The organism is Erwinia sp. PsM31 (assembly GCF_030433775.1).
Taxonomy (GTDB): Bacteria; Pseudomonadota; Gammaproteobacteria; order Enterobacterales; family Enterobacteriaceae; genus Erwinia; species Erwinia aeris.
Genome location: NZ_JARUWZ010000003.1, coordinates 230,687 through 286,144 on the forward strand (window position 1 = coordinate 230,687; position 55,458 = coordinate 286,144).

A 55,458-nucleotide genomic window follows, 5' to 3' on the forward strand; every position below is an offset into this window, starting at 1 on the left:
TAGCGGCGCCGTTTCCGTCTGGATGCTGAAAAGCGCGCTTCCGGTGGATCCGGCATCGGCTTCCGCCAGCAAAAATGCCTCTCTGCTCATAGCAATGCTTTCACAAGTGTGATCGCTATCGGAGTTTCGTCGCCTGCAACTTGTATGGTAGTACGCCAGAACGTATTTTCTCCTCATTCTCTTCACCAGGACGACAAGAATGAAAATTGTAAAAGCGGAAGTCTTTGTTACCTGCCCCGGCAGGAACTTCGTTACGGTTAAGATCACCACGGATCAGGGGCTGACCGGCATCGGCGACGCCACGCTGAACGGCCGCGAGCTGCCGGTGGCCTCCTATCTGAAAGATCACGTTTGCCCGCAGCTGATCGGTCGCAACGCGCATCAGATCGAGGACATCTGGCAATATTTCTATAAAGGCGCCTACTGGCGTCGCGGCCCGGTGACCATGTCCGCCATTTCGGCTGTCGATCAGGCACTGTGGGACATCAAAGGCAAAGCGGCCAATATGCCGGTCTACCAGCTGCTGGGCGGCGCCTCGCGCGAGGGCGTGATGGTTTACTGTCACACCACCGGCCACAGCATTGATGAAGTCATGGACGACTACGCAAAGCATAAAGAGATGGGCTTTAAGGCTATCCGCGCGCAGTGCGGCGTGCCGGGCATGAAAACCACCTACGGGATGGCCAAAGGCAAGGGCCTGGCCTACGAGCCGGCCACCAAAGGCGACTGGCCGGAAGAGCAGCTCTGGTCTACGGAAAAATACCTCGATTTTACCCCTAAACTGTTTGCCGCCATTCGCGACAGGTTCGGTTTTAATGAGCATCTGCTGCATGATATGCACCACCGCCTGACGCCGATTGAGGCCGCCCGCTTTGGTAAAAGCGTGGAAGATTACCGTCTGTTCTGGATGGAGGATCCGACGCCTGCCGAAAATCAGGAATGTTTCCGCCTGATCCGCCAGCACACCGTTACGCCGATTGCGGTAGGCGAAGTCTTCAACAGCATCTGGGACTGCAAGCAGCTGATAGAAGAGCAGCTGATCGACTATATCCGTACCACCATCACCCATGCGGGCGGCATTACCGGTATGCGCCGCATCGCCGATTTCGCTTCGCTTTATCAGGTACGTACCGGTTCGCACGGCCCGTCCGATCTGTCGCCAATCTGCATGGCGGCCGCGCTGCATTTTGACCTTTGGGTACCGAACTTCGGCGTGCAGGAATATATGGGCTATTCCGAACAGATGATGGAAGTGTTCCAGCACAGCTGGACTTTTGAAGACGGCTATATGCATCCGGGCGATAAACCGGGCCTGGGCATTGAGTTTGACGAGAAGCTGGCGGCGAAATACCCCTATGAGCCTGCCTACCTGCCGGTAGCCCGCCTTGAAGACGGCACTTTATGGAACTGGTGAGGAAAATAAAATGAAAAGCGTCGTTATTGCTAAACCCGGCGAGCTGGTAATTGAGGAGCGCGCCTTACCGGAGCCAGCCGCTGGCGAAGTACGGGTAAAAATAGCCTATGCCAGCATCTGCGGTTCAGACGTGCATATCTGGCACGGCCACAATCCTTTCGCCCGCTATCCGCGCGTGATCGGCCACGAGTTTTTTGGCGTGATCGAGGCAGCAGGCCCGGGCGTAGAGGCATCGCGCGTTGGCGAGCGCGTAGCGGTCGATCCGGTGGTCAGCTGCGGCCACTGCTATCCCTGCTCCGTTGGTCGCCCCAACGTTTGTAGCGAGCTACAGGTGATCGGCGTCCACCGCGACGGCGGTTTTAGCGACTATGCCGTCGTACCGGCGCGCAACGCTTACGTGGTGCCGCCATCGATCCCCGATAAGCTCGCCAGCCTGATCGAGCCTTTTACCATCGCCGCCAATATCTGTGCTTTCCTGAAGCCCGTGCCGGACGATGTTGCGCTGATCTTCGGGGCCGGCCCGATGGGCTTAACCGCTATCCAGGCGCTGAAAGGCGTATTCAACGTGCGTAACGTCATTGTGGCGGACAGGCTGCCGGAAAGGCTGACGATGGCGCAAGAAAACGGCGCGGATACCGTGCTGGATAACAGCGAGATCCCGCTGGCTGCCCAGCTGGAAGGGGTCAAGCCAACGCTGATTATCGATGCCGCCTGCCATCCCGCTATTCTGGCCGAAGCCGTCGCGCTCGCTTCGCCAGCGGCGCGTATCGGGCTACTGGGTTTTTCCGGCGAGCCGTGCACCGTAACGCAGCAAAGCCTGACCAGCAAAGAGCTCTCCCTGTTTACCTCAAGGCTGAATAGCCACCGTTTCCCTCAGGTGATCGAGTGGATGGAAAAACGCCTGATCCAGCCAGAAAAGCTGGTCACGCATTATCTGCCGCTGAGCGAGGTGGAGGCAGCGATGACGCTGTTTGAAAAAGATCCGCGCAGCTGCTGCAAAGTTGTCCTTAAAGTCAGTTAACGAACGCCGGGCTTAACGGTCAGGGCGGTAGTCGGTAAGGGAGGGCCAGCCTCCCGTTACCAGGCTCCCTGAGTCGTCAAGAGAATCACTTAAAACCATAAGAAATAAGGATTTTATATGTTCAAGCATCTCCGCTGGACTATCGTACTCCTGTTGTTTCTGGTCTACATGATCAACTATCTCGATCGTGTGGCGCTCTCTCTGACCGTGCCGATGATTGAAAAAGATCTGTTGCTGAACGCCGAACAGTTCGGTTTGATTTTCGGCAGCTTTTTCTTTGGCTATGCGATTTTCAACTTTGTTGGCGGCCTGGCCACCGATAAATATGGCCCGACGCTGGTGCTGGGGATTGCCGTCGGCCTGTGGTCGCTGTTCTGCGGCTTTACCGCGCTGGCTACCGGCTTCTGGTCGATGCTGATCCTGCGGGTGCTGTTTGGCATGGCCGAAGGGCCGATCTGCGCCTCGGCGAATAAGGCGATCAACGGCTGGTTTCCTAAAAAACAGGCCGCGACCGCGATGGGCTTTCTCAGCGCCGGTTCGCCGCTGGGCGGCGCGGTAGCCGGCCCGATTATCGGCTATCTGGCGCTGGCCTTCGGCTGGCGGCCGGCGTTTATGATTATTTGCTCTATTGGTATCGTCTGGATGGTGGCGTGGTTCTTTATCGCCGCGGATAACCCGTTAAAAAGCCGCCTTGTCAGCGCGCGCGAGCGTGAGCTGATTGCCAGTCTGAAAGCGGAGCAAACCACGCCGGACGAAGAGCTGGCGCAGGCGTCCCACGGCCTGGGCTACTATCTGCGCCAGCCGATTATCCTGGTGACCGCCTTTGCCTTCTTCTGCTACAACTATATTCTGTTTTTCTTCCTGAGCTGGTTCCCGGCCTATCTGGTGCAGGCGCATAACCTTGATATCAAATCGATGAGTATGACTACGGTGATCCCCTGGGTGGTGGGGTTCGTCGGGCTGGCGCTGGGCGGCTTAATCTCCGACAAAATCTTTAAGGTCACCGGTAAGCTCCTGCTCTCCAGAAAAATTGTGCTGGTGGTGTCGCTGCTGGCCGCCGCTATCTGCGTCGCTTTCGCCGGCTCGGTAAAAGGGGTTTATCCGGCCGTTATCCTGATGTCGGTCTCTATCTTTTTCCTCTATATCACCGGGGCTATCTACTGGGCGATTATTCAGGATGTGGTGCATAAAAGCCGCGTCGGCAGCATCAGCGGCTTTATCCACCTGATCGGCAGCCTTTCCGGCATTATCGGCCCTGTCGTTACCGGCTATATCGTGCACCACACCGGCAAGTTCGACAGCGCTTTCGTGCTGGCCGGCGTGATTGCCGCCGTGGGCGCGGTGCTGGTACTGCTGGTGATCAAAAGCCCGAAAAACGCGGCGGCGCGAGTTTCCGTCTGACTGGCGCATTGCGGCGCCTTTTATTTGATAAGGATTTATCATGTTACTTGTCGATGTGTTACCTGAAGGCACCCTCCTCCCGCGTTACGATCGTAGCGCGCTGCGTACGCGTATCGTGCATTTTGGCTTCGGCGCTTTCCATCGCGCTCATCAGGCCGTGTGTACCGACAGGCTGGCCGCCGAGCAGCAAAGCGACTGGGGCTATTGCGAATGCCAGCTTAACAGCGGCGATCTGATTAAAGCGCTGCGCGGGCAGGATTGTCTCTACAGCGTAACGGAAAAAACCGCCGACGAGCTGCGCACCCGCGTGGTTGGCGTGGTCAAAGAAGCGCTCTTTGCGCGCGAAGACGGCGTCGAGCGCGTTATTACCGCGCTCTGCCAGCCGGACGTGGCGATTGTCTCCGCCACCATCACGGAAAAAGGCTACTGCTACCAGCCTGCCAGCGGCGAGCTAAACCTGACGCATCCGTCCATTGTGCATGACCTGGCTCATCCTGAGCAGCCTGTTTCTTTTCCGGGGATCGTGCTGGCGGCCATCAGACGTCGGCGCGCGCTCGGCCTGCCGCCCTTCAGCGTGATGTCCTGCGACAATATGCCGGAAAACGGTCGGGTAACGCGCAACGTCATCACGCAGCTGGCGCAGCAGCAGGAGCCGGCGCTGGCCGACTATATCCGTAAACACCTTACCTTCCCTTCCACTATGGTGGACCGCATCGTGCCCGCCATGACGCCGGAAGCCTTTGACGAACTGAGCCGCAAGCTGGGCTGCGCCGATCCGGTGGGCGTCGAATGCGAGCCTTTTTTCCAGTGGGTCATTGAAGATAATTTTGTGAATGGTCGCCCGGCATGGGAAAAAGCGGGCGCGGAGCTGGTGGCGGACGTCCTGCCGTTTGAGGAGATGAAGCTGCGGATGCTCAACGGCAGCCATTCGCTGCTGGCCTACCTCGGCTATCTGGCTGGCTATGAGCATATCAGCGACTGTATGGACGATCCTTACTACCTCAAGGCCGCCCGCAGCCTGATGCTGGATGAGCAGGCGCCCACGCTGAGCACTAAAAATGTGGATCTGACAGCCTATGCGGATTCGCTGATCGCGCGTTATCGCAACCGGGCGATTAAGCACCGCACTTATCAGATCGCTACCGACGGCACGCAAAAGCTGCCGCAGCGCTGGCTGGACAGTATTCGCTGGCATCTGGCTAACGGCAGCGATTTTACGCTGCTGGCGCTGGGCGTGGCAGGCTGGATACGCTTTGTTGGCGGCGTGGATGAGCAGGGCAAGCCAATCGTCATTAACGATCCGCTGCGTGCGGAGCTGGCGCAGCGGGTAAACGACAGTCAGGAAGGCGATGAGCGCGTCGCCGCTCTGCTCTCGCTGCGGGCTGTTTTTGGCGAGGATCTGCCCGATAATTCGCTGTTCCGCGAAAAAGTCGGCCATTACTACGCGCTGTTATTGAAGTTGGGCGCGAAAGAAACGGTCAGGCAGGTTATCGGCTGACCGCCGCTTAATGGCAAAAGAACTGGCGCTGGCGCAGCAGGCTGATTAGACTGGCTGTTTCCAGCGTCAGGCTTCGCGACGCACTAATGAAATGAAAATTGCCGCATGTCTACTGCCTATATCATTACCGCCAGCGAACCAGTCAATCAGCAAATCTATCGCTTTTTACGCCAGGATATTGTGACCTGCGTAATTTCACCGGGCGCCTTACTGTCTGAAAAAGAGGTTTCTGCCCGTTTCAGCGTCTCGCGCCAGCCGGTGCGGGAAGCCTTTATTAAGCTGGCCGAGGCCGATCTGGTGCAAATTCTGCCGCAGCGCGGCACCTTTGTGCGCAAGATTTCCGCACGACGCGTTGCCGACGGCCGTTTTATTCGTGAAGCGGTGGAAACGGCGGTAATACGGCGAGCGGCGACGGAAGCGACCCCAGAGGCGCTGGCCCGGCTGGAGCATAATTTGCGCCTGCAAAAGCTGTCTGCGGAGCGCAACGACAGCCAGGCGTTTTTGCTGCTGGATGATGAGTTCCACCGCCTTATCGCGCAGAGCATCAACTGTGAGCTGGCATGGGAAACGGTAGAAAATATCAAGGCGACGATGGATCGCGTGCGCTTCCTGACCCTCAGTAAGGTTTCGCCGCCGGAAAGCCTGATCAATCAGCATGAAGAGATCCTGCAGGCGCTGCTGGCGAAAGACGCCGACGCCGCCGAACGGGCGCTGCGGCATCATTTGCAGGAGATGATTTTTTCCATCACGCCGATTGCAGAGCAAAACGGCGCGTGGTTTGAACAGGAGTAATCCTGCCGGGCTGGCGAGCGGTTCCGGCTGCCAGCGCCCTTCCACCCGCGCGTCTAATCACTACCGCTACGCGCGCCGGTTAAGCCGTAACGTTTTCGCTCGCCGATGCACTATTAATCATCCTCTTCCGGCCCGTCAGCAGTTTGCACGCTGATAGCACTCCAGCGCGCTACCACCAGCGGTAGAAATGATGCACCGGGCCAATGCCTTTACCCACTTCCAGCGTATCTGCGTGCTGCAATGCGCCCTGCAGCCACTGTTTCGCTGCGCTTACCGTACCCGGCCAGCTGGTATGACGCGGGCGCAGCGCGGCCAGCGCGGAAGAAAGCGTGCAGCCGGTGCCGTGCGTATTTTTAGTCGGCACGCGCGGCGCGGTAAAGCGCTCTTCTCCTTCCGGGGTCAGCAGCCAGTCCGGGCTTTCGTTGTCGCTCAGGTGGCCGCCTTTCATCAGCACCGCCTGACAGCCCAGCGCCAGCAGCGCCCTGCCCTGTTGCAGCATCTCCTGTTCGTTGCGGGCCGGTGAGCACTCCAGCAGCGCAGCGGCTTCCGGCAGATTCGGCGTGATAATGGAAACCTGCGGCAGCAGTTTTTCCCGCAGCGTCGCCACGGCCCGCCCGGAAAGCAGCGGATCGCCGCTTTTCGCCAGCATCACCGTATCCAACACCCGCCAGGGGATCGCCGCCTTTGCCAGCCCTTCTGCTACCGCCTCCACAATATCGCTGTCCTGCAACATACCGATTTTGACGCTGTCGATGCGCACGTCGCTTAATACCGAGGCTAGCTGGGCCGAAACAAAATCGGCCGCCACGGGATAGACGGCCTGCACGCCGCAGGTGTTCTGCGCCACCAGCGCGGTGATCACGCTGGTACCGTAGGCTTCAAGCGCGGAGAACGTTTTCAGATCGGCCTGGATCCCGGCTCCGCCGCTGGGATCCGTACCGGCGATGGTCAATGCGTTGACTCTCATACCGCCTCCTTGTACAGACGGTAGAGCGCATCGAGAAACAGCGGTTCAAAGGTGCCCGGCCCGTTGGCCGCCGCCGCCGCCTGCTCGCCCGCCTGGCTCATTACCCGACAGGCGGCAGCGATATGCAGCAGCCTGTCGCCCGGCAGTGCGCAAAATGCGGCCACCACGGCGGAGAGCGCGCAGCCCGTGCCGACCACGCGCGTCATCAGCGGAGAGCCGCCCGATACCGCCAGCAGCCGCCGTCCATCGGTGACGTAATCCGTTTCGCCCGTCACGGCAACCACCGCGCCGCTGGACTGCGCCAGCTGAATAGCGGCCTCCAGCGCGGCGGAAGGATGATGCTGGCTGTCGACGCCGCGACCGGAAACCGCCTGTCGGGCCAGCGCCATAATTTCAGAGGCGTTGCCGCGAATGGCGGCAGGACGGAATGCCAGCAGCCGCTGGCAAAAATCGCTGCGAAAAGTCAGCGCGCCGACGGCAACCGGATCCAGCGTCCACGGTCGGCCTGCCGCCGTCGCTCCCTGCACCGCGGCCAGCATCGCTTCGCTACGTGCAGCGGTCAGCGTGCCGACGTTGATCAGCACGGCATCGGCAATGGCGCTGAACTGTGCCGCTTCCACAGGTTCAGTCACCATCGCGGGCGACGCGTCCAGCGCCAGCAGCACGTTAGCCGTCAGGCTTTGTACCACATCATTGGTCAGGCAGTGAACCAGCGGCGACCGCTGGCGGAACAGAGCAAGAGACGCGGCCGGGCTGGCCGTATAGTGAGTAGGTTGGATCATAGCGCTCCCAACCGGCGATCAAGAAGGCGATGCGATAAAGCATCTGACTTCCCTCCGCTGGCATTATCCAGTTCAGGTTCAACGGGTATTTCTCAGCCTTCACAAGGAAGGGCACCCCGAGTCGTAGTGCTTGCCAGCATAGGGAAACGCGCTGTTTTACGCAAGCGCGGAACGGCTTGCTAACGCAGATAGCGCCAGGGTTTACACTGCTGCCAGCGCCAGCGCCAGCAGCAGCAGCGGCGGACGGCATGGATTGGCGGCCTGGCCTGGGATTACACGCTGCCGATAGTCCCTGGCACCCTGCATCTGGGCATGGACATGCACTGGCTTCATCGTCCGGCAGGCCAGGGCAAAGTAACCGTTAGCGATGGCCACAACCGTGACGCCTTCCGTACCGGCAACGGCGGCGATGCGCTGGCTGTGCAAGCGGAGGCCAGGCTGGCCGTTACCGACAATGTGACTTTCTCCACCCGCCTCAACCATCAGCGCAGGCTGCAACGGGAAGGCGCCAACGACTGGCTGCTGGCTGGCGGCGTGACGGTGAATTTCTGATTATTTTCCGGCGGTCTCTTTTGCCGCCGGGAATTTTTGCGTCATACTCTCCGATCCCGTAGCGGCTTTTGATAAAGTCCGCCCATTCGCTAATCTGAACGCCATCCCTGTCCTGACGAGAAGTAAGATGACAAGACCGCTTAATGAACAATACGGCATCAGCGTCGCGGCGCTGCAAATGCTGCACTATCTGCAACAGATAGCGCGCGGCGATCGTGCCTTTACCATTCAGGATACCGTGCTGAATAGCCGCTGTAACGTTACGCCCCCGGACAATTTCCGCCTGCTGGATCAGCTTTTTGAAGCGGGCAAAATCGATTATGACTATCGCGGCACGGGCATTGAGGGCGAAAGACACGTAAAGCCCGTCTGGGGAGAGAACGGATGACGGTACGCGCCTTTACCGAAGCCGACCGCCCTTTTCTGCGCACGCTGTTTCTGGCCGCCCGCAAGGCGAACTGGCACTGGCTTGACGGCAGCGACTGGCAGCTGGAGGATTTCGACCGCGTAACGCTGGGCGAACGCATCCTGGTCGCCGAGCACGACGGCCACCGCACGGGCTTTGCCGCGCTGCTGCCCGCCGATAATTTTTTGCACAGTTTATTTGTCGACCCGGCGTGTCAGGGTCAGGGTATTGGCAGCGAGCTGCTGGAGGCGGTGCAGGCCGGCTTCACGTCGACCGGCGCGCTAAAGTGCCTTAAGGCAAACGACCGGGCGCTGGCTTTTTATCAGGGTCACGGCTGGCAGGTTATCAGCAGCGGTGAAGGCGAACAGGGAGAATATCTGCTGCTGCACTACGTGCTGTAAAAGAAAACGGGCGCCTGGTGCGCCCGTATCGCACATTTGCCGTCAGACTACGCGGAAAGCGATATCGTCCGGGATCACTTCGCCATCCCAGTAGAGCTGTGCGGCGACCTGGCCTGCCAGCTGGCGATACAGCCAGGTAAATTCGCTGTCGGGACGGCGCACCACCGTCGGCATTCCGTCGTCCAGATCCTCGCGCAGCGTGATGTGCAGCGGCAGCTGGCTCAGCAGGCGCGTGTGATACTGTTCCGCCAGCGCCAGCGCGCCGCCGCTGCCGAAAATCGGCTCGTGATGACCGCAGTTGCTGCACACGTGCACGCTCATGTTCTCGACGATGCCCAGCACCGGCACGCTGACCTTTTCAAACATCACAATCCCCTTACGGGCGTCGATCAGCGCGATATCCTGCGGCGTGGTCACCACCAGCGCGCCGGTCACCGGCACGTTTTGCGCCAGCGTCAGCTGAATATCGCCCGTGCCTGGCGGCATATCCAGGATCAGGTAGTCCAGATCCGGCCACAGCGTTTCGTTCAGCAGCTGCATCAGCGCCTTGCTGGCCATCGGCCCGCGCCACACCATCGCGTTGTCATCGGTCACCAGATAGCCGATAGAGTTGGTCGCCAGCCCGTGCGCCATAATCGGCGCCATATGCGTACCGTCCGGCGAGGTAGGCCGTTCGTTTTGCGTGCCGAGCATATCAGGGATCGACGGGCCATAGATATCCGCATCCAGCAGGCCGACTTTCGCGCCTTCGGCCATCAGCGCCAGCGCCAGGTTGACCGCCGTGCTGGATTTGCCGACGCCGCCCTTGCCGGAGCTGACGGCAATAATATTTTTCACACCCTTTACGCCTGGCTGGTTCTTCACCCTTTTCAGCGTGGCGATATCCAGGCTCAGCTTCCAGCTGATGGCGGTGGCATTAGTCAGGCGCAGCAGCTCCGCGCTGGCGCTCTCCTTTAAGGCTTCAAAGCCGCTGTGCCAGGCGAAAGGCATCAGCAGTTCAATATGCAGGGTGTTGTCCAGCATTGCGCAATGGTGCAGCGCCTTCAGCGCGGTGAGGTTGCGCTGTAGCGTCGGATGTTCAAACGTGGTTAAAACGCCCATCACTATCGCGCGCAGCGCTTCAGGTGAATGTTGGGATTGAGGCATCATCCCGGCTCCTTTTTTTCTGTGACGTTATTCAGAGCATATCAGATAAGGCTGTCGGCGGCAGGCAGTAAAAAACGGCACGGTCGGCGCGGCGTTGTTTACGCAGGCCGGGCCTTTCGGGTAACATCGGAACCCCCTATTTTAAACAGGTATAGCAAGTCTCACTATGACTCAAGTCGCGAAAAAAATATTGGTAACGTGCGCACTCCCTTACGCCAACGGTTCTATTCATCTCGGCCACATGCTCGAGCATATCCAGGCGGATATTTGGGTCCGTTACCAGCGAATGCGCGGCAACGAGGTTTACTTCATCTGCGCCGACGATGCGCACGGTACGCCGATCATGCTGAAAGCTCAGCAGATGGGCATTGCGCCTGAGCAGATGATTGCCGAGATGAGTCAGGAACATCAGAATGACTTCGCCGGTTTCAATATCAGCTACGATAACTACCACTCCACGCACAGTGAGGAGAACCGTGAGCTGTCGGAGCTGATCTATACCCGTCTGAAAGAGAACGGTTTTATCAAAAACCGGACTATTTCGCAGCTTTACGACCCGGAAAAAGGCATGTTCCTGCCGGATCGCTTTGTGAAAGGCACCTGCCCGAAATGTAAATCGCCGGATCAGTACGGCGACAACTGCGAAGTGTGCAGCGCCACCTACAGCCCGACCGAGCTGATCGATCCTAAATCCGTGGTGTCCGGCGCGACGCCGGTACTGCGCGACTCCGAGCACTTCTTCTTCGATCTGCCGGAGTTCAGCGCCATGCTACAGGCCTGGACCCGTTCCGGTGCCCTGCAGGAGCAGGTCGCCAACAAGATGCAGGAGTGGTTCGAGTCGGGTCTGCAACAGTGGGATATCTCCCGCGATGCGCCCTACTTCGGCTTTGAAATTCCGGGCGCGCCGGGCAAATATTTCTACGTCTGGCTGGATGCGCCTATCGGCTATATGGGCTCGTTTAAAAATCTCTGCGACAAGCGCGGCGATATTGATTTCGACGCCTTCTGGCAAAAAGACTCCGGGACCGAGCTGTATCACTTTATCGGCAAGGACATCGTCTATTTCCACAGCCTGTTCTGGCCAGCCATGCTGGAAGGCAGCAACTTCCGCAAGCCGAACAACCTGTTTGTCCACGGGTACGTGACGGTTAACGGCGCGAAAATGTCCAAGTCGCGCGGCACCTTCATTAAGGCCAGCACCTGGCTACAGCATCTGGATGCCGACAGCCTGCGCTATTACTATGCCGCCAAGCTCTCTTCGCGCATTGATGATATCGACCTGAATCTGGAAGATTTCGTCCAGCGCGTGAATGCGGATATCGTTAATAAAGTGGTTAACCTGGCGTCCCGTAACGCCGGATTTATCAACAAGCGCTTTGGCGGCAAGCTGTCCGCCGAGCTGGCCGATCCGGCGCTGTATCAATCCTTTGTGGACGCCTCCGCCAGCATTGCGGAAGCCTGGCAGAGCCGTGAGTTTGGCCGTGCGGTGCGTGAAATCATGGCGATGGCGGACGTAGCGAACCGCTACGTTGACGAGCAGGCGCCGTGGGTGGTGGCGAAGCAGGAAGGCCGCGATGCCGACCTGCAGGCGATCTGCTCAATGGGCATCAATATGTTCCGCGTGCTGATGACCTGGCTGAAGCCGGTGCTGCCTTCGCTGAGCGAGCGCGCCGAAGCCTTCCTGAACCAGGAGCTGAGCTGGGACGGTATTGCGCAGCCGCTGCGCGATCACACGCTTTCCGCCTTTAAAGCGCTGTACAACCGCGTCGAGATGGACAAGGTCAACGCGCTGATCGAGGCCTCGAAAGAGGACGCGGCGGCGGCGAACAAACCGGCGCTGACCGGCCCGCTGGCGGACGATCCGATTCAGGAAACCATTACGTTTGACGACTTTGCCAAAGTGGATATGCGTATCGCGCTGATCCAGAACGCCGAGTTTGTCGAAGGCTCCGATAAGCTGCTGCGCCTGACGCTGGATCTGGGCGGCGAAACCCGCAACATTTTCTCCGGCATTCGTACCGCCTATCCGGATCCGTCGGTGCTGGTAGGCCGCCTGACCATGATGGTGGCTAACCTGGCGCCGCGTAAGATGCGCTTCGGCATCTCGGAAGGTATGGTGATGGCCGCCGGCCCTGGCGGCAAAGAGATCTTCCTGCTGTCGCCGGACAGCGGCGCTCAGCCGGGAATGCAGGTAAAATAAGCAACGGAGACGGGCGAAGCGATTCGCCCGTTTTTTTGCGGCCCACTGTGATCTCTGGCACAAATCTCCTGCCGATCGTATGATTAATGCGTTGCAAAACCGGAGCTTATCATGCGTACCGTACTGTTGATCCTCTGGCGCTATCTGCGCGCCTTTCTGATTATCTATCTCTGCCTCTATGCCGGAAACGCGCTGGCGCTGCTGCTGCCGGTCACGATCCCGGGCAGCATTATCGGTATGCTGATCCTGTTTTTTCTGCTGGCTTTTCAACTGGTTCCACCCGACTGGATCAGGCCCGGCAGCCTGCTCCTGATCCGCTATATGGCGCTGCTGTTTGTGCCGATCAGCGTCGGCGTGATGAGCTATACCGACCTGCTCAGCGCGCAGTTCGGCCCGATAGTGGTTTCCTGCGTGGTCAGCACCTTTATTGTTTTGCTGACCGTGGGGCTGGCTTCGCACCAGCTGCATGGCAAAGTGAAAGGAACAGGCGATGAGTGATATCTGGTGGTCTCTGCCGCTGACCATGCTGGTCTTTTTCGGCGCTCGCCGGGTGGCGGCGAAGGTGAAAATTTCTCTGCTCAATCCGTTGCTGATCTCCATGGCGGTCATCATTCCGCTGCTGCTGCTGATGCAGATGCCCTACGCCCGCTATTTTCAGGGCAGCGCGCTCCTGAACCAGCTGTTGCAGCCCGCCGTGGTGGCGCTGGCGCTGCCGCTGTATGAACAGATGCATCAGATCCGCGCGCGCTGGAAGTCAATTATCGGCGTCTGCTTTATCGGCAGCATGACGGCGATGATTTCCGGTACGGCTATCGCGCTGTGGATGGGCGCCACGCCGCAGATAGCGGCGACTATTATGCCTAAATCCGTGACCACGCCGATTGCCATGGCGGTTTCCGCCACGCTGGGCGGCATTCCGGCCATCAGCGCCATTTGCGTGCTGATTGCGGGCGTACTCGGCGCGGTTTTCGGTCATATGCTGCTTAACCTGCTGAAGATCCGCAGCAAGGCCTCGCGCGGTCTGGCGATCGGCAACGCTTCTCACGCGCTGGGTACGGCGCGCTGCTCGGAGCTGGATTACCAGGAAGGCGCCTACAGCTCGCTGGCGCTGGTGATCTGCGGCATTATCACTTCGCTGCTGGCACCGTTTCTTTTTCCGCTACTGATGCATTTCTGGCGATAAAACTTGCGATGCGTCGCGCATTTTGTGGTTCTCTTTCATAAATTGCATAATCTGTGTGATTATAATCACATACATTAGCCTGGCTGCCCGCCAGAATAAGCGGCCACTTATGCAAGAGAAGCCACTATGCAACCACGTTTTCAAGCGGCTTTCGCCGCGCTGCCTTCCCCGCTGCAGGCGGCGTTGCAGCCTTTGCTGACCGACACCTTTCCCGCTTTTTTTACCCCAGAACAAATGGCCGCCATCAGAACCGAAACCGGTCTGGACAACCGCGAACTTACCTTTGCGCTGCTGCCGCTGGCGGCCGCCTGTGCCGTCGCGCCGCTGTCGCGCTTCAACGTCGGCGCGCTGGCGCTGGGCCGCAGCGGCCATCTCTATTTTGGCGCGAACATGGAGTTTTCCGGCGCGACCATGCAGCAAACCGTCCACGCCGAACAGAGCGCGGTAACCCATGCCTGGCTGCGCGGCGAAAAAGGCCTTGAGGCGATTACCGTCAACTACACGCCCTGCGGCCACTGCCGCCAGTTTATGAACGAGCTGAACAGCGGCACCGCGCTGCGCATTCATCTGCCGGGACGCGAACCGGCGACGCTGGGCGATTACCTGCCAGATGCTTTCGGCCCGCGCGATTTAGCGATTGAGACGCTGCTGCTGGACGAGGTCGATCACGGCCTGACCATTACCGGCGACGCGCTGGTCAGGGCCGCGCTTGAGGCGGCTAACCGCAGCCATGCGCCTTACTCGCAGGCGTTAAGCGGCGTGGCGCTGCAAATGGCCGACGGCGCGATTTTTGCCGGCAGCTATGCGGAAAACGCCGCCTTTAACCCAAGCCTGCCGCCGCTGCAGGCCGCGCTGATCCTGCTGAACCTTGCAGGCTACGACGTGCTGCAAATTCAGCGCGCCGTGCTGGCGGAAGCGCCCGATGCCCGCCTTATCCAGCGACAGGCAACCGCCGCGACGCTTCAGGCGCTGGGCTGCGCGACGTTGCAAACCGTGCCGCTGCGCTGATCCGCTTCGCCAGCCCGCAAGCCCCGCTGCCGGCTGGCTTTTTATTGCCAAAAAAGTGCCCGCATTTGTTATAAGCTGTTAACAAATGCTGTACTTTCGGATGAATTATTTTAGGATTGGGCCACTACCGATCCCAGTGAGCATTGATTACATGGAACTCGACTACGAAAGTAAACGCCCTCTCTACATTCCCTACGCTGGCCCTATCCTGCTGGAATTTCCGCTGTTGAATAAGGGCAGCGCCTTCTCTATAGAAGAACGCAATGACTTTAACCTGAACGGTCTGCTGCCCGAGACGGTGGAAACCATTGAAGAGCAGGCCCAGCGCGCCTGGCGTCAGTTTCAGGATTTCAAAAACGCCAACGACAAGCACGTTTATCTGCGCAACATTCAGGACACCAACGAAACGCTGTTCTACCGCCTGCTGGATAATCATCTTGAAGAGATGATGCCGATTATCTATACCCCGACCGTCGGCGCGGCCTGTGAACACTTTTCTGAAATCTATCGTCGCGCGCGCGGGCTGTTTATCTCCTATCCGAACCGCGCCAGCATTGAAGATATGCTGCAAAACGCCACCAAGCAGAACGTGAAGGTCATCGTAGTCACCGACGGCGAGCGTATTCTTGGCCTGGGCGATCAGGGCATCGGCGGCATGGGCATTCCTATCGGCAAGCTGTCGCTGTATACCGCCTGCGGCGGCATCAGCCCGGCCTATACGCTGCCGGTGGTGCTGGACGTCGGCACCAACAACCAGCAGCTGCTGAACGATCCGCTCTATATGGGCTGGCGTCATCCGCGTATCACCGGCGAAGAGTACGATAACTTCGTTAATGAATTTATCCAGGCGGTAAAAAGCCGCTGGCCAAACGTGCTGCTGCAGTTTGAGGATTTCGCGCAGAAAAACGCCATGCCGCTGCTGGAGCGCTATCGCGATGAAGTCTGCTGCTTTAATGACGATATCCAGGGCACCGCCGCCGTCACGCTGGGCACGCTGATCGCCGCCAGCCGCGCAGCAGGCAGCAAAATGAGCGAGCAGAAAGTCGTGTTTTTGGGCGCGGGGTCTGCCGGCTGCGGCATCGCCGAGCAGATTATCGCGCAGATGAAATCAGAAGGTCTGAGCGACGAAGAAGCCCGCGCGCGCGTCTTTATGGTGGATCGCTTCGGCCTGCTCACCGACAAGCAGCCAAACCTGCTCAGCTTCCAGAGCAAGCTGGTGCAGAAGAGCGAGGATCTGGCCGACTGGGATTCCAGTTCCGATTCCCTGTCGCTGCTGGACGTGGTGCGTAACGCGCGCCCGGATATTCTGATCGGCGTTTCCGGCCAGCCCGGCCTGTTCAGCGAAGAGATTATCCGCGAGATGCACAAGCACTGCGCGCGCCCAATCGTCATGCCGCTCTCCAACCCGACCTCCCGCGTGGAAGCAACGCCGCAGGATATTATGGCGTGGACCGACGGTGCCGCGCTGGTCGCGACCGGCAGCCCGTTCGCGCCGGTCACCTGGAAAGAGCAAACGTTCCCGATCGCGCAGTGCAACAACTCCTATATCTTCCCCGGCATCGGCCTGGGCGTGATCGCTTCGGGCGCCACCCGCGTGACCGACAGTATGCTGATGGCCGCCAGCCGCGCGCTGGCCGACTGTTCACCGCTGGTCAACGACGGCGCTGGCCCGGTGCTGCCGGAAGTGAAAGATATTCAGGGCGTGTCGAAAATAATTGCGATGGCCGTAGGCAAAGCGGCGCAGCTGGCCGGCGTGGCGGTGGTCACCTCGGAAGATGTGCTGTCCAAAGCGATTGCCGCCAATTTCTGGTTGCCGCAGTACCGTAACTATCGCCGTACTTCTATTTAATACCGCTGACCGGGCGCGCCGTGCGCCCGGTTTTTATCCCCTTTCCACAGCGTTTGACGATTTTGTGCAAAAAGCCGCCAGCCGGTGCGCTACCGCTTGCTTCACCTCGTCGGGTACAGTAGCCTTGAGCCACCTTTTCGGCTTCAGTCTGAGTACCGTACGGCATGATAAAACGCTTGATCTACGGCCTGATTATCATCGTTACCCTGATGGTAATAACCGCGCTCGGCCTGGATCGCTGGATAAGCGTCAAAACCGCGCCTTACGTCTACGATAATCTCAAATCCCTGCCCCATCGTCAGGTCGGCGTCGTATTAGGCACGGCAAAATATTATCGTACCGGCGTCATCAATCAGTATTACCTTTATCGGATGCAGGGCGCGCTCAACGCCTATAACAGCGGCAAGGTTAACTATCTGCTGCTGAGCGGCGATAATGCGCAGCAAAGCTACAACGAGCCGATGACCATGCGGCGGGATTTGATTGCCGCCGGCGTGGCGCCTGCCGATATTGTGCTGGATTACGCCGGCTTCCGTACGCTGGATTCTATCGTGCGCACGCGCAAGGTCTTCGACACCAACGACTTCATCATCATCACCCAGCGTTTCCACTGCGAGCGCGCGCTGTTTATTGCGCTGCATATGGGTATTCAGGCGCAGTGTTACGCGGTGCCCTCGCCGAAGAACATGCTGAATATCCGCACCAGGGAAGTGGCGGCTCGCCTGGGCGCGCTGGCCGATCTGTATCTGATGAAGCGCGAACCGCGCTTTTTGGGGCCGCTGGTGCCGATCCCGGCGCGGCACGAAGTCCCGGAAGATGCGCAGAGCTATCCGGCGGTCACGCCTGAACAGCTGCTGGAGCTGGAACAAAAAATGAAGGCGGATGCCCGTCCGCCAGCGTGACATGCCGCCGTTAACGCACTGATTGTTATGAACCTGCCCGCTTCTTCTGTCAGTCTGTCTGCCGAATAGATCACTAAACGTTAACAGGAGAGACAAATGGATCTGAACTTGAAGGATCGTCGCGTACTGGTCAGCGGCGGCTCGCGCGGCATTGGACGAGCAATTGTGGAATGCTTTCTTGCCGAAGGCGCACGAGTGGAGTTTTGCGCGCGCAGCCCTGAAGGCGTGCAGGAAGCGCAACAGGCGCTGGGTTCACGCGCAAACGGCACGGCGGTCGATGTCACCTCCCCAGAGCAGATGCAAACATGGATTCAGGAAGCGGCAAACCGCCTTGGCGGGCTGGATATTATCGTGCCTAACGTCAGTGCGCTGGCGGCAGGCAGCGATCCGGACGTGTGGCGTAAAGCGTTCGACACCGACCTGATGGGCACCGTAACGATGGTGCAGGCCGCCCTTCCTTACCTGAAAAAATCCTCTGCGGCATCCATAGTGCTGATCTCCAGCGTGGCGGGACGCGAGGTCGATATGTTTGCCGAGCCGTACGGCATCATGAAAGCGGCGCTGATCCATTACGGCAAAACCTTATCGGAACGCCACGCGGCAGACGGCATTCGCGTGAATACCGTTTCGCCGGGCAACGTTTATTTCAGTGAAGGCGTGTGGGGCGATATTGAACGCAACCAGCCGGAAACCTTTGCCAAATGCCTGGCGGCGAATCCGCTGGGAAGAATGGCGACGCCGCAGGAAGTAGCGAAAGCCACGGTGTTTCTTGCCAGCGAGGCGGCCAGTTTCACCACCGGCACTAATCTCCTGGTGGACGGCGGGCTGACCAAAGGCGTGCAGTTCTGACAGGAAAAAGAGAAAGGCCGGGCTGGCCTTTCTCTATAGAAGCACACTATTTCTTGCGGGCGTATTTCAGGGAGTCGAGCGCCACGGCGAAAATAATGATGCCGCCTTTGATAATGTACTGCCAGTAAGGGTTAACGCCGATATAGGTCAGGCCGTAGTTGATAACGGTGAAAATCAGCACGCCCGTTACCACACCGGCCACGGTGCCCACGCCGCCGGCGAAGGAGACGCCGCCTACTACGCAGGCCGCAATCGCATCCAGCTCGTACATAAAGCCCAGGTTATTGGTTGCCGAGCCGATACGTCCCGCTTCCAGCATCCCGCCGAAGGCGTAGAACACGCCGGAAAGCGCATAAATCAGGATCAGGTTGAAGTTAACGTTCACGCCCGACACTTTTGCCGCTTCCGGGTTGCCGCCGATAGCAAAGATGTTTTTGCCAAAGCGGGTCTTGTTCCACAAAATCCAGACAAAGAAGATAGCAATAGCCGCATAGAACGTAATGTAGGAGAGCTTGAAGTCGCCCAGGCGAATAAAGCCCTGCGCAAAGGTCGAGAATTTCTCATCGAACCCGGCGATCGGCGAAGCGCCTACATAGTCGTAATAAAGCGAGTTAATGCCGTAAACGATAATCATCGTGCCCAGCGTGGTGATAAAAGGCGTCACCTTCAGATAGGCGATGATCACGCCGTTGATCAGGCCAATCAGGCCGCCGACAACGCAGACAATCAGGATAACCAGCGGGATCGGCACGGTATCCATATGTGGAAACACCTTGTTGGCGTTATCCATCGCCTGGAGCAGCGTCGCCGCCACTACCGCGGCCAGACCAACCTGACGACCGGCGGAAAGGTCGGTGCCCTGCGTTACAATCAGCCCGGCCACGCCAAGCGCAATAATAATGCGCACGGAGGACTGGGTCAGAATATTACTCAGGTTCATCAGGCTTAAAAATGTCGGATCCTGGAAAATAATAATCGCCAGCAGAACCAGCAACACAACATAGATGCCACCCTCTTTCAGCCAGGTGAGCGCATTCTTCTTATTCACAGCATTCATGGACAGCCCTTACCTCATTAAAGGTGCTTGGATGCTAAACGTAATATTTCGTTTTGCGTGGTAGTTTTGGTTTCGACAATGCCTGCGACCATGCCGTTGCTCATGACCAGGATCCTGTCGGTAATGCCCAGCAGCTCCGGCATTTCGGAAGAGATAATAATGATGCCCTTCTCTTTTTTCGCCAGATCGGAAATCAGCTGATAAATTTCAAACTTTGCGCCGACGTCGATGCCGCGCGTCGGTTCGTCCAGCATTAATATTTCCGGCTGGGTTAACAGCCAGCGGCCAATAATGACTTTCTGCTGGTTGCCGCCCGAAAGCGAGCCGATAGAGGTCGCGTGTCCCGGTGTTTTTACCCGCATGGCATCGATAACCCATTGGGTATCGCTTTTCATCCGGTTATTATCCAGCAGGCCAATCGAGTTTTTATATTTGCGAATATTTGAAATCAGCGAGTTAAAACCGATATCCAGAAACGCATAAATCCCCGTGGCGCGACGCTCCTCCGTCACCAGCGCAAAGCCGTGATTAATCGCTTCGTTAGCCGAGTTATTGTTGATTTTTTTGCCGTGCAGCTTAATGGTGCCGCCGGACTTTTCGCGGATGCCGAACAGCGTTTCCACGATATCGGTACGTTTAGCCCCCACCAGCCCGGCCACGCCAAGGATTTCGCCCTTGCGCAGATCGAACGAAATATCGCGAATAGACGGCTGGCGCAGTGAGGTAAGGTTACGCACCTCCAGGATAGTTTCGCCCGGCACGTTGGACTTATCCGGGAAGCGCTGGTTCAGCGAGCGCCCTACCATCATGGCGATGATCTTATCCATATCCAGCCCTTCCAGCGGCTGGGTAGCGATCCACTGGCCGTCGCGCAAAATAGTAATTTCGTCGCACAGCTGGAAAATCTCTTCCATCTTGTGGGAGATATAAACTATGCCGCAGCCGCGATCTTTTAATTTACGGATAATAGTGAACAGGTGGTTCACTTCTTTTTCCGTTAATGAAGAGGTCGGCTCGTCCATAATGACAATTTTGGCATCATAAGAGAACGCTTTAGCTATCTCTATCATCTGCATCTGCGAAACGGAAAGGTTAATCACTTTGTCGCGCGGATCGATATCAATATCCAGCTCTTCAAAAATGGCTTTGGTATCGCGATACATTTTATCCTGGTCGACGAAAAAGCCTTTTCGCGGATAGCGGCCCAGCCACATGTTATCCATGACCGTGCGCTGTAAAACCAGGTTTAATTCCTGATGCACCATAGATACGCCGTTTTCCAGCGCCTCTTTGGAACTTTTAAAGTCGATCTCTTTGCCCTGAAAAAGAATGCTTCCCGTGTCTTTGCTATAAATACCAAACAGGCATTTTAATAAAGTCGATTTGCCCGCGCCGTTTTCCCCCATCAGCGCGTGAACCGAATGGGGACGAATTTTTAAATTAACGTTATCTAACGCCTTTACGCCCGGAAAGGACTTGCTGACGTTAGTCATTTCCAGCAGATACTGCCCCTGATCGCTGCTCATAATTCTACCTGGCGGATCGTTTTACGATCGGGCCCGTTCTGCGACGGGCCCGGTAACGGACGCGAGTGCGCCCGGAAAGACTTATTTACTGAACTGAGCGAGGTTCTCTTTATCAACCGGCACATAGGCCACGCGCACCACTTTACCTTCCAGCTTGTAGTTGGTGCCTTCGGTCGCCGGTTTGCCCGCCGCCAGGTTTTTCGCCATTTCAAAAGTGGCTCTGGCCTGGTTTTCCGCATCGTTCAGCACGGTGCCTTCCATCGCGCCGGATTTCACCATCGCCATCGCTTCCGGCAACGCATCCACGCCGAAGACCGGTACGGACGTTTTGTTATGCGCCTTCAGCGCTTCTACCGCGCCCATCGCCATCGCATCGTTATTGGCGATCACCACTTCGATTTTGTTGCCGTTCGGGCCGGAGAGCCACGCGTCCATCTTGTCTTTTGCCTGAGCGGTATCCCACATGGCGGTATCCAGATGCAGCTGCTGCGTTTTCAGGCCGTCTTTATTCAGGGTTTCGATCACGTATTTGGTACGCGCTTCGGCATCCGGGTGGCCCGGCTCGCCTTTCAGCAGCACAAACTGCACCACGCCGTCTTTGTTCAGATCCCAGTTGGCATTGGCTTTCCAGTGTTTCTCAATCAGCTCGCCCTGCTTGACGCCGGACTCTTTAGAATCGGTACCGACATAGTAAGCCTTGTCGTAGCTGGCCAGCGCTTTAGCAGAAGGCTCTTTGTTGAAGAAAACAATCGGAATATCGTTGGCTTTGGCTTTACTGATAACCACCGCCGCCGCCGCCGGATCGACAAGGTTAATCGCCAGCGCCTTCACGCCTTTCGCCACCATCACGTCAATCTGATCGTTTTGCGTTGACTGGCTGTTCTGCGAATCGTTCATCAGCAGCTGAATGCCGCTGCTGTTTTTCGCTTCCTTCTCGATATCCTTGCGCACCACGGACATAAAGTTGTCATCATATTTATAAATGGTTACGCCAATGCGGGTATCGGCCGCCTGCGCCGTTGCGCCAAACATCATGCTGGCAACCAGGGCTGTGAGGGTGAATGCCTTCTTCATTGTTCTCTCCGGTTCTTTGTAGGGTCGGTATGCGTGTGCAGCCGGACCGTGTTGTTATTCTGTCCCGGCCAGGCACGGCCATCTTAGTGAAGCAGATGTTAATTAACTGTGAACTTACTCACGGATTGAAAACGGTTACATGGCGGTATCGTTGCGTATAGTGATCGCCGCCACACTTTGGCAGGGCGCGACGGAATGACGGCGCACCAGCGTTGGCATAAAGCAGTGACCGGCCGACTCGTCCAGCAGGCCCGCCGCGCCTTTCAACGCCAGTTCGGTAGCCAGTTTAGCCATGGAAACAATAGGATAGCGGACGGTCGTCAGCTGCGGGTCGGTATAGCGGGAAATGGGGATATCGTCGAAGCCAATCACCGACAGCTGCTGCGGCACCGCAATGCCGTTATCTTTCAGCGCGGTCAGTGCCCCGGCGGCCATGCTGTCGTTATAGGCGAACACGGCGCTGAGGTGGAGATTACGCCCCAGCAGCTCCACCATCGCCGCCTCTCCGCCCTGCATATCCGGCTCGGCGCTGGCGATCCAGCTTTCGGCAGGCTGGGTAGCCTGCTCGGCCAGCGCCTGCCGCCAGCCCGCGCGTCGCTGGTCTGTATCTTCGATAGTATGGCTCGACCCCAGATAACCGATGCGCCGGTGGCCCTGCTGTTGCAACATGCGCATCGCCATCAGCGCGCCGCTGACGTTGTCCAGGCAGACGCAGCGGTGCGCGTAGCCCGGCACGACGCGGTTGATCAGCACCATGCCGGGCACCTGATCCATCAGCGAGGCCAGCTCGTCGTCTGCCAGGGCTTTGGCATGAACGATCAGCGCGCCGCAACGCTGACGGATCAGCACCTCGATAGCGTGCCGCTCTTTGTCCGCCTGATGATAGGAGTTGTTGATAAGTACGTGTTTTTGCATACGCTGCGCGACGGTATCCACCGCTTTGACCAGCGCGCCGAAGAAGGGATCGGAGACGTCCATCACCACCACGCCGATGGTATCGCTGACCTGGGAAGCCAGCGCCTGCGCGTTGGCGTTGGGTCGGTAGCCCAGCTGGCCGACGATGCCCAGCACTTTTTCCCGCGTTTCCTGTGTGACCGCCGCGCTGTGGTTAAGCACGCGTGAAACCGTCGCCACCGACACGCCAGCCTCACGGGCTACATCGCGAATGGTGATCATGGCTGACTGCCTGTGGAAGATAAGGTTTGCATAGCCCTCCCGGATGCGTTGTTTGCGGGGCTATTCTGACAAAGGGCAAGGCAAGACTGCGTGAATCAGGTCACACTGATGAAAACGGTTACATCCCTTTCCGTCACATTTGTGACGCTTATCATTTTTGTAACATTACGTCGCGGCTGCTCAGACGGGTGAGCTGACGCCAGCACCATTCGACCGGCCCCTGGCGGAAATAGCGCAGCCAGCACAGCGAAAAGAGGAGATTTACCAGCCAGACCAGCAGCACTACCACCAGCAGCTGCGGCCGATCGAGCCGGTTGAACCAGCCGAAATGGTTAAAAAGCGTGGTGCAAAGCAGCGTTTGCAGTAAATAGTTGCTCAGCGCCATCCGCCCTACGCTGCTGATGGCGCGCGTGAGGGTAAAACGGGCCAGCGTAGGCCAGAAACCAAAGCAAAGCGCGGCATAGCCGATAGCCTGAAGCGGCGCGCTCAGCTCGCGCGGCAGCTGTAAATAGAACGCTGACGGATAAAATGCCCAGCCGCAAGCCCACTGCAGATAAATGCCCGGTATTTCGATGATGGCCGCCAGCAGCAGCAGGATCAGCGCGGTGCGCCGGTAGTGGGTCAGGCTCCAGCGCCCCTGTAGCCAGCCGCTGCGCATCAAGGCGCCGCCAATCAGCATCAGGCCGGCCAGCTGCCAGCCGTACTGCGCCGCCAGCGACAGCAGGCCTGACGAGAGCAGATCGAGACGGTTGCGCACCGCTTCCCAACCGCCGTGGGTTTTCCAGAAGGTTTCATACTGAATATCCGCCGCCCCCGCCAGCCAGGAATTGTTAGGCTGATGGCCCGACAGCAGGCCGAACACCAGCAGCACGCCGCAGCCCACGATATAAAGCATCACGCCGGTATTAAACAGCTGCCGCGTCGAGGAGACGTCGCGGATCATCCGCCAGGCTACCAGCCCAATCAGCCCGTAATCCAGCAGGATGTCCCCTTCCCAGAACAGCAGACAGTGCAGAAAACCGAGCAGCACCAGCCAGCTCAGGCGCGCCTGTAGCCAGCGTTTGCCGCGCGAAAGCAGCAATTGCAAGCCGCCGCCAAACAGCAGCGCAAACAGCGCGAGGAATTTCAGCTGGGCAAAGAAATCGATCAGCGCCCACGTCCAGGCATCGCCCGGCGTAACGCTGCCCTGCCACGCCGGGTTCAGATAGGCGGCGCCCGGCAGACCGAAGGCGTTAATGTTGAGCAGCAGGATCCCCAGAATGGCGATGCCCCGAATAAAATCCAGCGTCTGAATACGAGGCATCGGCAGGCCCTGACTGTGGTGAAGGGTAACAACTGGCTACGACGGCGCGCCGTAGCTTAGCTGTGGCGAACGGCGCGCAGAAACTCCTGACGGGTGTTCTGGCTGGATTTGAACAGGCCGCCCAGTGAAGTGGTGGTGGTGGCGCTGGTCGCATCACGAATGCCGCGCGCTTTTACGCAGTAGTGCACCGCGTCGATGGAAACCGCGACGTTATTGGTGCCAAGCAGCGTTTGCAGCGCAACCAGGATCTGCTGGGTCAGCCTTTCCTGTACCTGTGGACGGGAAGAGAAAAACTGCACGATGCGGTTAATCTTCGACAGGCCAATCACTTTATCTTTCGGGATATAGGCTACCGTCGCTTTGCCGTCGATGATCACAAAGTGGTGCTCGCAGGTGCTGGTCAGCGTGATATCCCGCACCGTCACCATTTCGTCCACCTTCATTTTGTTTTCAATCAGGGTGATTTTCGGGAAGTTGGCGTAGTCCAGGCCGGAGAACACCTCATTCACATACATCTTAGCGATGCGGTGCGGCGTTTCCATCAGGCTGTCATCTTCTAAATCAAGATTAAGCAGCTGCATGACTTCGGTCATGTGCCCGGCGATCAGCCGCCTGCGGGTTTCGTCATCCATATCACGCGCAGGCGAGCGTAGGGGTGTTTCCAGTCCACGCGCAAGCAGCGCTTCGTGAACAAGTGTGGCTTCCTGACTTAACGTAGCCATGGCGATCTATTCTCCAGCAGGTGTAACGCCGGTCCCGACGGGACCGGTACAATTTCAGAGGGCGTATTTTGGTACACAACGCGTCGTTAATCCAGCGAATCAAGCTAAACCACCCTGAAACTGTTTCATGCAGCACCGGGATCGCGCCGCCAGACCAGCAGCCCGGCCACCAGCAGTCCCGCGCCCGCGACGTAAAGCGCTGGCTCAAGGCGATGGGTAAAAGTGGTGGAAAGCGCGGAAACCAGCGGCCCGGCCAGCTGGCCGATAGCGTAACCGGTGGTCAGCAGGCCTGCCATATACCGGCTATGGCGCGGCGCCATCTCGCGGGCATATTGCAGCGAAAGCGACACCAGGTTAAGAAAGCCAATGCCCATCAGTATTGAACCGACCACCAGCCCGCTCAAACCCGGCACCACGGCGGCGCACAGCACGCCCAGCGCCTGCGCCCACAGGTTAAACGCCAGCCGCGTATTGGATGAACCGATATGCCGCATAACAATGCCCAGCCCGACGCCTAACACCGCCGTGCCGCCAAAAATGGGCCAGACAAACTGCGCAAAAGCGCTGGCAGGAAAACGGGCCGCCGCCATCTGCGACAGAAACGTGGCGGGAATGATGTAGCCAAAGCCGGCCAGGCTATAGCTCCAGACCAGCTTTTTCAGCCCGCTGGTCAGCACCAGCGGTTCCGGCGTGGTTTCGGGCCGGTGCAGCTCGCCTTTACGCGGCAGGAAACGAAAAATAAGAGAAGCCAGCACCAGCGACAGCACGCCATAGGCGCACCAGGCCTGCGCGGCGCTGACCTGCTGTGCGTGAAGAAACACGGCCAGCAGCCCGCTCAGAAAGATGCCCATGCCCGGCCCGGCGAAGACGGCGGCGCTTAAGCCGGGACGGCCATATTTATGCAGCTGCTCGTTGCTCCATGCCGCTACCAGCACCATCGCCCAGCCGCTGGCCCAGCCGATCGCAAAGCGCACCACGCCGTGCAGCCAGGCATCGGACACGCAGGCGGAAAGCAGCGTCAGGATCACCGCGCCGCCGATGCCTGCCTTAAGCCTGGCCTCCACGTGCGTGGTCGTCCGCATCGCGTTCCAGGAGCCGCAGAGGTAGCCCAGGTAGTTGAAGGCCGCGACCACCGCCGCGCTGGTCAGCGTCAGCTGATGCTCCGTAATCATCAGCGGCACCTGCGGCGTAAAGGTAAACCGCCCAATGCCCATCGCGACAATCAGCGCAATAAAAGCGCTTAGCGCTACCCGTATTGCCATTTGTTCTCCCTTCCGGCTTTATCCGGCTTGATGAAAGTGTTGCAGTCAGTCTGCATCATGGATAGACTTACAAAAAGTGAATAATACAAACCAACTTGTTTACGAAAAGAGAATAAATGGATCTGACCCAGCTTAAAATGTTCTGCGCGGTAGCGGAGACCGGTTCGCTGGCGCGCGCCGCCGAACAGCTGCATCGCGTGCCGTCCAACCTGACGACCAGGCTGCGCCAGCTGGAGCAGGAAACGGGCATCGATCTTTTTATCCGCGAAAAGCAGCGCCTGCGGCTGTCGCCGATGGGCCATAATTTTTTGTGCTATGCGCAGCGGATCCTGGCGCTCAGCGAGGAAGCGCTGGCAATGACGCACAACGGCGAGCCTGGCGGCATATTTGCGCTGGGATCGATGGAGAGCACCGCCGCTGTCCACCTGCCCTCTTTATTGTCAACCTACCATCAGCGCTATCCTGAGGTCACGCTGTCGCTGGTCACCGGTACCTCGGGTGAAATCATTGAGCAGGTGCGGAAAGGCACGCTGGCCGCCGCGCTGGCCGAAGGCCCGGTCGTGGCCGACGAGCTGAACAGCTGCAAAACCTTTAGCGAGCGCATGGTGCTGATCAGCAACCTGCACCATGCGCCCATTCAGCGCCCTGAAGATGCCGCAGGCGATACGCTGTTCGCCTTCCGTCCCGGCTGCTCTTACCGTCTTCGTTTAGAAAACTGGTTTCGTCAGGCGGGGATTTCACCCGGCCCGTTTATGGAGATCCAGTCCTATCACGCCATGCTGGCCTGCGTAGCCAGCGGCGCCGGGCTGGCGATACTGCCGGAATCGGTGCTGGAAAGGATCGCCGCGCCGGGCCAGGTGCAAAAACATGCGCTGCCTGCGGATATCAGCGAGACCACGACTTACCTGGTGTGGCGTCGGGATGCGTTTACCCCCAACGTCAAGGCGCTGAAGTACCTGATTATAGAGCAATCCCCGGACGATGAAATTCAGCCATAATTAAATGGTTTGAGCGGCGTCAGGCCGCTCGCCAGATCCCTGCCAAATGGCAACCTCTACAAGGAATAAACTGATATGCAGATGATTAAAACTCGCGCCGCTGTTGCCTGGGCCGCCGGCGAGCCGCTGTCGATTGAAGAAGTCGACCTGATGCCGCCGCAGAAAGGCGAAGTGCTGGTACGCATCGTCGCGACCGGCGTCTGCCACACCGATGCCTATACCCTTTCAGGAAAAGATCCTGAGGGCGTGTTCCCGGCTATTCTGGGCCACGAAGGCGGCGGTATTGTCGAAGCGGTTGGCGAAGGCGTTACCAGCGTGGCGGTCGGCGATCACGTCATTCCGCTGTACACGCCGGAATGCGGCAAATGTAAGTTCTGCCTCTCCGGCAAAACCAACCTGTGCCAGGCTATCCGCGCCACCCAGGGCAAAGGGCTAATGCCGGACGGCACCACCCGTTTCTTTAAGGACGGCAAGCCGATTTTCCACTATATGGGCACCTCGACCTTCTCTGAGTACACCGTTATCCCGGAAATTTCACTGGCGAAAATCAGTAAAGAAGCGCCGCTGGAAGAAGTTTGCCTGCTGGGCTGCGGCGTCACCACCGGTATGGGCGCGGTGATGAACACGGCCAAGGTAAAAGAAGGCGATACCGTGGCGATCTTCGGTCTGGGCGGCATCGGCCTTTCGGCGATTATCGGCGCGAAGATGGCGAAAGCGGGCCGGATTATCGGTATCGATCTCAATACCAGCAAGTTCGATCTCGCCAGAAAGCTGGGCGCCACCGACCTGGTTAATCCAAAAGATTACGATAAGCCCATTCAGGATGTGATTGTTGAAATGACCGATGGCGGCGTCGATTTCTCCTTTGAGTGCATCGGCAACGTTAACGTGATGCGTTCCGCGCTGGAGTGCTGCCACAAAGGCTGGGGCGAGTCCGTGATTATCGGCGTGGCTGGTGCAGGCGAAGAGATTTCTACCCGCCCGTTCCAGCTGGTGACCGGACGCGTCTGGCGCGGCTCCGCGTTTGGCGGCGTGAAAGGCCGCTCGGAGCTGCCGGGGATCGTCCAGCGCTACCTGGATGGTGAATTCCAGCTGAATGATTTCATCACCCACAATATGCCGCTGGAAGAGATCAACGACGCGTTCGATCTGATGCACGAAGGGAAATCTATCCGTTCCGTGGTGCATTTTTCTAAATAAGGAGACAAGGATGGTATCCACCCTGGAGTTACTGGAAGAACACCGCATGTTTGGCGGCTGGCAGCAGCGCTATCGCCACCAGTCGGCCACGCTGAACTGCTCTATGACCTTCAGCATTTTTTTGCCGGGTCCGAAAGGCGATACCGCCCCGCCGGTGCTCTGGTTTCTGGCCGGGCTGACCTGTAGCGACGAGAATTTCTCGACCAAAGCGGGCGCGCAGCGCGCGGCGGCAGAGCTGGGTCTGGTGCTGGTGATGCCGGATACCAGCCCGCGCGGCGAAGTGGTGCCCAATGACGAAGCCTACGATCTGGGCCAGGGTGCCGGATTCTATCTGAACGCGACCCAGGCGCCGTGGGATGCGCATTTTCGGATGTACGACTACCTGACGGAAGAGCTGCCCGCGCTGATTGCCGGCAACTTTAACGTCAGCGATAAGCAGGCGATTATGGGCCATTCTATGGGCGGTCACGGCGCGCTGATGCTGGCGCTGCGTAATCCGCAGCGCTATGTTTCGGCCTCCGCCTTTGCGCCGATCGTTAATCCAACGCAGGTGCCGTGGGGCGAAAAAGCCTTTACGGCCTATCTGGGCGAGGATCGCGCGCTGTGGGAAGCCTGGGACAGCTGTCTGCTGATGCAGCAGGCGACGCATCCGCTGCCGATGCTGCTGGATCAGGGCGACAGCGATCAGTTCCTCGCCGATCAGCTGCGCCCGGAACGGCTGGAAGCGGTGGCCAGCGAGAAAAACTATCCGCTGACCGTGCGCATTCAGCCCGGTTACGATCACAGCTACTACTTTATCGCCAGCTTCGTGGAAGATCATCTGCGCTTCCATGCCCGCTATTTGCTGGCGTAACCCTTCAGGGCCGGGATCTTCCCGGCCTTTTTTTTCTTGCGCTCCCCTCAGGATCCGCCCTGCAATAGCAATACATCCTCCTGTCGGCATGGCCATAACCACTTGTAGTGAAGCCGTAATGGTTATTATAATAATGGTTACTATATGGAGCGGAGGCCAGGGAAATGGCGATTTATATCCATAAGCGCCTGGACAAGATGTTTGCAAAAGCTGGCATTGCAGATACCGACCTTTGTCTGGCCGCAAGGGAGATTGAGTGCGGCAACTATGAGGCAGATTTGGGCGGGGGCGTTAAAAAAAAGCGGATTGCTTTGAATGCAGGCAAACGCGGCGGCGCCCGCACAGTGGTATTTTTTAAAAAAGATAACAATCTGTTTTTTTTATGATGGCTGGCTGAAAGACGGTTCGAAAAAAGCGGCAAAAGAGATTGGCGAGGATGAGCTGGAGATTTATAAGAAGCTCGCCAGAGCTTATTTTAAAGCGGATAAAAACATGCTGGATCGACTGAAAGCAAGCGGGACGTTCAGAGAGGTAAAACAATGAAAACGAAACCGGCCGAGTTACATGAGATGCTTGACGATGCTAAAGAGCTACAGGCGCTGGGGCTAATGAGCAATAACGATGTGCAGGAAATCGCTGCCCGCGTCAGCCTGCGTGAGTTTCGTCAACGTATTGCCGCAGTCCGCACCATGTCCGCCAGCGAAATCAAAGCCGTTCGCGCCCGCTGGGGACTGACCCAGGCCACGCTGGCCTATACGTTGGGCATGACGGTAGACAGCGTTTCCAAATGGGAGCGTGGCGAGATTACCCCAAGCGGCCCGGTTCTGCGCATACTGAACACGCTGGCGGTAAAAGGCCCCGATGTTTTCGCTATCTGAGCACAAACGCAGGGTAAAAATCTGAGCGTCAGGGAATTAACAATGATGCGCCAGACAGAGAGGGAAGCAATGCACAAGAGAGCCGGCAAGAAACCGACTCGTCCATTCAGGAAACCGGCTCGCTGACCAGGCCATCAATCAGCACCTGCGGCGTCCCCTGCGAGCAGCGCTCAATACGGCCCCGCACGCCGTATACCTTCGCCAGGCTTTCCGGTGTAATCACCTCTTCCGGCAGACCGTCAGCAATCAGGCCGCCGTTTTGCAGCATCAGCACGTGCTGACCGTGACGCAGAGCGATATTGATATCGTGCACCACGACTACGGTAACGATATTCCGCTTGCTGGTTTCCCGGCGCACTAAATCCATGACGTGGAACTGATAGTTAAGATCCAGCGCGCTTAGCGGCTCGTCCAGCAGCAGCAGCTCCGGGCGACGGATCAGCGACTGCGCCAGGCCAACCAGCTGCTTCTGGCCGCCGGAAAGCTGATCGAGGTAGCTCAGCGCCAGATGCGCGATGCCCAGCCTTTCCAGCAGCGCCATCACTTCCCCCTCGCTCGTCGCGCTACCGCGTGCGCCGGAAGCGCGCTGGGCGACGATAATGGATTCAAGCACGTGCAGATGCACGCCAGCGGGCAGCGACTGCGGCAGGTACACCACTTTTTCCGCCCGGCGGGCAAACGGCTGGCTCAGCAGCTCCGTGCCGTTCAGCCACAGCTCGCCCTGCGCCTGATTCAGTCCGGCAATCGAGCGCAGCAGCGTGGATTTTCCGCAGCCGTTCGGCCCCAGCAGCACGGTGATTTTGCCTCGCGGCAGCAGCGGCACGTTCAGGTTGCTGATAATCTTGCGTTTAGGATAACCGGCGTGAAAGCCTTTAATAGCTAAACCGTCCATCAGACGCTCCCCCGATGACGCAGAATAATGCTCAGGAAGAACGGCACGCCGACCAGAGAAGTGACGATGCCGACCGGGATAATCACGCCGGGCACCAGGTTTTTCGACACCACCGACGCCATTGACAGCACCAGCGCGCCGGTCAGCGCGCTGGCTGGCAGGTAAAAACGGTGATCCTCGCCAAAGATCAGGCGAGCGATATGCGGCGCCACCAGGCCGATAAACCCGATTGGGCCGACAAAAGCCACCGCCAGCGCGGAAAGCACGCTGATGCGCAGCAGCGTGCCCAGCCGCAGGCGGCGCACGTCAATACCAAAACTGACGGCGCGATCTTCGCCCAGGCGCAGCGCGGTGAGCTTCCAGGCGCTCATCATGGAGAACGGCAGAACCAGCAGCAGCGCCAGCGTCAGCACGCCCAGTTTCTCCCAGGAGGCGCGCGCCAGGCTGCCCATCGTCCAGAACACCAGGCCCTGCAACGTATCTTCGCTGGCGATAAACTGCATCATGGATACCAGCGCGTTAAAGGTAAACACCAGCGCGATGCCGAACAGCACCACGCCGGAAGTCGCCACGCGCGTCCAGCGGGTAACGCCGTCCAGCATCAGCGCGGCCAGCAGCGCAAAAATAAAGGCGTTAGCTGAGATAAACCACTGATCCGGGATACCGGGCAAACCGATGCCCAGCACGATAGCCAGCGCGGCGCCAAAGGCGGCGGCGGAAGAGACGCCCAGCGTAAACGGACTGGCCAGCGGGTTATTCAGGATAGTCTGCATTTCCGCACCGGCCAGCCCCAGCGCCAGCCCGACCACCACTGCCATCAGCGCGTAAGGTAAACGAATATCCCAGACGATAACGCGCGAACCGGCATCCACGCTCTGCGGCGACAGCAGCGTTTGCCACAGCGTTTCCAGCGACAGGCCCGACGGGCCTAAAGTAAAGTCGAACAGCAGCGAAGCGAGGATAGCCAACACCAGCACGCCCATAAAAAACAGGCGGCGGCGCAGCAGATGATGATAACGATCCATCGCGCCTTCGTGCTGTTGGACGCTGGCGTAGCGGTCGGTGTTGTGGGTCACGCTCATGGTTTCTACCTGTCATGGAGTTCGCACCAGGCCGGCTGCAAACCCTGAAAATTAGCAAAGCGGAAAACGTACGGCGCTAACAATAAAGGAAATGATAATAGTTATCAATCCTATATGTAACAGAGTATGTCAAAGAAAAAGGCGCGGAAACCGCGCCTTCACCCTTATTTAAATTTGGGGAACTGCATTTCGCTGTATTTCACAAAGCGCGTGCGCTTCGTCAGCTTGTAGCCGAACCAGATAATCAGGAACAGCGGGATGCCGATATAGGTTGCCGCCGCGCCGTACCAGTCAATGCGATCCGCCAGGAACGCCTGGTAGTTTTGCCCCAGGGTGATGATCAGGCAGAGCACGAAAGCGAAGATCGGCCCCAGCGGGAAGAACTTAGAGCGGTACGGCAGATCGTTGATATCGTAGCCCTGCGAGACAAAGCCGCGACGGAAACGGTAATGGCTGATGGCTATCCCCAGCCAGGCGATAAAACCGGTCATGCCGGAAGTATTCAGCAGCCAGAGATAGACCGTCTGGTTGCCGAACATTGAGGTCAGGAAACAGAGCGCGGCAACCACGGTGGTGGCATACAGCGCATTGCGCGGCACGCCGCCTTTTGACAGCTTGCCAAACATACGCGGCGCTTTGCCTTCGCGCGCCAGCGTAAACAGCATACGGGTCGACGCATACATCCCGGAGTTGCCCGCTGACAGGATAGCGGTGAGGATCACGGCATTCATGATCGCCGCCGCTGAAAGCAGCCCGGCATGTTTAAACACCAGCGTGAACGGGCTGACGCTGATGTCTTTCACATCGTTACGCAGCAGGCTTGGGTCGGTGTAAGGGATAATCAGGCTGATCACCAGGATCGCCAGGATATAAAACAGCAGGATGCGCCAGAAGACCTGACGAACCGAGCGCGGAATATTTTTGGCCGGATCTTCCGATTCGCCTGCGGCGATACCAATCAGTTCCGTTCCTTGGAAGGAGAAGCCGGCAATCATCGCCACGCCGATCATGGCGGAAAAGCCGCCGGAGAAAGGCGCATCGCCGATCTGCCAGTTACCCCAGCCCGCGACCGGCTGGTCGCCGCGCAGAATGCCGAGGATCATCATCACGCCCACTACGATAAAAATCACTACCGTGACCACTTTGATCAGGGAGAACCAGTATTCTGCCTCACCAAAGCCCTTTACCGAGATGTAGTTGAGCAGGAAGATAACGCTCAGAAAGAGTACGCTCCAGATCCAGCCGGGCGTATCGGGGAACCAGTAGGTCATCACCAGCTGCGCGGCAACCAGTTCAATCGCCACGGTCACGGCCCAGTTGTACCAGTAGTTCCAGCCCAGCGCAAAGCCGAAGCCTTCTTCAACGAAGTTGGAGCCGTAGGTAGAAAAGGAGCCGGATACCGGCATAAAGGCGGCCAGTTCGCCGAGGCTGGTCATCAGGAAATAGACCATCAGGCCGATCAGGGCATAGGAAAGCAGCGCGCCGCCGGGGCCAGCCTGGGAGATAGTCGCGCCGGAAGCGACAAACAGGCCGGTGCCTATGGAACCGCCGATGGCGATCATCGTCAAATGACGCGCCTTTAGTTTGCGCTGTAATTCAGGCTGTTGTGTTGTTTTTGTGTCATGATCCATTGGTAAATGCTGTGCTCTGGCTAAAATGAGGCGCGATTGTAACAAACTCCTTCGTCAGAAGAAGTCATTCCGCGACGTTATAAGATAGCTTCATGATCTGCGGCGAATTATTAGCGCCTGATTAAGCCCCGTTTTTCTGACTGCTCCGCTTTATTCCGCGCAGTAGCTTAGAAAACGCAGCAGCGCCTTCGAGAGATGCTTCTGCCGATGATGAATACGGTACAGCGTGCGTTTGAGTTTGGGCAGCGGGATCGGCACTTCTTTTAACGTGCCTGCCGCCAGCTGTTCCGCAATAACCCGCCGCGACAGACAGCTGATGCCCATCCCGTGGCGCACGGCATGCTTGATTGCCTCTGAGTTGCCCAGCTCCAGCGCCAGGCTAAACTGCGGCAGATGCGAAAGCAGCAGATAATCGACGATTTCGCGCGTGCCGGAGCCGTGTTCGCGCAGGATCCACGACGCGGCCGCCAGGCTTTCCAGCGTCACCGGCTGACGCAGAATAGCCGCGTCGGCGGCGGCAAAAACCACCAGCTCATCTTCCAGCCAGGGTTCGCCAACCAGCTCGCTGACGTGGCACGGCCCTTCGATAAAACCCACATCGACGCGAAAATCAGCCACGGCGTTAATCACATCCTGGCTGTTGCCCACGCTCAGCTCCAGCGGCAGCTCGGGAAAGTCGCGCCGCCAGCCGGCAATCATGCCCGGCAACAGATAGTTACCAATGGTGCTGCTGGCGTAAACCCGCAGCGCGCCGTTATCTTCGCGAAACAGCTGTTCGATTTCAGTGGTTTGCTCCAGCAGCGCCACCGCCCGTGGATAAAGCAGGCGGCCGTGCTCGTTAACCACCAGCCGTTTTCCGACCCTGTCGAACAGCTGAACGCCCAGCTGATTTTCCAGATCCGCCAGCGCCGCGCTGACCGCCGACTGCGACAGCGACAGCACCTGCGAGGCCTGGGTTGTCGAGCCGCTTTTCAGCACCTCAGCAAAGACCTCAAGCTGCCTTAATGTGATATGCATTGTTATTCCTTACTGACTCCATGTCTTCACCAGCCAGATAATCATCGCCAGCCATACCAGCAGCACTATCGCCAGCCAGCCGCCAAGCTTCTTTTTCCTGTGGGCCTGCCGGGCGGTTCGCTGTTGGCTGGCGGCCCTGACCTCCGCCGGCAGCAGGCGCAGCAGCAGCATCATGCCCGACGGCACGATAATAGCGTCGTCCAGTAGCCCAACAAAGGGAATAACGTCGGGAATAAAATCAACGGGGCTTAGCGCATAAACCGCCAGCAGCACGGCCATGCCCTTTTGCCACAGTGGCGTACGCGGATCGCGGCAGGCATACCACAGCGTGACGCCATCTTTTCTGATTACGCTTACCCATCTTGTTAATCGCCTGAACATCCCCGCCCTCTCATATCACTTATTCTGGTTAATTATAAATATATAATCAATTTCTCTTTTAAGCCAGCCTGCGCCATGCTGCGTCTGTCTACTAAGGAGGCTGATATGGCTGAACTGGCATTTCCTTCTTCTCGTCCGCTGCGCTATGGCGCAGGCCTCGGGCTGGCAATGCTGCTGGCCGCTGCTGCCCTTCAGGCTGGCAACCTGCCCGTGCTGAAAACGGCCGGGCTGGGCACCTTAACGCTGGCGATGCTGTTGGGGATCGTAGCAGGCAATACGGTTTATGGCCGCCTGGCTGCGCGCTGCGGCACAGGCGTACACTTTGCCAAACAGCAGCTGCTGCGGCTTGGCATCATGCTGTACGGTTTTCGGCTGACCTTTCAGCAACTTGCCGATATCGGCTTAAGCGGCGTGCTGACCGATCTGCTGCTGCTGACCTCCACTTTTCTGCTGGCCTGCTGGCTGGGCCGTCGCGTGTTGCATCTGGATCGCGATACCGCCTGGCTGATTGGCGCGGGCAGCAGCATTTGCGGCGCGGCGGCGATTATGGCGACGGAGCCGGTAATTAAAGCGGAGCCGCAAAAAGTGGCGGTAGCGGTGGCTACCGTGGTGCTGTTCGGCACGCTCGGCATCTTTCTTTATCCACTGCTATGGCATGAGCTGGCCGCTCTGCTGCCGGGCCTGACGCCGACGCAATGGGGGATCTTTACCGGCTCTACGCTGCATGAAGTGGCACAGGTAGTGGCGGCCGGGCACGCCGTGAGCGCGGAAACGGAGAACGCGGCGGTCATTACTAAAATGCTGCGCGTGATGATGCTGGCGCCCTTCCTGCTGCTGCTCAGCCGTTTCGTGCGTGCCGACGACAGCGGCGGCGGCGAAGTAAGCTTTCCCTGGTTCGCGCTGGGTTTTATCGGCGTGGCGCTGTTTAACTCGCTGCATCTGCTGCCGCCGTCGCTGGTTAGCGGCCTGAACGAGCTGGACAATTTTTTACTGGCCGTGGCGATGGCGGCGCTGGGATTAACCACGCAGTTCAGCCTGTTGAAAAAGGCGGGACTAAGGCCTTTACTGCTGGGCCTGCTGTTATTCGTCTGGCTGCTGCTGGGCGGCGGCGCGATAAACCTGGCTATCCAGCATTTGCTGGCATAAATCCGCGCCGTTTCCGGTTATCATGGCCCGCTTTACAGTAAAACCAACAGGAGAGCAGGCATGAAATATATCGGCGCCCACGTCAGCGCATCCGGCGGCGTGGATCAGGCGGTGCTTCGCGCCCATGAAATCGAGGCGACGGCCTTTGCGCTTTTCACTAAAAATCAGCGTCAGTGGCGCGCGGCCCCGCTGAGCAAAGAGGTGATTGCCGCTTTCCGCAACGCCTGCGAAAAATATCACTACAGCGCCGCCCAGATCCTGCCGCACGACAGCTTTTTAATTAACCTGGGCCATCCACAGGAAGAGGCGCTGGAGAAGTCCCGCCTCGCCTTTATCGACGAACTACAGCGCTGCGAGCAGCTGGGCCTGACGCTGTTGAACTTCCATCCCGGCAGCCATTTGCAGCAGATTGACGAGGACGCCTGCCTGAAGCGCATCGCCGAATCGGTTAACGTCGCGCTGGATAAAACCCAGGGCGTCACCGCCGTGATTGAAAATACCGCCGGTCAGGGCAGCAATCTGGGCTTCCGCTTTGAGCACCTGGCAGCCATTATCGACGGCGTAGAGGATAAGTCGCGCATCGGCGTCTGTATTGACACCTGCCACGCCTTTGCGGGCGGTTACGATCTGCGTACTGAAGAAGATTGCGTGAAAACCTTTGAGGAGTTTGGTCGCGTGGTAGGCTTTGAGTATCTGCGCGGGATGCATCTTAACGATGCCAAAAGCGCGTTTGCCAGCCGCGTTGACCGTCATCACAGCCTGGGCGAAGGCAATATCGGCAAAACGGTGTTCAGCTGGCTGATGAAGGACGCTCGCTTCGACGGTATTCCGCTGATCCTGGAAACCGTCAATCCTGATATCTGGAAAGATGAAATCGCCTGGCTCAAGTCGCAGCAGGTCTGATCTATAGACGTAAAAAAAGCCAAATGCCTGCCATCATACAGTCTGTTGCATTGATGTCAGGCTATTTTTGTACCCTCTATAAAGGGAAAGACCGTAAGCGCGGCTATTATAAAAGCCTTGAGCTGAGTCAAGGCTTTTAAATTAATTGATGCTATTTATTATTTCTAAAAATATGCCTGTAACACCAGGATACGACTGTACCGGCTCCAAGCATACTAAGGACAACAACCAGCAGGCGGGATAGTAAATAGGGAGCAGGATACCAGTTGGGGTTTGTGATACCGGCGCCCGCTAACAATGAACTGGTTATGAAAACCCCTAAGATAATTGCGACGCAATATCCTGTTTTATAAATAGACATATTTATTAATCCTACCAGCTACATTCCGATCCGCCAGAGCAATTATTATTACTACCTGTACCTCCTCCTCCACCATTGCCGTTAGGGCGCCAGCATCCACCAGTGAAACTGCCGGCAACGGCACCGACGGCCACTGTGGCAGGCGTTCCACCCAGCGCCCCTAATGTAGCCCCGCCCAAAATATTTTCAACACAGGAATCAGGAACACCGTTAATATACGAATAATGCATTATACCATTGTAATTGTTCCTGCTGGCCGATGAACTATGACTTTTACTTCCTGAGTTTCCTTCATAATTGCTGTTAGCATTGCCGCCAGAGATTTCGCCCCATAATTCAGAGCTTATTTCCCGAGTAGTCATAAGAGACTCCTTGCAATTTTAGTCTGAAATAGATTTCCTTTTACTTCGTAACAAGGCAATGTTGGTTTACTCTTATGTCAGGACTTTGTCAAGTAACGCAAGATTGTGCCAATAACAGATTAAATAACCTTGTTAATTATAAATATTATCAATTTTTAATTAGGTATTTTAAAGTGATTACAGGAACATACTAATAAAACAGACAAATTATTTTGAAGCCAGTCACAATTATTTTATTCACGGCTATTGTCAACGTAAATGAGCCTGAACTGTTACGGCGATCTGGCACATCTGCCGCAGGACTAAATTTGGGGGTAAATTATCCCTTCTTTCACCTGCTCAAACGGCACGTCGCCCGTAAGCTCGACACTTTACGTGCTGATATTTTCGACTCTGATACGTTCACATTTTATGCGTTCAAGAGCGCCTGAAAGAGGTGGCTCTATAGCTTTGCCTGAGCGTTTACCAACAATGACCTGACTGCATCCCAGCTCTACCATGCCTGCTGCGAATTGTTCACTAACAGCCTTATCTGCCTGAAGAAACCGACTGATCTATCGATGTAAAAAAAGCGCGGTTGCCCGCGCTTTTTACTGTGGCCGCCTGGATCAGGCTTTAGCCATTTCCGCTTCCGGGCGCTTCAGCACCGCGTAAGAGAGTCCGGCAACCAGCGTGCCGACGATAATCGCTATCAGATAGCCCAGCACCGGCGTAATAGCGCCAGGGATCAGCAGCACAAACAGCCCGCCGTGCGGCGCCATCAGCTTCGCGCCTACCCACATAGAGATAGCGCCGGTCAGCGCGCCGCCAACGATACAGCATGGCAGAACGCGCATCGGGTCACGCGCCGCAAACGGAATAGCGCCTTCGGAAATAAAGCACAGGCCCAGCACCAGCGCCGCTTTGCCGCCTTCCTGCTGGCCTTTGTTGAATTTCCGGCGCGCCACCAGCGTAGCGACGCCCATCGCCAACGGAGGCACCATGCCGCCCGCCATAATGGCCGCCATCGGCGCATAGGTTTGCGAACTGAGCAGGCCGACGCCAAACGCATAGGCCACTTTGTTCACCGGGCCGCCCATATCGGTACACATCATGCCGCCCAGTACCGCACCCAGCAGAACCGCGTTACCCGTGCCCATATTGCTCAGCCAGTGGGTCAGCCCCGCCATAATCTGGGCAACCGGGCCGCCAACCACATAAATCATCAGCAGGCCGGTGATCAGACTGGCGACCAGCGGAATAATCAGGATCGGTTTTAACGCCTCCATACTCTGCGGAAGCTTAAGCTTAGCGCTGATAAACTTCGCGGCGTAACCGGCAATAAAACCGGCAATAATGCCGCCAAGGAAACCGGCGTTGATGGTGCTGGCCAGCCAGCCGCCAATCAGGCCAGGCGTCAGACCAGGACGATCGGCAATTGAGAAGGCGATAAAGCCCGCCAGCACCGGCACCATCAGTTTGAAGGCGCTGCCGCCGCCGATTTCCATCAGCGCCGCCGCCAGCGTACCCTGCTCTTTAAACGCGGTAATGCCGAAGGCGAAAGAGAGCGCGATGCTCAGGCCGCCCGCCACCACCATCGGCAGCATATAGGAAACGCCGGTCAGCAGATGACGATAGGCGCCTGCGCCCTCTTTTTTCTCGCCCTGCGCCGCTGGCTGACCGCCGCCCTGCGGCTGATAAGGTTTGGCCTGCGCCAGCGCCTTATCAAACTCCTGTGCGGTTTTCTTCAGCGCCAGGCCGGTCGAGGTGCGATACATCGGCTTACCGGCAAACTTCGCCAGATCGACTTCAATATCCGCCGCCACGATAACCAGGTCAGCCTGGGCCACTTCTTCCGGCGTAATGGCATTGCCCGCGCCTACGGAGCCGCGCGTTTCGACTTTCACCCACCAGCCGCGTTTTTTCGCTTCGGCGTCAATGGCTTCGGCCGCCATAAAGGTGTGCGCCACGCCGGTTGGACAGGCGGTAATGGCGACGATGCGTTTTGGCCCGCTGGCAACCGCGTCGGCCGTGTTCACCGCGGCAGGTTTAGCTACGGCGGCAGGCGCCTGCCAGGCTTTCGCCTCGGTTTGCGCGCGGGCCAGCTCTGCTTCCGGCTGGCGCAGCAGCTGCTCCGCCGTGGTCTGATAAACGGTTTTACCCGTCAGGTCGATGTTGGCGGGCAGCGTGTCGCCCACCAGGATCACCTGGTCCGCTTCGGCCAGATTTTCCGTTAGCGTCAGCCCTTTTGCGGCCGCGCTCGCTCTGGTGATATTTTTTGCCAGATGACCGGTAGCCAGTCCCAGCGAAGGATCAAGTATCAGCAGCGTTTTCATTATGCCTCTCCTGCTGTCAGTTAAAAGGTTTCAGGTCGACGCGCGCCATCATCGCGGCCAACTGGGTACGATCGCTTACGCCCACGTTGCTCTGGCTTACGGCCAGGGCTGCTACGGCGGTAGCCAGGCGTAGGGTATGCTCGCTGGATTCGCGCATCAGCAGGCCGTAAATCAGCCCGCCCACCATTGAATCCCCGGCCCCCACGGTACTCACCACCTCACAGGCCGGCGGTTTGGCGATCCATTCGCCTGAAGCGTTAACCCACAGCGCGCCTTCTGCGCCCAGCGAAATCACTACGTGGGCGATCCCCTGTTCACGCAGCGCATGCGCCGCCTCAATCACATCCTGCAGGGTCGGCAGCTTGCGCCCGGCCCAGATTTCCAGCTCGCGACGGTTTGGCTTAACCAGCCAGGGCGCGGCTTTCAGGCCCGCCACCAGCGCTTCGCGGCTGCTGTCGAAAATAATGCACGGGCAGTGCGTGCGCAGCGCGATCATCCACTCCGTAAAGGCATCGGGATTGACGCCTGCGGGCAGACTGCCGCTGACGCAGACCATATCGAACTGGCCCAGCCACGTCAGAGAATCCGTGGTGAAGCGCTCCCAGTCCTGCGGGGTGACGTCAAAGCCGGAAAAGTTAAGATCGGTGACCTCGCCATCTTTTTCAGTCAGCTTAACGTTGATGCGGGTCCGGCCTTCGACCACCTGAAAACGGTTAGCAATGCCCAGATCGCTGAACAAATGCTGAAAGCCATCCTGATTCTCTTTGCCCAGGAAGCCGCCAACGGTGACATCGATGCCCAAATCTTTCAGCACTTTGGCAACGTTGATGCCTTTCCCGGCGGCGTGCAGGCCGGTGGTTTTCACCAGGTTGACTTCGCCGCGCTCGATTTCCGGCGTATAGCCCACCAGATCGTAAGCGGGATTCAGCGTGATGGTTGCTACGCGTCTGCTCATGCCGCCCCCTCGCCTAAACCAGCGCTGATAGCCTCGCCGATCGCATCCAGCGCCGCGCGGGCATCTTCGCCGCTGGCGGTGAAGCGCAGGCGGTGACCTTTTTTCACGCCCAGCGCCACTACTTTCATCAGGCTGCGGCCGTTAGCCGGCTTGCCGCTGCCGTCAAGGTTGGTCACCGTGACGTCGCAGTTGAATTTTTTAATGACGCTGACCAGCGCCGTGCCCGGACGGGCATGCAGGCCGTGCTCGTTGCGGATAGTAAACTCTTCCGTCAGCGTATCGGCCTGTTCGGAGACTTCGCTGGTCAGCAGCGCCAGGATCCCTGCGGCATCGGCGCTCAGCAGGCGATCCGCTTTTTGCTTAATCAGCAGATCGCTTAGATAGTTCAGCACGTTCAGCGGCTGCTCGTCGGCTACGGCAACGGTCACCAGCAGCGCGGCTTTTTCGCCGTCTACTTCAAAGGGTGTCGCGCTACGGCTTACGGCGACGGCGCTGCCCAGGTTGCCTTCGGTGCTGTCGCTCAGCCAGACGCCCTGCCCTAAATTCAGCGGACGCGAAGCGATAACGCGGCTGACAAAGCTCGCATCAACCGCGCCGGCCTGCTGTAGGCGACCGGCGTTCAGCGCCTGGAGCGTCATCAGATCGGTGGCCGCCACGTCAACTGTGATCAGCGAGGTGTCGAATTTAAATTCCGTTCCCTGCTTTTCCCCCATCAGCAAACCGCGCAGTGTTTCTGCGGAATCCGTGGTTTTCAGCTGTTCCGCCACGCTGTCATCGCTCAGCACGTGCGTCAGCTGACGCAGTAGCGCCAGATGCTCGTCCGATTTAGCGGCGATGCCGATCACCACATAGGCGGTCTGGTCTTCGCCCCAGGCGATGCCCTGCGGAAACTGATAAACCTGCACGCCGGTTTTCAACACCAGATCGCGCGTGTCGGTCGTGCCATGGGGAATAGCGATGCCGTTACCCAGATAGGTCGAGGTTTGCTGCTCGCGGGCCAGCATACCGTTAACATATCCTTCACCCACGTTGCCGGCTGAGGTTAAAGCGGCTGCCACCTGTCGGATGGCCTCTTCTTTATCTCCGGCCCTGGCACCGGGATGGATTGCATTCAGTTCAAGCTGGAACATAGTTCTCCTCACTGCTTCATTGAATCGTTTCAGCTGGCGGACGGAAAAATAAGCTTTCAGGCCGCTAACTGCCTGTGCAGACGACGCTGAAACGTTTCAATGATTTTGGCCCCGTTCCTGCGTTTATGGCAAGTTTTACTGCCAACGGCATAGCAGATTTTTGAAGCGACGCACACTTCGACTTTTCTTTTTGGGAAAAAGGTTTCATCGGCTGATGGATGGCTGATGCCTTACTTTTAGCCAACAGGCAATTAACACCAGGCGGTCTGTTTTTCCAGATCCAGTAGCCAGACCATCGCCTCTTCCCGACTGTTACGGCACATTTCAGCATCGGGTTTCAGGCTGCCGCAGACCGACGGCCGCAGCGGCGAGGTAAAGATTTTGCAGCGCTGCTGTTCATCCAGCTGAACGCAGGGCGTGTTGGCCGGTTTGCCGTCGGGCATTCCGGGGATCGGTGTGGAAATAGACGGCGCGGTACAGCAGGCGCCGCAGGAAGCTCGACATTGCATTGGTTATCCCCTTTAAGAGACGCGACAATAGCAGGCGCGCAGTGGGAATACTATGGTCGCCATCCCCGCTTTTCTTCCTCGTTCAGCACTTGCCTGAAGCCGTCAGCAAGAGTAATTTGTCGCGAACATTTTCATTGCCCCTTTCATCGAGATAACACAATGCCAAGAGCAAACGAAATCAAAAAAGGCATGGCCGTCAGCCATAACGGTAAGCTGCTGTTAGTCAAAGATATTGATGTCCAAAGCCCCAGCGCGCGCGGGGCTTCTACGCTTTATAAAATGCGTTTTACCGATATTCGTACCGGCATGAAAGTCGAGGAGCGCTTCAAGGGTGACGACATCCTGGAAGCGATCTCGCTGAGCCGTCGTCAGGTTACCTTCTCTTACGTAGACGGTGACGAATACGTCTTTATGGATGACGAGGACTACACGCCTTACGTCTTCAAAAAAGATCAGATCGAAGAAGAGCTGCTGTTTATCCCGGAAGGCGGCATTCCGGGCATTCAGGTGCTGACGATGGACGGGCAAATTCTGGCGCTTGAGCTGCCGCAAACGCTGGATATGGAAATTATCGAAACCACGCCGGGCATTAAAGGCGCTTCCGCCAGCGCGCGTACCAAGCCTGCCACCATGAGCACCGGCCTGGTGATCCAGGTGCCGGAATACCTCAGCAGCGGCGAGCGCATCCGCATCCATATTGCCGAACGCCGCTATATGGGCCGCGCAGACTAATAAAAAGGTATTCGCGCCTGCCCTTATGGGCCACGCAGAATAACAATAACGGCAAGCGCGCCAGTTCTCATAGGCAGCGCAGACTCATAAAACGGCGAGCGCGCCAGCCCTCATAGGCCGCGCAGACTACTAAAACGGCGAGCGCGCCACGCCTCGCTGTTGTTGTTATATTATTACACTACTACCGATAGTTAACGGTCAGTATGCCCTGTCGTCGCGCCTGGTCCAGCCATTCAACGTCGATACGGGCGATGCCGGATGGCAGCGTACCGTTGGCCTGTAGCGAGATCGGCGATACTTTTAGCTGGCCGTCGCGATAACAGGTAGCGCTGATTTGATTCTGTTCCTGTTGCACAGCGCAACCCGGCTCCGTAATCGCTCCGGAAAAAGTGATAACGCCGGTGCCTGCGGCTACCGTCGCCAGCGCGCTACCTGCCGGAACCATCAAAAAAAGGGCCAGCGAAAAGTTAAGTTTGCTCATACTTACCTCATTTATTAGCGTCTCTTAATTAACATAGTCGGCAATACGCTTTCCGAAAGCCGATAAGCACAACCGGCCACAACTCAAGGAGAAAATAATGACTCGCGTAAACCTGATTACCGGTTTTCTGGGCAGCGGCAAAACCACTACGCTGCTGCATCTGCTGGCGCAGAAACCACAGGGAGAAAAGTGGGCGGTGCTGGTTAATGAGTTCGGCGAGGTAGGTATAGACGGCGCGCTGCTGGCGGAAAGCGGCGCGGTGCTAAAAGAGATCCCCGGCGGCTGCATGTGCTGCGTTAACGGCCTGCCGATGCAGGTGGGCCTGAATATGCTGCTGAAGCAAACCAGGCCCGACCGTCTGCTGATTGAGCCGACCGGCCTTGGTCACCCTAAACAGATCCTCGACCTGCTGTCTGCGGAGGTTTATCAGCCCTGGCTGACGCTGGATGCCACGCTCTGCCTGCTCGATCCACGTCAGCTAGGCGATGCCCGCATTACGGCTAATGAAAACTTCCGCGATCAGCTCGCCGCCGCCGATATTATCGTGGCCAATAAAGAGGATCGCTGGGATGAGGCCACGCTGGCAGCGCTGCAAGACTGGCGCGCGCAGGACGCTTTACAGCGCCCCATTATTCCCGCGCGTTTCGGCCAGATCGCTGGCGAACTGCTGACGCGTCCACGGTTGAATCAGCAGCCGCTGCCGCAGGCGGCACACCATCATGCCAGGCCCGCTTCGCGACTGGCGGCGCTGGCGCCCGTGCAGAATACGCGCTGGCGGCGTTCGCTGAATCAGGGCCAGGGCTACTATTCCTGCGGCTGGGTGTTTGATGCAGAAACCGTGTTCGATACGGTTGGCCTGTTGGAGTGGGCGCGGCTCGCTCCGGTTAGCCGGGTAAAAGGCGTGGTGCGCATTCAGGAAGGCCTGCTGAGCGTGAATCGTCAGGGCGAGGATCTTAATATCGAAACGCGTCAGGCTGCGCCGCCAGACAGCCGGATCGAAATTATTCATGAAGAAGAAGCCGACTGGAACAGCCTCCAGGCATCTTTGTTGAAACTTCGTTTAACTGCTGTTGTATAATGTACGCCGTCACTTCTTCTTAACTTAATCTTAATAAAATGCGTGCTAATCAACTGATCACTATCCTGGTGCTTAACGCGCTGGGACTGGCGCTCTTTTTTTCCTGGTATTTGCCGGAGAATCACGGCGCCTGGTTTACGCTCGATAAAAACCTTTTTTATTGGTTTAACGAGCGGCTGGCAACCAATAAAGCGCTGTTATGGCTGGTTGCTATTACCAACTTTCGCCCTTTTGACGCGGTGTCGCTGCTGGCGATGGGCGCGCTTTATTACAGTTTCTGGCGGCGTGAAACGCCCCAGGGGCGCAGGCGGCTGCTGGCTATCGGCATCGCTATGCTGCTGACGGCGGTGGTGCTGAACCAGCTTGGTCATCTGATCCCGGTTTCGCATCCCAGCCCGACCAAATATTTCCCGGACGTTCATCACGTGACGACATTAACCGGCATTCCAACTAAAGATGCCTCTTCCGATAGTTTTCCTGGCGATCACGGCATGATGCTGATGATTTTTGCCAGCTTTATGCTGCGCTACTTTGGCGTTCGTGCTTTTTTAATTGCCGTGGGGATCGTGCTGATATTCGCTACGCCGCGCATTATGATTGGCGCGCACTGGTTTACCGATGTCGCGGTAGGCTCGCTTTCCGTGGTGCTGGTAGGGACGAGCTGGTGGTTAATTACGCCGGGCAGCGACTGGCTGGTGAATATTTTATATCGTGCTTTACCAGGTAAATATAAGCCGGCTAATTAAGCCGCTTTTTTTACCGTTTTCAGGAAGCAACGAAAAGTGATTTACGCCACTTTCGTTGCTTTTTTATGCGATGCAGCTCTCAAAATCCCACTTTATGCTACAGCTGCCGTGATGTTTGCTCCCCAGCGGAATCTTCTGCCTTTAAGAAACGTACAGCAGGATTAAACTGAATTGTGGCTAACACGCATTTTTTAACGCTCTTTTAGCCTTTCACGCCTCAGGTTTTCAGCGTTTGTGCCGATAAAGTGGCCAGACTACGACCTCTCTGTTTCTTATGATAAAAATCAATAAAAAAGTCGTTAAAACCCCTCGCCAGCACGCAGTTAATCGGGTAATCTCATTTCCGATTAGGACAAAGCTGTAAGATATTTCCATTATTTACATTTTAAACTGTGCGCTTTCGCACAATTTGAATTTTGTGGAATTGTTTTGCCCGTGTGCGCTAATTAATCTCGTTCCGTTTCGCATAGCTAGCGACTTCTGTCGTTAAGGACTTCAAGGGATCACAAACATAATGGTCAAGTCTCAACCGATTCTGAGATATATATGGCGGGTATTGCCCGCAGTGGCTTTAGCCACGCTGCTTTCAGCCTGTAGCTCGACGAATACCAACAGCAATGCACAAACTGATACGCATGCAGTTAATGGCCATAACGGCTTTTTACTTCAGGCGTCTCAGGATGAATTCGAACAGATGGTTCAGAATGTGGATATTAAATCCCGCCTGATGGATCAATATTCGGACTGGAAGGGCGTTCGTTACCGTCTTGGCGGTACCAGTAAACGCGGCATTGACTGTTCTGCCTTTGTGCAGACCACCTTTCGTGAACAGTTTGGCCTGGATCTGCCCCGCTCAACCTATGAACAGGAAGACACCGGCAAAAGCATCCAGCGCGGCAAACTGCGCCCGGGCGATTTAGTGCTGTTCCGCGCCGGCTCTACCGGCCGCCATGTCGGCATCTACCTGGGCAACGATAATTTCGTGCATGCCTCTACCAGCAGCGGCGTGATGATTTCCAATCTCAACGACGCCTACTGGAAAAATCGCTATCGCGAAGGCCGCCGGGTACTAAGCCGAACGCAAAGCTGATCCCCCTGAAGTCTGTGCAAAACGGTTCCGAGCCCCGCTATAAGCGGGGTTTTTTATGGGTAAAGGCTGGCTGCTTCCTGGCTCTTCCCTTTTTTCACTAAAGCCCCGTTGGAAAACGGCAAAGAGAGGCCAGCACAAAGAAACCTGTTTCCCGCTGAGCCTGACACTCTTGCTTTAATATTAACTGGCACTAATTTGTTATTAATAACAGACGCACAAATATTTATATTCAAAAGCTTTTTGGCTACATCGGCCGTTCTGATGGTTTGTTTTATTGCGCCCTGCCTGCGCGCACGAGCGAAATAACTGACATAATGCGTTAAAAAACCGAAGCTAATCATAATAATAAGAAGACAAACGGCACTTTCCCGGTATATCCTGCCGGATTGAAACGGCGTCTGTTGTGCAGGACAGCGCAATGACTTAACCGGCACTTTCGGGAGATAAACCCCATGCCACTCTCATCAAGCCTTACGCGGCCACTTCTCAATCCTCGCAAGATTGCCTGCTTCAGCGCGACCCTCGGCTTACTTCTTTTTCTGGCATTTATCATCATCGCGCTGGCCGTTATGCTTCATCGCCGGGCCGACAATCACGATGAAATGGCCAGAAACACCCAGGCCTATGTGCTGACGATGCTCGATGAACTAAAGCGGAAACTGTTGCCGCTACAAACGTCGCCTCGCCCTGCCTGCTCCGCCATAAAAAATGACCTGATTGAGCGCGCCGCCCTGGATGATAATATTCAGGCTATCCTGATGGTTAATCACAATCGGGCATGGTGCTCTTCGCTGGCCGGAGAAACCCAAATCGCTATGCGCCAGTTTTCCCCTACGACGGACACCCGCAAGCCGCTTGATATTCAGCTTGCCGCCGCGCCGCTGACGCCTGATAAACCGGTTCTTCACCTCTGGTTGCAGAATGGCGAGGCAGGCAACGGCCTGCTGGTCACGCTAAAGATTAATCTGACGCCCTGGCTGCTGTATACCGAACGGCAGCATGAGATTTCAGGTATAGCTATCGTGACCGGCAAGCGGGCGTTAACCAGCTGGGAACAGCGCGTAACGGCAACCAGCTCGCTGCCCGACGATCCGTCAAAAACCATGACGCTACCCGGCTATCCTTTACAGCTAAAGCTTTATGGCGGCAGGCTGAATAGTGACGATATTACGCTGGTGCTGCTGGCCGGTTTGTTGCTGAGCCTGACCGGCGGCTTTGCCTGCTATGCCCTGCTCACGCTCTTTATCCGACCGGGCAAGGAAATCCTGCAGGGCATTCGGCGCGGGGAATTCCACGTAGAGTACCAGCCGGTTATTGCCGCGGCGACCGGCCAGGCCTGCGGTCTGGAAGCGCTGCTGCGCTGGACGCATCCCGAAGCTGGCGCCATCCCGCCCGACGTTTTTATCCGCTACGCCGAAAACAAAAATTTGATTGTGCCCTTAACCCGGCACCTGTTTGAACTGGTGGCGCGCGATTGCCATACGCTGCAACATGCCGTGCCGGCCGGCATCAATCTCAACCTGAACCTTTCGCCTGCTCACCTGGGCGATAAAACCTTTTTCCAGGACGTTTTAGCATGGCTGGAAGCGATGCCTAAGGATCACTTCAGCTACGTTTTTGAAATTACCGAACGGACTATGGTAGAAACCCGCAACGCCCAGTCGGTGTTCGACTGGCTGCGCGGCCAAAATATTCGTATCGCGCTGGATGATTTCGGCACCGGACACAGTGCCTTAATTTATCTGGAAAAATTCCGTTTTGACTACCTGAAAATAGATCGGGGATTTGTAAAAAACATCGCCCGCGAGTCGTTTTCTTCGCCGGTGCTGGATGCGGTGCTGGCGCTGGCGAAAAAACTCAATCTGCTGACGGTAGCTGAAGGCGTAGAAACCGGTGAGCAGGCGCGCTGGCTGCGCCACCGTGGCGTCTGTCATTTTCAGGGCTATTTATTCAGCCGCCCGCGTACGGTGACGCAGCTGATTGATTATTTTCAGCATGAGCCCCGCAGCGAACCGGCTGCCGGATGAGTTATTGCGCTACGTTTTTTAAATGTGCTTCGCTGGCGCATTGCGCAATGCTCTGGCAGGCTGGGGATCGCGCTGCGTTTTTTATCAGGATCGGATAATAAGATGATTTTTCGCTGGTTAGCTTTGCTGCTGTTCTGCTGCGCCGCGACGACGGCTCGGGCTGAAGAAATTCATGAGAGCTACGCCTTTGCCCAGCTGGGCGAGCCTAAATATGCCGTGAACTTCACGCATTTTGACTACGCCAATCCGGCTGCGCCCAAGGGCGGTAACGCGACGCTTGCCGCTATCGGCACTTACGATAACTTTAACCGTTTTGCCTCGCGCGGCAATCCGGCGCAGGGCACGGATACGCTTTACGATACGCTGTTCGTGAACTCAGAAGACGAAGTGGGCAGCTACTATCCGCTGATTGCCGAATTCGCTCGCTACCCGGATAGCTATCGCTGGGTGGAAGTCACGCTGAATCCCCAGGCGCGTTACCAGGACGGTTCATCCATCACCGCAGAAGATGTTGCTTTTACCTTTAATAAATTTATGCAGCAGGGCGTACCGCAGTTTCGGGTGTTTTACAAAGGCGTCACGGTCAAAGCCATTGCGCAGCTGACGGTGCGCTTTGAGCTGCCGGTCGGCAACAAAGATATGATGCTTTCGCTGCTTACGCTGCCCGTTTTCCCGCAGAGCTTCTGGAAAGATCATAATCTCAGCGAGCCGTTACCTGCACCGCCGCCCGGCAGCGGGCCGTATCGCGTGTCGGCCTATAAAGTTGGTCAGTCCGTGACCTGGTCACGGGTCAAAGATTATTGGGCCGCTAATTTGCCCGTCAATAAAGGCCGTTTTAATTTCGATACGCTGCGCTACGACTACTATCTGGATGACAATGTAGCTTTCGAGGCGTTTAAAGCGGGCGCGTTTGACTTTCGTGCCGAAGGCTCCGCCAAAAAGTGGGCCACCCAGTATCGCGGCCGGAATTTCGACAGCCATTACATCGTAAAAGACGCAAAGCCGAATACCGTGGCTACCTCCTCAAACTGGCTGGCGTTTAACGTACAGAAACCCCTGTTTGCCGATCGCCGCGTGCGCGAAGCAGTTTCGCTGGCGTTCGATTTTGAGTGGATGAATAAGGCGTTATTTTACGGCGCTTATAAGCGCACCCGCAGCTATTTTCAGAACACGGACTATGCCGCTACCGACTATCCCGACGCTAAAGAACTGGAAATTCTGGCACCCTTTAAGGGCAAAATTCCTGATGAGGTTTTCTCGCAAATTTATCAGCCGCCTCACACCGACGGCAGCGGGTACGATCGCGCCAATCTGCTGAAGGCCACGGCGCTGCTGGAGCAGGCCGGCTGGACGTTGAAAAATCAGCGCCTGGTCAACGCCAGCGGCCAGCCTTTCACCTTTGAACTGCTGCTGCGCAGCGGCGGCAACGATCAGTGGGTGCTGCCTTTTCAGCACAATCTGGCGCGCCTGGGCATCAACCTGGTCATCCGGCAGGTAGACAGCTCGCAATATCTGGCCCGCATGCGCAAAAGCGACTTTGATATGCTGGTTTCGCCCTACCCGGCTATCCCCTACCCCGACAGCAACCTGCAAATTTACTGGTCAAGCGCCTATGTAAATTCCACCTACAACCGGCCGCATGTCGCCAGCCCGGTAATCGACCAGCTGATTGAAAAGATAAATCAGCATCAGAGCGATGAAGCCGCGCTGCTGCCGCTGGGTCGCGCGCTGGATCGGGTGCTGCTGTGGAACTATTACATGATACCGATGTGGTATGGTGCCAGCGATCGCTATGCCTGGTGGGATAAATTTTCGATGCCCGCCACGCGGCCGACTTATTCTTTAGGCTTCGACAGCTGGTGGTATGACGTTAATAAAGCCGCGCAGCTGCCGGCCCAGCGTCGTTAAGGAGAGCAGTTTGGGCGCCTATTTGCTACGCAGACTTCTATTAATCATTCCCACGCTGTGGGCGATTATTACGATTAACTTTTTTATCGTGCAGATTGCGCCGGGCGGCCCGGTCGATCAGGCGCTGGCCAATATCGAATTCGGCCAGACTACCGGAATGCCGGGCGCCGGCAATACGCCGCAGGCGCAGGGACGCAGCGCGCTGCATGCTCAGCCCGGTGACAGCCAATATCGCGGGTCGCGCGGGCTGGATCCGGAAGTGGTGGCGGAAATCACCAAACGTTACGGTTTCGACAAGCCGATGTATCAGCGCTACCTGGATATGCTGTGGAACTATGTGCGCTTCGATTTTGGCGACAGCCTGTTCCGCAGCAGCTCGGTTGTGCAGCTGATTAAAGAGAGCCTGCCGGTTTCCGTCTCGCTGGGGCTGTGGAGCACGCTGATTATCTATCTGGTCTCTATCCCGCTTGGCATCCGCAAAGCCGTGCATAACGGCAGCGCCTTCGATATCTGGAGCAGCTCGCTGATTATCATCGGCTACGCCATTCCCTCGTTCCTGTTCGCCACGCTGCTGATCGTGCTGTTTGCAGGCGGCAGCTATCTGGACTGGTTTCCGCTGCGCGGGCTGGTGTCGGCGCAGTTCGACTCGCTGCCCTGGTACGGCAAAATCACGGACTATCTCTGGCATATTACCCTGCCGGTGCTGGCGACGGTGATCGGCGGCTTCGCCACGCTGACTATGCTGACCAAAAACTCGTTTCTTGATGAAATCCGCAAGCAGTACGTGGTCACGGCGCGGGCCAAAGGACTGGACGAGAGCAAAATTCTCTACCGTCATGTTTTCCGCAACGCCATGCTGCTGGTGATCGCCGGTTTCCCGGCCACCTTTATCAGCATGTTCTTTACCGGATCGCTGCTGATTGAGGTGATGTTCTCTCTGAACGGGCTGGGCCTGCTGGGCTACGACGCCACCATTCAGCGTGACTATCCGGTTATGTTCGGCACGCTTTATATTTTCACCCTGATCGGCCTGCTGCTGAATATCCTCAGCGATATCACCTATACGCTGGTCGATCCGCGCATTGATTTTGAAGGTCGCTGATGAGCCGATTAAGCCCCGTTAATCACGCGCGCTGGCAGCGTTTTCGACATAACCGTCGTGGCTACTGGTCGCTGTGGATTTTTGCCGTTCTGTTTGTGCTCTGCCTTGGCTCCGAGCTGCTGGCTAACGATAAGCCGCTGCTGGTGCGCTACGATCATCGCTTCTATTTTCCGCTGCTGGTGGACTACAGCGAAACCGATTTTGGCGGCCAGCTGGCGACCAAAGCCGACTATCAGGATCCGTGGCTGAAATCTCGCCTGGATAAGGAAGGCTGGGCCATCTGGGCGCCGATCAAATTTGGCGACGGCACCATCAATTTCGCCTCCAGCGTCCCCTTCCCTTCGCCACCCTCGCTGCAAAACTGGCTGGGCACCGATGCTAACGGCGGCGACGTGCTGGCAAGGATCCTCTACGGCGCGCGTATTTCGCTGCTGTTTGGCCTGATGCTGACGCTGATGTCCAGCGTAGTCGGCATCATCGTCGGCGCCTGTCAGGGCTATTATGGCGGGCGGGTAGATTTGTGGGGCCAGCGCTTTATCGAAGTCTGGTCGGGTATGCCTACGCTGTTTCTGATTATTTTGTTGTCGAGCGTGGTGCAGCCCGGCTTCTGGTGGCTGCTGGCCATTAACGTGCTGTTTGGCTGGATGCAGCTGGTCGGCGTGGTGCGCGCTGAATTCTTACGCGCGCGCAACTTTGACTATATTCGCGCCGCGCAGGCGCTGGGCGTCGGCGACCGGACTATTATGCTGCGCCATATGCTGCCGAATGCGATGGTGGCGACGCTGACCTATTTGCCCTTTATTCTGTGCGGCTCTATTACCACGCTGACCTCGCTGGATTTCCTCGGCTTCGGGCTGCCGATGGGGTCGCCTTCGCTGGGCGAGCTGCTGCTACAGGGCAAAAATAACCTTCAGGCGCCCTGGCTCGGCATGGCGGCCTTTTTCTCGCTGGCGATCCTGCTGTCGCTGTTGATCTTTATCGGTGAGGCGGTTCGTGACGCCTTCGATCCCAGTAAGGTGCACTGATGTCGTTGCTGACCGTCAAAAACTTAAGCATTGCCTTTCGCCAGGCCGGCGTTGAGCGTCAGGTTGTCGATAATTTGTCGCTGAGCGTCGCAGCGGGCGAGACGCTGGCGCTGGTGGGCGAATCCGGCTCGGGCAAAAGCGTGACCGCCCTGTCGATGATGCGCCTGCTGCCCACGCCGCCGGTGGTCTATCCGCAGGGCGAAATTCTGTTCGCCGGTCAGGATGTACTGAAGGCCGATGAGCGCACGCTGCGCGGCCTGCGCGGCAACCGTATGGCGATGATTTTTCAGGAGCCGATGGTGTCGCTGAATCCGCTGCACAGCATTGAAAAACAGCTGTATGAGGTGTTATCGCTGCACCGTGGCATGCGCGCGGCGGCGGCGAAGGCCGAGATCCTTAGCTGTCTGGATCGGGTGGGCATTCGGCAGCCCGCCAGGCGAATGGGCGATTTTCCGCATCAGCTTTCCGGCGGCGAACGGCAGCGGGTAATGATTGCAATGGCGCTGCTGACGCGGCCTCAGCTGCTGATTGCCGATGAGCCGACCACCGCGCTGGACGTTACCGTGCAGGCGCAGATCCTGGTTCTGCTGAAGGAGCTGAAGCAGGAGATGAATATGGGCCTGCTGTTTATCACCCACAACCTGAATATTGTGCGGCAGCTGGCCGACAACGTACTGGTGATGCGTAACGGCCAGGGCGTGGAGCGCAATACCAGTCGCCAGCTGTTCAGCGCGCCCGAACATCCCTATACCCGCACGCTGCTGGATGCGGAGCCGGAAGGCAGCCCCGATCCTGTTGGCAGCGCGGCGCCACCGCTGCTGAAGGTCAGCAACCTCAGCGTCGCTTTTTCCCTGAAAAAGGGTCTGATGCGCCGCGTAGTGGGTGCGCATCAGGCGCTGAAGTCGCTGAGTTTTGAGCTACGTCCGGGCGAAAGCCTGGGGCTGGTAGGGGAATCCGGCTCGGGCAAAAGCACCACCGGCCTGGCGCTGCTGCGGCTAATCGAGGCCAAAGGCGAAATCTGGCTGGGCGACAGACCGCTGCACCAGTGGGATCGCAGGCAAATGCTGCCGGTACGTCGGGAAATGCAGGTGGTTTTTCAGGATCCGAATTCTGCGCTCAATCCCCGGCTGAACGTGCAGCAGATCATTGCGGAAGGCTTGCAGGTGCACCAGCCTGAACTGAGCGCGGAACAGCGCGAGGCGCTGGTGATCCAGGCAATGCAGGAAGTGGGACTGGATGCCGAAACCCGTCATCGTTATCCATCGGAGTTTTCCGGCGGACAGCGGCAGCGCATCGCCATCGCGCGCGCGCTGATCCTTCAGCCGCGGCTGATCGTGCTGGATGAACCAACCTCTTCACTGGATCGTTCCGTACAAAAACAGATCCTGGCGCTGCTGAAAAAGCTCCAGCGGGATCGTCAGCTGGCCTATATTTTTATCAGCCACGATCTGCGCGTAGTCAGATCGCTGTGCCACCAGGTGGTGGTGCTGCGCCAGGGAGAAGTCGTGGAGCAAGGCGATTGCGAAACTATTTTTACCGCGCCGAAAGCGCGCTATACGCAGGAGCTAATTGCGCTTGCCTGAGGCCTGGCTCAGGCAGGTATATTTTTAAAGGCTTCAGCAATGCCGACGCCAAAGTTTTTCAGGCGGCAGGTAGTGGCGCATTCATCATTACGCGCCACGAACAGGCACGGCTCGCCTTCCCACTCGACCACGGCGCAGTCGAGCTGAATTTCCGCCAGCGCCTCTTTCAGCATCTGCATGATATCCCAGGCCTGTACGCCCTGATGACTGAGCAGGCTCAGGCCTACCAGGTCATCCTCCGCCTCTGTACCACTGAGCGCACGCGGCTCCAGCCGCTTTCCGGCTCCCCAGCGATAGCTTTGCGGCAGGCGATGCACCACCGAATGTTGTAATCTGTTCACCCCTACTCCCCAGCCCGTAGCCATCATCATTTCTGCCTGTTTCTGGTCGTGGACATACCCCATCTGCGAGGGCTTAGTACCGCCAGTTCGTGATTTTGTTCTCATTTTTACCGCGTCGGCGCCGTAATAACAATCAATTTTGTTGCACAAAAGTAATTTAAGCTTAGTTATTTTTACAATAAGGCAACATTATAGCGTGTATCAGCAGAAAAGCCGGGAAGCAAGGCTTCAGAAAAGCCGG

General features: G+C 57.3%; 57 protein-coding genes and 1 riboswitch (1 of these 58 running past the window's edge). Of the genes, 33 read left to right on the forward strand and 24 right to left on the reverse strand.

Going from position 1 to position 55,458, the window contains the following annotated elements; genetic code table 11:
• The 6 genes from QCD69_RS04035 to QCD69_RS04060 all read left to right on the forward strand — a co-directional run.
• On the forward strand, nt 1-112 hold the end of the coding sequence (locus QCD69_RS04035) for a hypothetical protein (RefSeq protein WP_301251125.1). It extends 122 nt beyond the left edge of the window; 112 of the gene's 234 nt are visible here — the last part of the coding sequence; its start codon lies beyond the left edge, outside the window; its stop codon occupies nt 110-112.
• Nucleotides 113-199: 87 nt separating this feature from the next.
• Entirely contained in the window at nt 200-1,414 is a 1,215-nt protein-coding gene (manD, locus tag QCD69_RS04040) for a D-mannonate dehydratase ManD (RefSeq protein WP_301251126.1), read from the forward strand.
• A 10-nt stretch (nt 1,415-1,424) separates the two neighbouring features.
• The gene (locus tag QCD69_RS04045; protein WP_253460013.1) at nt 1,425-2,435 is read left to right on the forward strand and encodes a Zn-dependent oxidoreductase; all 1,011 of its coding nucleotides are present in this window, start codon (nt 1,425-1,427) and stop codon (nt 2,433-2,435) included.
• Nucleotides 2,436-2,552: 117 nt separating this feature from the next.
• Complete coding sequence (locus QCD69_RS04050; RefSeq protein ID WP_253460011.1) at nt 2,553-3,836, forward strand: MFS transporter; 1,284 nt, start codon at nt 2,553-2,555, stop codon at nt 3,834-3,836.
• A 40-nt stretch (nt 3,837-3,876) separates the two neighbouring features.
• The gene (locus QCD69_RS04055; protein WP_253460009.1) at nt 3,877-5,334 is read left to right on the forward strand and encodes a mannitol dehydrogenase family protein; all 1,458 of its coding nucleotides are present in this window, start codon (nt 3,877-3,879) and stop codon (nt 5,332-5,334) included.
• A 105-nt stretch (nt 5,335-5,439) separates the two neighbouring features.
• Entirely contained in the window at nt 5,440-6,126 is a 687-nt protein-coding gene (locus tag QCD69_RS04060) for a GntR family transcriptional regulator (protein ID WP_253460007.1), read from the forward strand.
• 169 nt (nt 6,127-6,295) lie between these two features.
• On the opposite strand, the gene thiD is transcribed toward QCD69_RS04060, so the two are convergent.
• The 3 genes from thiD to QCD69_RS04075 form a co-directional block, all read right to left on the reverse strand.
• Nucleotides 6,296-7,093 (reverse strand): bifunctional hydroxymethylpyrimidine kinase/phosphomethylpyrimidine kinase, encoded by a 798-nt coding sequence (thiD, locus tag QCD69_RS04065; protein ID WP_253460005.1) that lies wholly within the window; start codon nt 7,091-7,093, stop codon nt 6,296-6,298.
• Nucleotides 7,090-7,875 carry a hydroxyethylthiazole kinase gene (thiM, locus tag QCD69_RS04070; RefSeq protein ID WP_301251127.1) on the reverse strand — a complete coding sequence of 262 codons (786 nt, stop codon included), beginning with the start codon at nt 7,873-7,875 and terminating at the stop codon, nt 7,090-7,092. The genes thiD and thiM overlap by 4 nt, the downstream gene beginning before the upstream one ends.
• A 32-nt stretch (nt 7,876-7,907) precedes the next feature.
• Nucleotides 7,908-8,004: riboswitch (TPP riboswitch) on the reverse strand.
• Nucleotides 8,005-8,076: 72 nt separating this feature from the next.
• Complete coding sequence (locus QCD69_RS04075) at nt 8,077-8,208, reverse strand: hypothetical protein (protein ID WP_301251128.1); 132 nt, start codon at nt 8,206-8,208, stop codon at nt 8,077-8,079.
• Here QCD69_RS04075 and QCD69_RS04080 point away from each other — a divergent pair.
• The 3 genes from QCD69_RS04080 to QCD69_RS04090 all read left to right on the forward strand — a co-directional run bounded on the left by QCD69_RS04080 (nt 8,194) and on the right by QCD69_RS04090 (nt 9,234).
• Nucleotides 8,194-8,427, forward strand: coding sequence for a hypothetical protein (locus QCD69_RS04080; protein ID WP_253460001.1), 234 nt, complete (start codon nt 8,194-8,196; stop codon nt 8,425-8,427). The two genes, QCD69_RS04075 and QCD69_RS04080, sit on opposite strands and share 15 nt — an antisense overlap.
• A gap of 127 nt (nt 8,428-8,554) precedes the next feature.
• Complete coding sequence (locus QCD69_RS04085; RefSeq protein WP_253459998.1) at nt 8,555-8,815, forward strand: hypothetical protein; 261 nt, start codon at nt 8,555-8,557, stop codon at nt 8,813-8,815.
• A complete protein-coding gene (locus tag QCD69_RS04090) occupies nt 8,812-9,234 on the forward strand; it encodes a GNAT family N-acetyltransferase (protein ID WP_301251130.1) in 423 nt (140 codons plus the stop codon). Before QCD69_RS04085 ends, QCD69_RS04090 begins: the two co-directional genes overlap by 4 nt.
• Nucleotides 9,235-9,276: 42 nt before the next feature.
• Here QCD69_RS04090 and apbC read toward each other — a convergent pair whose 3' ends face one another.
• The gene (gene apbC / locus QCD69_RS04095; protein ID WP_253459992.1) at nt 9,277-10,383 is read right to left on the reverse strand and encodes an iron-sulfur cluster carrier protein ApbC; all 1,107 of its coding nucleotides are present in this window, start codon (nt 10,381-10,383) and stop codon (nt 9,277-9,279) included.
• A 163-nt stretch (nt 10,384-10,546) separates the two neighbouring features.
• Between apbC and metG the strand changes: the two genes are divergently transcribed.
• From metG to QCD69_RS04130, 7 genes are all read left to right on the forward strand, one after another.
• Nucleotides 10,547-12,580 (forward strand): methionine--tRNA ligase, encoded by a 2,034-nt coding sequence (metG, locus tag QCD69_RS04100; RefSeq protein ID WP_301251131.1) that lies wholly within the window; start codon nt 10,547-10,549, stop codon nt 12,578-12,580.
• A 111-nt stretch (nt 12,581-12,691) separates the two neighbouring features.
• The gene (locus QCD69_RS04105; protein ID WP_301251132.1) at nt 12,692-13,078 is read left to right on the forward strand and encodes a CidA/LrgA family protein; all 387 of its coding nucleotides are present in this window, start codon (nt 12,692-12,694) and stop codon (nt 13,076-13,078) included.
• Nucleotides 13,071-13,763: a CidB/LrgB family autolysis modulator gene (locus tag QCD69_RS04110; RefSeq protein ID WP_301251133.1), complete on the forward strand. Its 693-nt coding sequence runs from the start codon at nt 13,071-13,073 to the stop codon at nt 13,761-13,763. Before QCD69_RS04105 ends, QCD69_RS04110 begins: the two co-directional genes overlap by 8 nt.
• A gap of 126 nt (nt 13,764-13,889) precedes the next feature.
• Nucleotides 13,890-14,771 (forward strand): cytidine deaminase, encoded by an 882-nt coding sequence (gene cdd / locus QCD69_RS04115; protein WP_253459980.1) that lies wholly within the window; start codon nt 13,890-13,892, stop codon nt 14,769-14,771.
• A gap of 151 nt (nt 14,772-14,922) precedes the next feature.
• The gene (locus QCD69_RS04120) at nt 14,923-16,620 is read left to right on the forward strand and encodes an NAD-dependent malic enzyme (protein WP_253459977.1); all 1,698 of its coding nucleotides are present in this window, start codon (nt 14,923-14,925) and stop codon (nt 16,618-16,620) included.
• Between the two features lie 164 nt (nt 16,621-16,784).
• Entirely contained in the window at nt 16,785-17,522 is a 738-nt protein-coding gene (gene sanA, locus QCD69_RS04125) for an outer membrane permeability protein SanA (protein ID WP_253459974.1), read from the forward strand.
• A gap of 96 nt (nt 17,523-17,618) precedes the next feature.
• Nucleotides 17,619-18,371: an SDR family NAD(P)-dependent oxidoreductase gene (locus QCD69_RS04130; RefSeq protein WP_301251134.1), complete on the forward strand. Its 753-nt coding sequence runs from the start codon at nt 17,619-17,621 to the stop codon at nt 18,369-18,371.
• Nucleotides 18,372-18,417: 46 nt separating this feature from the next.
• On the opposite strand, the gene mglC is transcribed toward QCD69_RS04130, so the two are convergent.
• The 7 genes from mglC to QCD69_RS04165 form a co-directional block, all read right to left on the reverse strand.
• Entirely contained in the window at nt 18,418-19,428 is a 1,011-nt protein-coding gene (mglC, locus tag QCD69_RS04135) for a galactose/methyl galactoside ABC transporter permease MglC (RefSeq protein ID WP_125288171.1), read from the reverse strand.
• Nucleotides 19,429-19,445: 17 nt separating this feature from the next.
• Nucleotides 19,446-20,954, reverse strand: a complete 1,509-nt coding sequence (mglA, locus tag QCD69_RS04140) for a galactose/methyl galactoside ABC transporter ATP-binding protein MglA (RefSeq protein WP_125288172.1) — start codon at nt 20,952-20,954, stop codon at nt 19,446-19,448.
• A gap of 81 nt (nt 20,955-21,035) precedes the next feature.
• Entirely contained in the window at nt 21,036-22,028 is a 993-nt protein-coding gene (gene mglB / locus QCD69_RS04145; RefSeq protein ID WP_253459968.1) for a galactose/glucose ABC transporter substrate-binding protein MglB, read from the reverse strand.
• A gap of 135 nt (nt 22,029-22,163) precedes the next feature.
• A complete protein-coding gene (gene galS / locus QCD69_RS04150) occupies nt 22,164-23,204 on the reverse strand; it encodes an HTH-type transcriptional regulator GalS (protein WP_253459965.1) in 1,041 nt (346 codons plus the stop codon).
• Between the two features lie 151 nt (nt 23,205-23,355).
• Nucleotides 23,356-24,507 (reverse strand): DUF418 domain-containing protein YeiB, encoded by a 1,152-nt coding sequence (gene yeiB / locus QCD69_RS04155; RefSeq protein WP_301251136.1) that lies wholly within the window; start codon nt 24,505-24,507, stop codon nt 23,356-23,358.
• A 56-nt stretch (nt 24,508-24,563) separates the two neighbouring features.
• Entirely contained in the window at nt 24,564-25,229 is a 666-nt protein-coding gene (folE, locus tag QCD69_RS04160) for a GTP cyclohydrolase I FolE (protein ID WP_125288176.1), read from the reverse strand.
• A gap of 125 nt (nt 25,230-25,354) precedes the next feature.
• On the reverse strand, nt 25,355-26,491 hold the full coding sequence (locus QCD69_RS04165) for a YbfB/YjiJ family MFS transporter (RefSeq protein ID WP_301251138.1): 1,137 nt from the start codon (nt 26,489-26,491) through the stop codon (nt 25,355-25,357).
• A gap of 116 nt (nt 26,492-26,607) precedes the next feature.
• On the opposite strand from QCD69_RS04165, the gene ptrR reads away from it, so the two are divergent.
• From ptrR to QCD69_RS04195, 6 genes are all read left to right on the forward strand, one after another.
• On the forward strand, nt 26,608-27,489 hold the full coding sequence (ptrR, locus tag QCD69_RS04170) for a putrescine utilization regulator PtrR (protein WP_253459956.1): 882 nt from the start codon (nt 26,608-26,610) through the stop codon (nt 27,487-27,489).
• Nucleotides 27,490-27,564: 75 nt separating this feature from the next.
• Entirely contained in the window at nt 27,565-28,689 is a 1,125-nt protein-coding gene (locus QCD69_RS04175; RefSeq protein WP_253459953.1) for an S-(hydroxymethyl)glutathione dehydrogenase/class III alcohol dehydrogenase, read from the forward strand.
• 10 nt (nt 28,690-28,699) lie between these two features.
• Nucleotides 28,700-29,542, forward strand: coding sequence for an S-formylglutathione hydrolase (fghA, locus tag QCD69_RS04180; RefSeq protein WP_253459950.1), 843 nt, complete (start codon nt 28,700-28,702; stop codon nt 29,540-29,542).
• A gap of 164 nt (nt 29,543-29,706) precedes the next feature.
• Nucleotides 29,707-29,928, forward strand: a complete 222-nt coding sequence (locus QCD69_RS04185; RefSeq protein ID WP_253459947.1) for a type II toxin-antitoxin system RelE/ParE family toxin — start codon at nt 29,707-29,709, stop codon at nt 29,926-29,928.
• Entirely contained in the window at nt 29,858-30,085 is a 228-nt protein-coding gene (locus tag QCD69_RS04190) for a hypothetical protein (protein ID WP_253459943.1), read from the forward strand. The genes QCD69_RS04185 and QCD69_RS04190 overlap by 71 nt, the downstream gene beginning before the upstream one ends.
• Nucleotides 30,082-30,420 carry a helix-turn-helix domain-containing protein gene (locus QCD69_RS04195; RefSeq protein ID WP_253459939.1) on the forward strand — a complete coding sequence of 113 codons (339 nt, stop codon included), beginning with the start codon at nt 30,082-30,084 and terminating at the stop codon, nt 30,418-30,420. The genes QCD69_RS04190 and QCD69_RS04195 overlap by 4 nt, the downstream gene beginning before the upstream one ends.
• A 106-nt stretch (nt 30,421-30,526) precedes the next feature.
• On the opposite strand, the gene QCD69_RS04200 is transcribed toward QCD69_RS04195, so the two are convergent.
• The 5 genes from QCD69_RS04200 to QCD69_RS04220 form a co-directional block, all read right to left on the reverse strand.
• Nucleotides 30,527-31,315: an ABC transporter ATP-binding protein gene (locus QCD69_RS04200; RefSeq protein ID WP_301251166.1), complete on the reverse strand. Its 789-nt coding sequence runs from the start codon at nt 31,313-31,315 to the stop codon at nt 30,527-30,529.
• Entirely contained in the window at nt 31,312-32,394 is a 1,083-nt protein-coding gene (locus QCD69_RS04205) for a FecCD family ABC transporter permease (RefSeq protein ID WP_253459936.1), read from the reverse strand. Before QCD69_RS04205 ends, QCD69_RS04200 begins: the two co-directional genes overlap by 4 nt.
• A gap of 164 nt (nt 32,395-32,558) precedes the next feature.
• Nucleotides 32,559-34,025, reverse strand: a complete 1,467-nt coding sequence (locus QCD69_RS04210) for an amino acid permease (RefSeq protein WP_125288184.1) — start codon at nt 34,023-34,025, stop codon at nt 32,559-32,561.
• A gap of 150 nt (nt 34,026-34,175) precedes the next feature.
• The gene (gene yieE / locus QCD69_RS04215; protein ID WP_253459933.1) at nt 34,176-35,042 is read right to left on the reverse strand and encodes a DNA-binding transcriptional regulator YeiE; all 867 of its coding nucleotides are present in this window, start codon (nt 35,040-35,042) and stop codon (nt 34,176-34,178) included.
• Between the two features lie 9 nt (nt 35,043-35,051).
• Nucleotides 35,052-35,423: a YkvA family protein gene (locus QCD69_RS04220; RefSeq protein ID WP_253459930.1), complete on the reverse strand. Its 372-nt coding sequence runs from the start codon at nt 35,421-35,423 to the stop codon at nt 35,052-35,054.
• A 105-nt stretch (nt 35,424-35,528) separates the two neighbouring features.
• Here QCD69_RS04220 and QCD69_RS04225 point away from each other — a divergent pair, with 105 nt between their 5' ends.
• Together QCD69_RS04225 and nfo are read left to right on the forward strand one after the other, a co-directional pair.
• Nucleotides 35,529-36,569, forward strand: a complete 1,041-nt coding sequence (locus QCD69_RS04225) for a YeiH family protein (RefSeq protein WP_253459927.1) — start codon at nt 35,529-35,531, stop codon at nt 36,567-36,569.
• Between the two features lie 60 nt (nt 36,570-36,629).
• Entirely contained in the window at nt 36,630-37,472 is an 843-nt protein-coding gene (nfo, locus tag QCD69_RS04230) for a deoxyribonuclease IV (RefSeq protein ID WP_301251142.1), read from the forward strand.
• A 372-nt stretch (nt 37,473-37,844) separates the two neighbouring features.
• On the opposite strand, the gene QCD69_RS04235 is transcribed toward nfo, so the two are convergent.
• The 5 genes from QCD69_RS04235 to QCD69_RS04255 all read right to left on the reverse strand — a co-directional run bounded on the left by QCD69_RS04235 (nt 37,845) and on the right by QCD69_RS04255 (nt 43,104).
• Nucleotides 37,845-38,195, reverse strand: a complete 351-nt coding sequence (locus QCD69_RS04235) for a hypothetical protein (RefSeq protein ID WP_301251143.1) — start codon at nt 38,193-38,195, stop codon at nt 37,845-37,847.
• Between the two features lie 608 nt (nt 38,196-38,803).
• Entirely contained in the window at nt 38,804-40,510 is a 1,707-nt protein-coding gene (gene fruA, locus QCD69_RS04240; protein WP_253459921.1) for a PTS fructose transporter subunit IIBC, read from the reverse strand.
• A 16-nt stretch (nt 40,511-40,526) separates the two neighbouring features.
• Nucleotides 40,527-41,465, reverse strand: a complete 939-nt coding sequence (fruK, locus tag QCD69_RS04245) for a 1-phosphofructokinase (RefSeq protein WP_253459920.1) — start codon at nt 41,463-41,465, stop codon at nt 40,527-40,529.
• The gene (gene fruB / locus QCD69_RS04250) at nt 41,462-42,595 is read right to left on the reverse strand and encodes a fused PTS fructose transporter subunit IIA/HPr protein (RefSeq protein WP_253459917.1); all 1,134 of its coding nucleotides are present in this window, start codon (nt 42,593-42,595) and stop codon (nt 41,462-41,464) included. The genes fruK and fruB overlap by 4 nt, the downstream gene beginning before the upstream one ends.
• A 251-nt stretch (nt 42,596-42,846) precedes the next feature.
• A complete protein-coding gene (locus QCD69_RS04255; RefSeq protein ID WP_125288192.1) occupies nt 42,847-43,104 on the reverse strand; it encodes a YkgJ family cysteine cluster protein in 258 nt (85 codons plus the stop codon).
• 159 nt (nt 43,105-43,263) lie between these two features.
• On the opposite strand from QCD69_RS04255, the gene yeiP reads away from it, so the two are divergent.
• Nucleotides 43,264-43,836, forward strand: a complete 573-nt coding sequence (gene yeiP, locus QCD69_RS04260) for an elongation factor P-like protein YeiP (protein WP_253459914.1) — start codon at nt 43,264-43,266, stop codon at nt 43,834-43,836.
• Between the two features lie 181 nt (nt 43,837-44,017).
• Here yeiP and QCD69_RS04265 read toward each other — a convergent pair whose 3' ends face one another.
• Nucleotides 44,018-44,317 (reverse strand): hypothetical protein, encoded by a 300-nt coding sequence (locus tag QCD69_RS04265; protein WP_301251144.1) that lies wholly within the window; start codon nt 44,315-44,317, stop codon nt 44,018-44,020.
• A 97-nt stretch (nt 44,318-44,414) separates the two neighbouring features.
• Here QCD69_RS04265 and QCD69_RS04270 point away from each other — a divergent pair, with 97 nt between their 5' ends.
• The 3 genes from QCD69_RS04270 (at nt 44,415) to mepS (ending at nt 47,231) form a co-directional block, all read left to right on the forward strand.
• Nucleotides 44,415-45,395, forward strand: a complete 981-nt coding sequence (locus QCD69_RS04270; RefSeq protein ID WP_125288195.1) for a CobW family GTP-binding protein — start codon at nt 44,415-44,417, stop codon at nt 45,393-45,395.
• A 38-nt stretch (nt 45,396-45,433) separates the two neighbouring features.
• Nucleotides 45,434-46,141, forward strand: a complete 708-nt coding sequence (locus QCD69_RS04275) for a phosphatase PAP2 family protein (RefSeq protein ID WP_253459905.1) — start codon at nt 45,434-45,436, stop codon at nt 46,139-46,141.
• A gap of 514 nt (nt 46,142-46,655) precedes the next feature.
• Nucleotides 46,656-47,231 (forward strand): bifunctional murein DD-endopeptidase/murein LD-carboxypeptidase, encoded by a 576-nt coding sequence (gene mepS / locus QCD69_RS04280; protein WP_125288197.1) that lies wholly within the window; start codon nt 46,656-46,658, stop codon nt 47,229-47,231.
• Nucleotides 47,232-47,284: 53 nt separating this feature from the next.
• Here the strand turns inward: mepS and QCD69_RS04285 are convergent, their stop codons facing one another.
• Complete coding sequence (locus tag QCD69_RS04285; RefSeq protein ID WP_301251145.1) at nt 47,285-47,650, reverse strand: hypothetical protein; 366 nt, start codon at nt 47,648-47,650, stop codon at nt 47,285-47,287.
• Between the two features lie 33 nt (nt 47,651-47,683).
• On the opposite strand from QCD69_RS04285, the gene QCD69_RS04290 reads away from it, so the two are divergent.
• From QCD69_RS04290 to yejF, 5 genes are all read left to right on the forward strand, one after another.
• A complete protein-coding gene (locus QCD69_RS04290; RefSeq protein WP_301251146.1) occupies nt 47,684-49,258 on the forward strand; it encodes a cyclic di-GMP phosphodiesterase in 1,575 nt (524 codons plus the stop codon).
• Nucleotides 49,259-49,360: 102 nt separating this feature from the next.
• Nucleotides 49,361-51,166 (forward strand): extracellular solute-binding protein, encoded by a 1,806-nt coding sequence (locus tag QCD69_RS04295; RefSeq protein WP_301251147.1) that lies wholly within the window; start codon nt 49,361-49,363, stop codon nt 51,164-51,166.
• A gap of 10 nt (nt 51,167-51,176) precedes the next feature.
• A complete protein-coding gene (locus tag QCD69_RS04300; RefSeq protein WP_253459893.1) occupies nt 51,177-52,268 on the forward strand; it encodes a microcin C ABC transporter permease YejB in 1,092 nt (363 codons plus the stop codon).
• Complete coding sequence (locus QCD69_RS04305) at nt 52,268-53,293, forward strand: microcin C ABC transporter permease (RefSeq protein WP_301251148.1); 1,026 nt, start codon at nt 52,268-52,270, stop codon at nt 53,291-53,293. Before QCD69_RS04300 ends, QCD69_RS04305 begins: the two co-directional genes overlap by 1 nt.
• The gene (yejF, locus tag QCD69_RS04310) at nt 53,293-54,876 is read left to right on the forward strand and encodes a microcin C ABC transporter ATP-binding protein YejF (protein WP_301251149.1); all 1,584 of its coding nucleotides are present in this window, start codon (nt 53,293-53,295) and stop codon (nt 54,874-54,876) included. Before QCD69_RS04305 ends, yejF begins: the two co-directional genes overlap by 1 nt.
• An 8-nt stretch (nt 54,877-54,884) precedes the next feature.
• Here yejF and QCD69_RS04315 read toward each other — a convergent pair whose 3' ends face one another.
• Nucleotides 54,885-55,217: a YejG family protein gene (locus QCD69_RS04315; protein ID WP_253459886.1), complete on the reverse strand. Its 333-nt coding sequence runs from the start codon at nt 55,215-55,217 to the stop codon at nt 54,885-54,887.
• Nucleotides 55,218-55,458 lie beyond the last annotated feature (241 nt).

Excerpts from the sequence above, each read along its gene's own strand:
- manD (WP_301251126.1), top strand. The coding sequence starts at position 200 with ATGAAAATTGTAAAAGCGGAAGTCTTTGTTACCTGCCCCGGCAGGAAC.
- QCD69_RS04045 (WP_253460013.1), top strand. The coding sequence starts at position 1,425 with ATGAAAAGCGTCGTTATTGCTAAACCCGGCGAGCTGGTAATTGAGGAG.
- QCD69_RS04050 (WP_253460011.1), top strand. The coding sequence starts at position 2,553 with ATGTTCAAGCATCTCCGCTGGACTATCGTACTCCTGTTGTTTCTGGTC.
- QCD69_RS04055 (WP_253460009.1), top strand. The coding sequence starts at position 3,877 with ATGTTACTTGTCGATGTGTTACCTGAAGGCACCCTCCTCCCGCGTTAC.
- QCD69_RS04060 (WP_253460007.1), top strand. The coding sequence starts at position 5,440 with ATGTCTACTGCCTATATCATTACCGCCAGCGAACCAGTCAATCAGCAA.
- thiD (WP_253460005.1), bottom strand. The coding sequence starts at position 7,093 with ATGAGAGTCAACGCATTGACCATCGCCGGTACGGATCCCAGCGGCGGA.
- thiM (WP_301251127.1), bottom strand. The coding sequence starts at position 7,875 with ATGATCCAACCTACTCACTATACGGCCAGCCCGGCCGCGTCTCTTGCT.
- QCD69_RS04080 (WP_253460001.1), top strand. The coding sequence starts at position 8,194 with ATGCACTGGCTTCATCGTCCGGCAGGCCAGGGCAAAGTAACCGTTAGC.
- QCD69_RS04075 (WP_301251128.1), bottom strand. The coding sequence starts at position 8,208 with ATGAAGCCAGTGCATGTCCATGCCCAGATGCAGGGTGCCAGGGACTAT.
- QCD69_RS04085 (WP_253459998.1), top strand. The coding sequence starts at position 8,555 with ATGACAAGACCGCTTAATGAACAATACGGCATCAGCGTCGCGGCGCTG.
- QCD69_RS04090 (WP_301251130.1), top strand. The coding sequence starts at position 8,812 with ATGACGGTACGCGCCTTTACCGAAGCCGACCGCCCTTTTCTGCGCACG.
- apbC (WP_253459992.1), bottom strand. The coding sequence starts at position 10,383 with ATGATGCCTCAATCCCAACATTCACCTGAAGCGCTGCGCGCGATAGTG.
- metG (WP_301251131.1), top strand. The coding sequence starts at position 10,547 with ATGACTCAAGTCGCGAAAAAAATATTGGTAACGTGCGCACTCCCTTAC.
- QCD69_RS04105 (WP_301251132.1), top strand. The coding sequence starts at position 12,692 with ATGCGTACCGTACTGTTGATCCTCTGGCGCTATCTGCGCGCCTTTCTG.
- QCD69_RS04110 (WP_301251133.1), top strand. The coding sequence starts at position 13,071 with ATGAGTGATATCTGGTGGTCTCTGCCGCTGACCATGCTGGTCTTTTTC.
- cdd (WP_253459980.1), top strand. The coding sequence starts at position 13,890 with ATGCAACCACGTTTTCAAGCGGCTTTCGCCGCGCTGCCTTCCCCGCTG.
- QCD69_RS04120 (WP_253459977.1), top strand. The coding sequence starts at position 14,923 with ATGGAACTCGACTACGAAAGTAAACGCCCTCTCTACATTCCCTACGCT.
- sanA (WP_253459974.1), top strand. The coding sequence starts at position 16,785 with ATGATAAAACGCTTGATCTACGGCCTGATTATCATCGTTACCCTGATG.
- QCD69_RS04130 (WP_301251134.1), top strand. The coding sequence starts at position 17,619 with ATGGATCTGAACTTGAAGGATCGTCGCGTACTGGTCAGCGGCGGCTCG.
- mglC (WP_125288171.1), bottom strand. The coding sequence starts at position 19,428 with ATGAATGCTGTGAATAAGAAGAATGCGCTCACCTGGCTGAAAGAGGGT.
- mglA (WP_125288172.1), bottom strand. The coding sequence starts at position 20,954 with ATGAGCAGCGATCAGGGGCAGTATCTGCTGGAAATGACTAACGTCAGC.
- mglB (WP_253459968.1), bottom strand. The coding sequence starts at position 22,028 with ATGAAGAAGGCATTCACCCTCACAGCCCTGGTTGCCAGCATGATGTTT.
- galS (WP_253459965.1), bottom strand. The coding sequence starts at position 23,204 with ATGATCACCATTCGCGATGTAGCCCGTGAGGCTGGCGTGTCGGTGGCG.
- yeiB (WP_301251136.1), bottom strand. The coding sequence starts at position 24,507 with ATGCCTCGTATTCAGACGCTGGATTTTATTCGGGGCATCGCCATTCTG.
- folE (WP_125288176.1), bottom strand. The coding sequence starts at position 25,229 with ATGGCTACGTTAAGTCAGGAAGCCACACTTGTTCACGAAGCGCTGCTT.
- QCD69_RS04165 (WP_301251138.1), bottom strand. The coding sequence starts at position 26,491 with ATGGCAATACGGGTAGCGCTAAGCGCTTTTATTGCGCTGATTGTCGCG.
- ptrR (WP_253459956.1), top strand. The coding sequence starts at position 26,608 with ATGGATCTGACCCAGCTTAAAATGTTCTGCGCGGTAGCGGAGACCGGT.
- QCD69_RS04175 (WP_253459953.1), top strand. The coding sequence starts at position 27,565 with ATGCAGATGATTAAAACTCGCGCCGCTGTTGCCTGGGCCGCCGGCGAG.
- fghA (WP_253459950.1), top strand. The coding sequence starts at position 28,700 with ATGGTATCCACCCTGGAGTTACTGGAAGAACACCGCATGTTTGGCGGC.
- QCD69_RS04185 (WP_253459947.1), top strand. The coding sequence starts at position 29,707 with ATGGCGATTTATATCCATAAGCGCCTGGACAAGATGTTTGCAAAAGCT.
- QCD69_RS04190 (WP_253459943.1), top strand. The coding sequence starts at position 29,858 with ATGCAGGCAAACGCGGCGGCGCCCGCACAGTGGTATTTTTTAAAAAAG.
- QCD69_RS04195 (WP_253459939.1), top strand. The coding sequence starts at position 30,082 with ATGAAAACGAAACCGGCCGAGTTACATGAGATGCTTGACGATGCTAAA.
- QCD69_RS04205 (WP_253459936.1), bottom strand. The coding sequence starts at position 32,394 with ATGAGCGTGACCCACAACACCGACCGCTACGCCAGCGTCCAACAGCAC.
- QCD69_RS04210 (WP_125288184.1), bottom strand. The coding sequence starts at position 34,025 with ATGGATCATGACACAAAAACAACACAACAGCCTGAATTACAGCGCAAA.
- yieE (WP_253459933.1), bottom strand. The coding sequence starts at position 35,042 with ATGCATATCACATTAAGGCAGCTTGAGGTCTTTGCTGAGGTGCTGAAA.
- QCD69_RS04220 (WP_253459930.1), bottom strand. The coding sequence starts at position 35,423 with ATGTTCAGGCGATTAACAAGATGGGTAAGCGTAATCAGAAAAGATGGC.
- QCD69_RS04225 (WP_253459927.1), top strand. The coding sequence starts at position 35,529 with ATGGCTGAACTGGCATTTCCTTCTTCTCGTCCGCTGCGCTATGGCGCA.
- nfo (WP_301251142.1), top strand. The coding sequence starts at position 36,630 with ATGAAATATATCGGCGCCCACGTCAGCGCATCCGGCGGCGTGGATCAG.
- QCD69_RS04235 (WP_301251143.1), bottom strand. The coding sequence starts at position 38,195 with ATGACTACTCGGGAAATAAGCTCTGAATTATGGGGCGAAATCTCTGGC.
- fruA (WP_253459921.1), bottom strand. The coding sequence starts at position 40,510 with ATGAAAACGCTGCTGATACTTGATCCTTCGCTGGGACTGGCTACCGGT.
- fruK (WP_253459920.1), bottom strand. The coding sequence starts at position 41,465 with ATGAGCAGACGCGTAGCAACCATCACGCTGAATCCCGCTTACGATCTG.
- fruB (WP_253459917.1), bottom strand. The coding sequence starts at position 42,595 with ATGTTCCAGCTTGAACTGAATGCAATCCATCCCGGTGCCAGGGCCGGA.
- QCD69_RS04255 (WP_125288192.1), bottom strand. The coding sequence starts at position 43,104 with ATGCAATGTCGAGCTTCCTGCGGCGCCTGCTGTACCGCGCCGTCTATT.
- yeiP (WP_253459914.1), top strand. The coding sequence starts at position 43,264 with ATGCCAAGAGCAAACGAAATCAAAAAAGGCATGGCCGTCAGCCATAAC.
- QCD69_RS04265 (WP_301251144.1), bottom strand. The coding sequence starts at position 44,317 with ATGAGCAAACTTAACTTTTCGCTGGCCCTTTTTTTGATGGTTCCGGCA.
- QCD69_RS04270 (WP_125288195.1), top strand. The coding sequence starts at position 44,415 with ATGACTCGCGTAAACCTGATTACCGGTTTTCTGGGCAGCGGCAAAACC.
- QCD69_RS04275 (WP_253459905.1), top strand. The coding sequence starts at position 45,434 with ATGCGTGCTAATCAACTGATCACTATCCTGGTGCTTAACGCGCTGGGA.
- mepS (WP_125288197.1), top strand. The coding sequence starts at position 46,656 with ATGGTCAAGTCTCAACCGATTCTGAGATATATATGGCGGGTATTGCCC.
- QCD69_RS04290 (WP_301251146.1), top strand. The coding sequence starts at position 47,684 with ATGCCACTCTCATCAAGCCTTACGCGGCCACTTCTCAATCCTCGCAAG.
- QCD69_RS04295 (WP_301251147.1), top strand. The coding sequence starts at position 49,361 with ATGATTTTTCGCTGGTTAGCTTTGCTGCTGTTCTGCTGCGCCGCGACG.
- QCD69_RS04305 (WP_301251148.1), top strand. The coding sequence starts at position 52,268 with ATGAGCCGATTAAGCCCCGTTAATCACGCGCGCTGGCAGCGTTTTCGA.
- yejF (WP_301251149.1), top strand. The coding sequence starts at position 53,293 with ATGTCGTTGCTGACCGTCAAAAACTTAAGCATTGCCTTTCGCCAGGCC.